Annotated in this window: 58 protein-coding genes and 1 other annotated feature (2 of these 59 cut by a window edge); of the genes, 18 read left to right on the plus strand and 40 right to left on the minus strand. The window is 26.7% G+C overall.

What is annotated here, in order from left to right; translation table 11 throughout:
- From H8923_RS07890 to H8923_RS07910, 5 genes are all read left to right on the plus strand, one after another.
- A protein-coding gene (locus H8923_RS07890; RefSeq protein ID WP_153926219.1) for a TrkH family potassium uptake protein crosses the window boundary here: on the plus strand, positions 1-802 show its 3' portion. It extends 638 nt beyond the left edge of the window; the window shows 802 of its 1,440 coding nt (coding positions 639-1,440); its start codon lies off the left edge, out of view; its stop codon occupies positions 800-802.
- A 58-nt stretch (positions 803-860) separates the two neighbouring features.
- Positions 861-1,114 (plus strand) — a binding site (T-box leader).
- A gap of 132 nt (positions 1,115-1,246) precedes the next feature.
- Complete coding sequence (locus H8923_RS07895; RefSeq protein ID WP_153926220.1) at positions 1,247-2,032, plus strand: amino acid ABC transporter substrate-binding protein; 786 nt, start codon at positions 1,247-1,249, stop codon at positions 2,030-2,032.
- A gap of 26 nt (positions 2,033-2,058) precedes the next feature.
- Positions 2,059-2,670 carry an amino acid ABC transporter permease gene (locus H8923_RS07900; protein ID WP_153926221.1) on the plus strand — a complete coding sequence of 204 codons (612 nt, stop codon included), beginning with the start codon at positions 2,059-2,061 and terminating at the stop codon, positions 2,668-2,670.
- An 18-nt stretch (positions 2,671-2,688) separates the two neighbouring features.
- Positions 2,689-3,351: an amino acid ABC transporter ATP-binding protein gene (locus H8923_RS07905; protein ID WP_153926222.1), complete on the plus strand. Its 663-nt coding sequence runs from the start codon at positions 2,689-2,691 to the stop codon at positions 3,349-3,351.
- 69 nt (positions 3,352-3,420) lie between these two features.
- A complete protein-coding gene (locus H8923_RS07910; RefSeq protein ID WP_153926223.1) occupies positions 3,421-3,951 on the plus strand; it encodes a hypothetical protein in 531 nt (176 codons plus the stop codon).
- Positions 3,952-3,981: 30 nt separating this feature from the next.
- Here the strand turns inward: H8923_RS07910 and H8923_RS17820 are convergent, their stop codons facing one another.
- A complete protein-coding gene (locus H8923_RS17820; RefSeq protein ID WP_153926224.1) occupies positions 3,982-4,656 on the minus strand; it encodes a lysoplasmalogenase family protein in 675 nt (224 codons plus the stop codon).
- A gap of 259 nt (positions 4,657-4,915) precedes the next feature.
- Entirely contained in the window at positions 4,916-5,368 is a 453-nt protein-coding gene (locus H8923_RS07920) for a DUF4829 domain-containing protein (RefSeq protein ID WP_153926225.1), read from the minus strand.
- A 166-nt stretch (positions 5,369-5,534) separates the two neighbouring features.
- On the opposite strand from H8923_RS07920, the gene deoD reads away from it, so the two are divergent.
- Positions 5,535-6,254: a purine-nucleoside phosphorylase gene (deoD, locus tag H8923_RS07925; RefSeq protein WP_153926226.1), complete on the plus strand. Its 720-nt coding sequence runs from the start codon at positions 5,535-5,537 to the stop codon at positions 6,252-6,254.
- 46 nt (positions 6,255-6,300) lie between these two features.
- Here deoD and lexA read toward each other — a convergent pair whose 3' ends face one another.
- From lexA to H8923_RS07950, 5 genes are all read right to left on the minus strand, one after another.
- Complete coding sequence (gene lexA / locus H8923_RS07930) at positions 6,301-6,936, minus strand: transcriptional repressor LexA (RefSeq protein ID WP_153926227.1); 636 nt, start codon at positions 6,934-6,936, stop codon at positions 6,301-6,303.
- Positions 6,937-7,092: 156 nt separating this feature from the next.
- Positions 7,093-8,268, minus strand: coding sequence for a tyrosine-type recombinase/integrase (locus tag H8923_RS07935; protein ID WP_153926228.1), 1,176 nt, complete (start codon positions 8,266-8,268; stop codon positions 7,093-7,095).
- Between the two features lie 1,439 nt (positions 8,269-9,707).
- Positions 9,708-9,899, minus strand: coding sequence for a small, acid-soluble spore protein, H family (locus tag H8923_RS07940; RefSeq protein ID WP_153926229.1), 192 nt, complete (start codon positions 9,897-9,899; stop codon positions 9,708-9,710).
- A gap of 160 nt (positions 9,900-10,059) precedes the next feature.
- Positions 10,060-10,320, minus strand: a complete 261-nt coding sequence (locus tag H8923_RS07945) for a stage V sporulation protein S (protein ID WP_147541042.1) — start codon at positions 10,318-10,320, stop codon at positions 10,060-10,062.
- A 96-nt stretch (positions 10,321-10,416) separates the two neighbouring features.
- Entirely contained in the window at positions 10,417-11,073 is a 657-nt protein-coding gene (locus tag H8923_RS07950; protein WP_153926230.1) for a hypothetical protein, read from the minus strand.
- Positions 11,074-11,298: 225 nt separating this feature from the next.
- Between H8923_RS07950 and H8923_RS07955 the strand changes: the two genes are divergently transcribed.
- Positions 11,299-11,574: a hypothetical protein gene (locus H8923_RS07955; protein WP_153926231.1), complete on the plus strand. Its 276-nt coding sequence runs from the start codon at positions 11,299-11,301 to the stop codon at positions 11,572-11,574.
- 129 nt (positions 11,575-11,703) lie between these two features.
- Here the strand turns inward: H8923_RS07955 and trmB are convergent, their stop codons facing one another.
- The 4 genes from trmB to H8923_RS07975 all read right to left on the minus strand — a co-directional run bounded on the left by trmB (position 11,704) and on the right by H8923_RS07975 (position 14,541).
- Complete coding sequence (trmB, locus tag H8923_RS07960) at positions 11,704-12,348, minus strand: tRNA (guanosine(46)-N7)-methyltransferase TrmB (RefSeq protein ID WP_153926232.1); 645 nt, start codon at positions 12,346-12,348, stop codon at positions 11,704-11,706.
- Positions 12,349-12,422: 74 nt separating this feature from the next.
- Positions 12,423-12,746 (minus strand): iron-sulfur cluster biosynthesis family protein, encoded by a 324-nt coding sequence (locus H8923_RS07965; protein ID WP_153926233.1) that lies wholly within the window; start codon positions 12,744-12,746, stop codon positions 12,423-12,425.
- 138 nt (positions 12,747-12,884) lie between these two features.
- Positions 12,885-13,949, minus strand: coding sequence for a leucine-rich repeat domain-containing protein (locus H8923_RS07970; protein ID WP_153926234.1), 1,065 nt, complete (start codon positions 13,947-13,949; stop codon positions 12,885-12,887).
- Positions 13,950-13,962: 13 nt separating this feature from the next.
- Complete coding sequence (locus H8923_RS07975) at positions 13,963-14,541, minus strand: GNAT family N-acetyltransferase (RefSeq protein ID WP_153926235.1); 579 nt, start codon at positions 14,539-14,541, stop codon at positions 13,963-13,965.
- Positions 14,542-14,816: 275 nt separating this feature from the next.
- On the opposite strand from H8923_RS07975, the gene H8923_RS07980 reads away from it, so the two are divergent.
- Positions 14,817-15,932 carry a tyrosine-type recombinase/integrase gene (locus tag H8923_RS07980; protein WP_153926236.1) on the plus strand — a complete coding sequence of 372 codons (1,116 nt, stop codon included), beginning with the start codon at positions 14,817-14,819 and terminating at the stop codon, positions 15,930-15,932.
- Positions 15,933-16,225: 293 nt separating this feature from the next.
- On the opposite strand, the gene H8923_RS07985 is transcribed toward H8923_RS07980, so the two are convergent.
- The 7 genes from H8923_RS07985 to H8923_RS08015 all read right to left on the minus strand — a co-directional run bounded on the left by H8923_RS07985 (position 16,226) and on the right by H8923_RS08015 (position 21,715).
- Entirely contained in the window at positions 16,226-17,182 is a 957-nt protein-coding gene (locus H8923_RS07985) for a magnesium transporter CorA family protein (protein WP_153926237.1), read from the minus strand.
- Between the two features lie 151 nt (positions 17,183-17,333).
- Positions 17,334-18,173, minus strand: a complete 840-nt coding sequence (locus tag H8923_RS07990) for a 4-hydroxy-3-methylbut-2-enyl diphosphate reductase (protein WP_153926238.1) — start codon at positions 18,171-18,173, stop codon at positions 17,334-17,336.
- An 11-nt stretch (positions 18,174-18,184) separates the two neighbouring features.
- Complete coding sequence (locus H8923_RS07995) at positions 18,185-18,781, minus strand: lysophospholipid acyltransferase family protein (protein ID WP_153926239.1); 597 nt, start codon at positions 18,779-18,781, stop codon at positions 18,185-18,187.
- A gap of 18 nt (positions 18,782-18,799) precedes the next feature.
- Positions 18,800-19,450 carry a (d)CMP kinase gene (gene cmk, locus H8923_RS08000; protein ID WP_153926240.1) on the minus strand — a complete coding sequence of 217 codons (651 nt, stop codon included), beginning with the start codon at positions 19,448-19,450 and terminating at the stop codon, positions 18,800-18,802.
- 25 nt (positions 19,451-19,475) lie between these two features.
- Positions 19,476-19,841 carry a chorismate mutase gene (gene aroH, locus H8923_RS08005; RefSeq protein ID WP_153926241.1) on the minus strand — a complete coding sequence of 122 codons (366 nt, stop codon included), beginning with the start codon at positions 19,839-19,841 and terminating at the stop codon, positions 19,476-19,478.
- Positions 19,842-19,850: 9 nt separating this feature from the next.
- Positions 19,851-21,062 carry a BaiN/RdsA family NAD(P)/FAD-dependent oxidoreductase gene (locus H8923_RS08010; protein WP_153926242.1) on the minus strand — a complete coding sequence of 404 codons (1,212 nt, stop codon included), beginning with the start codon at positions 21,060-21,062 and terminating at the stop codon, positions 19,851-19,853.
- An 11-nt stretch (positions 21,063-21,073) separates the two neighbouring features.
- Positions 21,074-21,715 (minus strand): histidine phosphatase family protein, encoded by a 642-nt coding sequence (locus tag H8923_RS08015; protein ID WP_153926243.1) that lies wholly within the window; start codon positions 21,713-21,715, stop codon positions 21,074-21,076.
- A 245-nt stretch (positions 21,716-21,960) separates the two neighbouring features.
- On the opposite strand from H8923_RS08015, the gene H8923_RS08020 reads away from it, so the two are divergent.
- Positions 21,961-22,812 carry a YitT family protein gene (locus H8923_RS08020; protein WP_153926244.1) on the plus strand — a complete coding sequence of 284 codons (852 nt, stop codon included), beginning with the start codon at positions 21,961-21,963 and terminating at the stop codon, positions 22,810-22,812.
- 152 nt (positions 22,813-22,964) lie between these two features.
- Here the strand turns inward: H8923_RS08020 and clpB are convergent, their stop codons facing one another.
- Positions 22,965-25,562: an ATP-dependent chaperone ClpB gene (clpB, locus tag H8923_RS08025; RefSeq protein WP_153926245.1), complete on the minus strand. Its 2,598-nt coding sequence runs from the start codon at positions 25,560-25,562 to the stop codon at positions 22,965-22,967.
- A 586-nt stretch (positions 25,563-26,148) separates the two neighbouring features.
- Between clpB and H8923_RS08030 the strand changes: the two genes are divergently transcribed.
- Positions 26,149-26,346 carry a hypothetical protein gene (locus tag H8923_RS08030; protein ID WP_153926246.1) on the plus strand — a complete coding sequence of 66 codons (198 nt, stop codon included), beginning with the start codon at positions 26,149-26,151 and terminating at the stop codon, positions 26,344-26,346.
- 54 nt (positions 26,347-26,400) lie between these two features.
- Here H8923_RS08030 and ymfI read toward each other — a convergent pair whose 3' ends face one another.
- Entirely contained in the window at positions 26,401-27,138 is a 738-nt protein-coding gene (gene ymfI / locus H8923_RS08035) for an elongation factor P 5-aminopentanone reductase (RefSeq protein WP_153926247.1), read from the minus strand.
- A 284-nt stretch (positions 27,139-27,422) separates the two neighbouring features.
- Between ymfI and H8923_RS08040 the strand changes: the two genes are divergently transcribed.
- Both H8923_RS08040 and H8923_RS08045 read left to right on the plus strand, forming a co-directional pair.
- Entirely contained in the window at positions 27,423-28,637 is a 1,215-nt protein-coding gene (locus H8923_RS08040) for a cation:proton antiporter (RefSeq protein WP_153926248.1), read from the plus strand.
- Between the two features lie 203 nt (positions 28,638-28,840).
- Entirely contained in the window at positions 28,841-29,251 is a 411-nt protein-coding gene (locus H8923_RS08045) for a hypothetical protein (RefSeq protein WP_153926249.1), read from the plus strand.
- A 52-nt stretch (positions 29,252-29,303) separates the two neighbouring features.
- Here the strand turns inward: H8923_RS08045 and H8923_RS08050 are convergent, their stop codons facing one another.
- The 7 genes from H8923_RS08050 to H8923_RS08080 form a co-directional block, all read right to left on the minus strand.
- Positions 29,304-33,632, minus strand: coding sequence for a 2-hydroxyacyl-CoA dehydratase (locus tag H8923_RS08050; protein ID WP_153926250.1), 4,329 nt, complete (start codon positions 33,630-33,632; stop codon positions 29,304-29,306).
- A gap of 169 nt (positions 33,633-33,801) precedes the next feature.
- The gene (locus H8923_RS08055; protein WP_153926251.1) at positions 33,802-34,158 is read right to left on the minus strand and encodes a DUF1667 domain-containing protein; all 357 of its coding nucleotides are present in this window, start codon (positions 34,156-34,158) and stop codon (positions 33,802-33,804) included.
- 1 nt (position 34,159) lies between these two features.
- The gene (locus H8923_RS08060; RefSeq protein ID WP_153926252.1) at positions 34,160-35,404 is read right to left on the minus strand and encodes an NAD(P)/FAD-dependent oxidoreductase; all 1,245 of its coding nucleotides are present in this window, start codon (positions 35,402-35,404) and stop codon (positions 34,160-34,162) included.
- The gene (locus tag H8923_RS08065) at positions 35,394-36,854 is read right to left on the minus strand and encodes an NAD(P)/FAD-dependent oxidoreductase (protein ID WP_153926253.1); all 1,461 of its coding nucleotides are present in this window, start codon (positions 36,852-36,854) and stop codon (positions 35,394-35,396) included. The genes H8923_RS08060 and H8923_RS08065 overlap by 11 nt, the downstream gene beginning before the upstream one ends.
- Positions 36,855-37,049: 195 nt before the next feature.
- Positions 37,050-38,576: a glycerol kinase GlpK gene (glpK, locus tag H8923_RS08070; protein WP_153926254.1), complete on the minus strand. Its 1,527-nt coding sequence runs from the start codon at positions 38,574-38,576 to the stop codon at positions 37,050-37,052.
- 316 nt (positions 38,577-38,892) lie between these two features.
- Positions 38,893-39,444, minus strand: coding sequence for a glycerol-3-phosphate responsive antiterminator (locus H8923_RS08075; RefSeq protein WP_153926255.1), 552 nt, complete (start codon positions 39,442-39,444; stop codon positions 38,893-38,895).
- A gap of 238 nt (positions 39,445-39,682) precedes the next feature.
- Positions 39,683-39,910, minus strand: coding sequence for a YgjV family protein (locus H8923_RS08080; RefSeq protein ID WP_153926256.1), 228 nt, complete (start codon positions 39,908-39,910; stop codon positions 39,683-39,685).
- 176 nt (positions 39,911-40,086) lie between these two features.
- On the opposite strand from H8923_RS08080, the gene H8923_RS08085 reads away from it, so the two are divergent.
- Together H8923_RS08085 and H8923_RS08090 are read left to right on the plus strand one after the other, a co-directional pair.
- Entirely contained in the window at positions 40,087-40,335 is a 249-nt protein-coding gene (locus H8923_RS08085; RefSeq protein ID WP_153971271.1) for a small, acid-soluble spore protein, alpha/beta type, read from the plus strand.
- A gap of 111 nt (positions 40,336-40,446) precedes the next feature.
- A complete protein-coding gene (locus H8923_RS08090; protein WP_153971272.1) occupies positions 40,447-40,998 on the plus strand; it encodes a hypothetical protein in 552 nt (183 codons plus the stop codon).
- A gap of 146 nt (positions 40,999-41,144) precedes the next feature.
- Here the strand turns inward: H8923_RS08090 and H8923_RS08095 are convergent, their stop codons facing one another.
- Together H8923_RS08095 and H8923_RS08100 are read right to left on the minus strand one after the other, a co-directional pair.
- Positions 41,145-41,729 carry a 3D domain-containing protein gene (locus H8923_RS08095; RefSeq protein ID WP_153971273.1) on the minus strand — a complete coding sequence of 195 codons (585 nt, stop codon included), beginning with the start codon at positions 41,727-41,729 and terminating at the stop codon, positions 41,145-41,147.
- 140 nt (positions 41,730-41,869) lie between these two features.
- Positions 41,870-42,403, minus strand: coding sequence for a hypothetical protein (locus H8923_RS08100; protein WP_153971274.1), 534 nt, complete (start codon positions 42,401-42,403; stop codon positions 41,870-41,872).
- 140 nt (positions 42,404-42,543) lie between these two features.
- Between H8923_RS08100 and H8923_RS08105 the strand changes: the two genes are divergently transcribed.
- The 3 genes from H8923_RS08105 to H8923_RS08115 all read left to right on the plus strand — a co-directional run bounded on the left by H8923_RS08105 (position 42,544) and on the right by H8923_RS08115 (position 45,086).
- Positions 42,544-43,296, plus strand: a complete 753-nt coding sequence (locus H8923_RS08105) for a DUF6873 family GME fold protein (protein ID WP_153971275.1) — start codon at positions 42,544-42,546, stop codon at positions 43,294-43,296.
- Between the two features lie 119 nt (positions 43,297-43,415).
- Positions 43,416-44,642, plus strand: coding sequence for a deoxyguanosinetriphosphate triphosphohydrolase family protein (locus tag H8923_RS08110; RefSeq protein WP_153971276.1), 1,227 nt, complete (start codon positions 43,416-43,418; stop codon positions 44,640-44,642).
- 123 nt (positions 44,643-44,765) lie between these two features.
- The gene (locus H8923_RS08115; protein ID WP_153971277.1) at positions 44,766-45,086 is read left to right on the plus strand and encodes a (2Fe-2S)-binding protein; all 321 of its coding nucleotides are present in this window, start codon (positions 44,766-44,768) and stop codon (positions 45,084-45,086) included.
- Between the two features lie 64 nt (positions 45,087-45,150).
- Here the strand turns inward: H8923_RS08115 and H8923_RS08120 are convergent, their stop codons facing one another.
- Positions 45,151-46,020 (minus strand): aldose 1-epimerase family protein, encoded by an 870-nt coding sequence (locus H8923_RS08120; RefSeq protein WP_153971278.1) that lies wholly within the window; start codon positions 46,018-46,020, stop codon positions 45,151-45,153.
- 146 nt (positions 46,021-46,166) lie between these two features.
- Here H8923_RS08120 and H8923_RS08125 point away from each other — a divergent pair, with 146 nt between their 5' ends.
- Complete coding sequence (locus H8923_RS08125; RefSeq protein ID WP_153971279.1) at positions 46,167-46,463, plus strand: DUF1540 domain-containing protein; 297 nt, start codon at positions 46,167-46,169, stop codon at positions 46,461-46,463.
- Between the two features lie 196 nt (positions 46,464-46,659).
- Here the strand turns inward: H8923_RS08125 and H8923_RS08130 are convergent, their stop codons facing one another.
- The 10 genes from H8923_RS08130 to H8923_RS08175 form a co-directional block, all read right to left on the minus strand.
- The gene (locus tag H8923_RS08130) at positions 46,660-48,420 is read right to left on the minus strand and encodes a glycoside hydrolase family 3 protein (RefSeq protein WP_153971280.1); all 1,761 of its coding nucleotides are present in this window, start codon (positions 48,418-48,420) and stop codon (positions 46,660-46,662) included.
- A 236-nt stretch (positions 48,421-48,656) separates the two neighbouring features.
- Entirely contained in the window at positions 48,657-49,772 is a 1,116-nt protein-coding gene (locus H8923_RS08135; RefSeq protein WP_243139919.1) for a sensor histidine kinase, read from the minus strand.
- Positions 49,762-50,457 (minus strand): response regulator transcription factor, encoded by a 696-nt coding sequence (locus H8923_RS08140; RefSeq protein ID WP_153971281.1) that lies wholly within the window; start codon positions 50,455-50,457, stop codon positions 49,762-49,764. The genes H8923_RS08135 and H8923_RS08140 overlap by 11 nt, the downstream gene beginning before the upstream one ends.
- A complete protein-coding gene (locus H8923_RS08145) occupies positions 50,454-51,176 on the minus strand; it encodes a M15 family metallopeptidase (protein ID WP_153971282.1) in 723 nt (240 codons plus the stop codon). The genes H8923_RS08140 and H8923_RS08145 overlap by 4 nt, the downstream gene beginning before the upstream one ends.
- A gap of 176 nt (positions 51,177-51,352) precedes the next feature.
- On the minus strand, positions 51,353-52,498 hold the full coding sequence (gene vanT / locus H8923_RS08150; protein ID WP_153971283.1) for a serine racemase VanT catalytic subunit: 1,146 nt from the start codon (positions 52,496-52,498) through the stop codon (positions 51,353-51,355).
- A 24-nt stretch (positions 52,499-52,522) separates the two neighbouring features.
- The gene (locus tag H8923_RS08155) at positions 52,523-53,560 is read right to left on the minus strand and encodes an acyltransferase family protein (RefSeq protein ID WP_153971284.1); all 1,038 of its coding nucleotides are present in this window, start codon (positions 53,558-53,560) and stop codon (positions 52,523-52,525) included.
- Entirely contained in the window at positions 53,550-54,362 is an 813-nt protein-coding gene (locus H8923_RS08160; RefSeq protein ID WP_153971285.1) for a D-alanyl-D-alanine carboxypeptidase family protein, read from the minus strand. The genes H8923_RS08155 and H8923_RS08160 overlap by 11 nt, the downstream gene beginning before the upstream one ends.
- 11 nt (positions 54,363-54,373) lie before the next feature.
- Positions 54,374-55,447 (minus strand): D-alanine--D-serine ligase VanG, encoded by a 1,074-nt coding sequence (vanG, locus tag H8923_RS08165; protein ID WP_187127900.1) that lies wholly within the window; start codon positions 55,445-55,447, stop codon positions 54,374-54,376.
- Positions 55,448-55,623: 176 nt separating this feature from the next.
- Entirely contained in the window at positions 55,624-56,988 is a 1,365-nt protein-coding gene (locus tag H8923_RS08170) for an MATE family efflux transporter (RefSeq protein ID WP_153971287.1), read from the minus strand.
- A 216-nt stretch (positions 56,989-57,204) separates the two neighbouring features.
- On the minus strand, positions 57,205-57,671 hold the final stretch of the coding sequence (locus tag H8923_RS08175) for a vWA domain-containing protein (RefSeq protein WP_153971288.1). 943 nt of this gene lie beyond the right edge of the window; only the last 467 of its 1,410 coding nucleotides appear in the window; the start codon falls outside the window, past its right edge — the gene reads right to left on this strand; it ends in the stop codon at positions 57,205-57,207.

Below are 57,671 nucleotides of genomic sequence, written 5' to 3' on the forward strand. Positions count from 1 at the left end.
CACAGCCGGAACAGGTGGATTTTCTATAACTAATGCTAGTATAGCAGCTTATAATAATAAGTATTTTGAGTATGTTATAGGATTTTTTATGATTATATTTGGTATAAACTTTAATTTGTTTTATCTGATTTATTTAGGAAGTATAAAAGAAGCTTTAAAAAGCGAAGAACTCAAATGTTACTTGGGTATAATAACTTTTTTTGTAATTATAATAACACTAAATATACTTCCTTCATACATGGATATAGGCCGAGCATTTAGAGATGCATTTTTCCAAGTAAGTTCAATAATAACTACGACTGGATTTATAAGTTCTGATTATTCTTTATGGCCTAATTTATCTAAAATCCTTCTTGTGATATTGATGCTAATTGGAGCTTGTGCAGGCTCTACAGGAGGAGGAATTAAGGTTTATAGGATATTAGTATTATTTAAAGCCGCCTTAAAAAATACTAAGCAAATCTTCTCACCAAGATCTGTTTATTCTATAAAGGTAGATAATGAGTATATTGATAGAAAAATTGTTGATTCAATACAAGCATACTTCTTTATTTATTTAATGATTTTAATTTTTTCAGTTATTATTTTATCTTTTGATTCATTAAATTTAATCAGTATATTTACATCAGTAGTAACTTGTTTGAGTAATGTAGGACCAGGATTAGGAGTAGTAGGACCCGTTGGTAATTTTTCCTCCTTATCAGACCTCTCCAAGTTAACCTTAATTTTTGATATGCTTGCTGGTAGATTAGAATTATTCCCTATAATATTTCTTTTAGGTTTCTTTAGATTAAAAAAGTAACAAAAAGTTGTTGACATCATAAGAATAATAATATAACATTTAATCATAATAAATTAAAAATAATGCGATGATAAGAAATAGTAGATTTAAATATCTATTGCAGAGAGTTTCCGGTTGGTGAGAGGAAATATAGAGTTTATATTGAACACATCTTTGAGCAGTGCACCGAAACTATAGTAGGCTGTACCGGATTCCTTGCACCCGTTATCGTGCTAGAGTATTAGTAATAAGTTTACAGTACTTGATAAGGTTAATGTTGTGAGACATTAATAAAAATAGGTGGAACCACGTGAGTTAACTCCCGTCCTATAGCTATAGCTATAGACGGGAGTTTTTTAATTTTAATATAAATTTAGGGCCCAAGTTTATATTTTAAGTTAAATTATGGAACTTATGCAAATTAAAAATTCGAAATATTCTAAAAAATAAAAAGGAGATAAAAATATGAAAATAAATAAATTAAAAAAATTAACTATAATAGCAATATCTTTATTAACTGTTGTTGGATTATTAGGATGTTCTAATATAAACAATGATACTAGTAATAAAAACGAATTAATTATAGGATACGATAACACCTTTGTACCTATGGGATACTTAGATGAAAAAGGTAATACAGTAGGATTTGATGTGGACTTAGCTACAGAAGCATCTAAAAGAATGAATATGAATATAAAATTTCAATCTATTGACTGGTCAATGAAAGAAGCAGAGCTGAACTCAGGTAATATTGATGTTATATGGAATGGATATACATTAACTGAAGAAAGAAAAGAAAAGGTTGCTTATACTGATTCTTATTTAGATAATAAACAAATAATAGTTACTCTTAAAAAATCAAATATAAAATATAAATCAGATTTGCTAGGAAAATCAATAGGTACACAGACAGATTCTTCTGGTATGGAAGCTGTATTAAAAGATACTGAATTTGTAGAGGACTTAAAAAATAAAGAACCAGTTTTATATGATACATTTGATAAGGCTTTTAGAGATTTAGAAATAGGAAGAATAGACGCTTTAGTTGCAGATGAAGTATTAGCTAGATATTATATAGCTCAAAAGAAAGATGATATATACAAGATATTAGATGAAGATTTTGGTAAAGAAGTATTTATAGTTGCAACAAAAAAAGAAAATACAGAACTTAAAGATAAAATCAATAGTACTTTAAATGAAATGAAAAATGATGGTACTTTTGATGAGATATATAGCAAATGGTTTAAATAATAATAAATACTATAAGGGAGAAAAAAATGATTAAAGGACTAGGAATTGTTATATCAATATTCATAATAACTTTGTTAGTGTCACTGCCACTAGGGCTAATAGTAGCCATTTTAAGGAAATCTAAATATAAATTAATAAAACTTATAGCACAACTATATATTTTAGTTATGAGGGGTACTCCGTTACTTTTACAACTTATTGTGATATTTTATGGATTACCATTATTAGGAATAGTATTTGACAGATTTACATCATGCATAATTGCATTTTTACTTAATTATGCAGCATACTTTGCAGAAATTTTTAGAGGTGGTATAGAATCAATAGATAAAGGTCAACGAGAAGCTGCAGTTGTATTAGGTTTTGATAAAGTTACTATGTATAAAAGAATTATACTGCCTCAAGTTACTAAAATAATATTAGCACCTATGTCAAATGAAGTAATAACCTTGATTAAGGATACTTCATTAGTTTATATTCTTGGGCTTAATGATATTTTAAGATTAGCTCAAATTCAATCTATAAGAGAAGTGAGCTTATTACCATTATTAGAGGTCGGTTTTATATATTTAGCTTTAGTGATTTTTATAACGCAAGGGTTTAAATTATTAGAGAAAAAATACTCATATTATAGATAAGAAAGAGAGGAGATAATAATGTTAGAAATAAAAAACTTAAATAAATCATTTAAACAAAATCATGTCTTAAAAGATATTTCTTTTAAGATAGAAAAAGGAGAAATTGGAGTATTACTTGGAAAATCAGGAGCAGGTAAAACAACGTTACTCAGATGTATTAATGGATTAGAGGAGTTTGATAATGGAAAGATAATAATTGATGATAAAATAAATAACAATAGTAAAGATATACTAACTCTTAAAGGTAAGATTGGAATGGTGTTTCAAAATTTTAATTTGTTTCCACATTTATCAGTTATAGAAAATATTATAGAAGCTCCAGTTAATGTATTTAAAGAAACTAAAAAAGAGGCTTTAGAAAGATCTCGAGAGCTACTCGATATTGTTGATCTAAAAGATAAAGAAGATTTCTATCCATATGAACTATCTGGAGGGCAACAACAAAGAGTTGCAATAGCTAGAGCATGTGCTTTAATGCCTAAAGTACTATGTTTTGATGAGCCTACTTCGGCCTTAGATAAAGATACTATAAAAAGCATAGTTAATGTAATGAAGAAACTAAAATCACAAGGAATAACTATTTTAATTATAACTCATGATATAGGGTTTGCTAATGAAGTTGCGGATAAGTTAATAACTATTAGTAAAGGAGTGGTAGAATGTGTAGAAGAGGTATCTTAACTCTATTTTAATTATTCATATATTATGTTAAAATAGATTATATATTTTATATGAATAAGCGAGGTAGTTATGCAAGATAAATTAATTACAAAAGATAAAATCTTTATTCAAGATACTAATTTTTCAAATGTACTTTATAAATCAAGTGGATATGAAGATTTTCATACAAATGCAGCAAACAATAATATAGAAATTGATGAAAATAGGACATATGACTTATTACCAAGTGGATTTATAGATTTTAATCAGCATTTATATGAAGATATCAATCATATGAATTCAATAAGCTCAGGTTTATTTTTAGAAAAAACATTAATTACATTTAGGATATTTATATGGACATCTAGAGGAGAAGGTTTTGAAATATTTAAGCATGTATTGAGAGGTTCTGAAATAAATGAATTAAAAAGCAAAGATGATGTAATTGAATATATATACAATCATTTAAGTGAATTAGAAGATGGAATAATAAATACTTATGGCAATGGTGTAATAAAAAGCTTTGAAGAGTTTGGAAAAGGAATTGAAAGTAAAAAGCTTCCTTTACCTAGCTTACTTAAGAATTTAACAATAGATAATAATTTGCATGATTTTAGATAAAAAAGAATGGGTAAAATGCCCATTCTTTTTTTATAAAAACATAACGGTAGAAGCAATTAAGAACTGTCCTATATAGTAAGTTATTAGATTTATAGCTGGTAAAACTTTATTATGATTATTATCAAAAATAATAAATGATAATACAAAGTCAGAAAATATAAATAGAGTAGTACCGATTACTAGGAATACTATACCTTTATTGTTTTTGTAATCAATCAATAGAGCTAATGATTTACAGTACATTATACTTATTAAAGTACAATATATAAAAGAAGGTATGAATAATTTATTAAATTCTAACCTTTTATATGCTTTAAGATATAGCATTATAATAAGAGAAAATAACAGTGCTAAGACTAATTCTTTTAATTGTATTGGATTTAAATATGAAAAAGCACTTGTATAGAATATATGAGTAATAGAGAAGCTAATTAAACCCAATAAAAATATTATAGATGATTTCTTATGTGATTTTGATTTAATAGATAAAAATATATCACCAAATACAGCGAAAATAATCCCTATTAATATTAAAATAAAATAACTAAAGTCCCCCTTAGTATGTAAACGTGAATATAGACAAAAACATAAGAATAACAAACTTGTAATTGTCTTTGAATATACCCTATAGTTTTTTATTGGATTATATGTAAAATATAATAAAGAAAATAGGGAAAATACTGATAAAATCAATATTAATATCATTTTGCAAAATACTCCTTTTTATAATAAAGTGACAAAAATATCAAAAGAACGTATGTTCTTTATAAAAAAATGTAACTTTTCATTATAATTTTCATAGTATTTATTAAGATAATAAAAAACTTGAAATACTTCCCTATAATAATTTATAGATATAGTTATCTTAGTTGTATTTACACAGATAAAAGCACATATATGTAAATATAGGTAGAGTATTATATTATCTTAATTAACAAAGTAGCCTAATATGGCTACTTTGTTTTTAATTATTATCATAAGGGTCTAAAAGCCATTCTGGACTATTTTTATCTTTCACTAAGAAAATAAGTGACTCATGCTCACCATCTTTATGTTCTTCAGAATTATAAATAGCGCTATATCTAACTTTATAAGCCATAACTTCTGATTTATCTTCAATATAAGTATTTAGGTTTAAATATAGATTGATAATATCTGGGTCCTTTTCTTCTTTAACACTTAGAATATTAATTTCATCAAGTGAATATAGATAATTCTCAATCTTAGTTATTCCTTGTTTATTATAAAGAAGCTTTGATATAGAGCATATATCTTTATCATTTTTATATTTATAGTATTCATATATAATTTCTTCTGGATTATTTGTATAAGAATTTGATTTTACGGTGACTATAAATGTGAAGATTAACATAGGGATAAGTATCATAATAGAAATTCGTTGACAATTCTTAGGCAATTTTTCACCTCCGTACAAGGCTTATAATTGATATTATCCTTTTTTAATATATACTAATTTAAAATCTTATAGTATACTATATCAAGCAATATAAAATAATATTCCAAAAGTGGTATTATTTGTATTTAATAATTTTATTAGTTACATAATCAAGGAGGCATAAATAATGAGTAAATCACCAGTACCAACTCCGCATAATAATGCAAAAGTTGGAGATATAGCAGAAACAGTTTTATTACCAGGAGATCCTCTAAGAGCTAAATTTATAGCAGAGACTTTTTTAGAAGATGTTATCCAATATAACACAGTAAGAGGGATGTTTGGTTATACAGGAACTTATAAAGGAAAAAGAATATCAGTTCAAGGAAGTGGTATGGGTATACCATCAATAGGAATATATTCTTATGAATTAATACATTTTTATGGAGTTAAAAACTTAATAAGGGTAGGTTCAGCAGGTGCAATTAATGAAAATTTAAAAATACATGATGTGGTTATAGGTATGGGAGCTTGTACAAACTCAAACTATGCTGATCAATATAATTTACCTGGGACATTTGCTCCAGTAGCAAGTTATGAATTATTACAAAAAGCTGTAAACGTAGCAAATGAACAAGGAACTAAAGTTACAGTAGGTAATATATTATCTTCTGATGTATTCTACAATGATCAAGGATTAGAGCCTTTACGTCAATGGCAAAAGATGGGTGTACTTTGTGTAGAAATGGAAGCAGCCGCTTTATACATGAATGCTTCAAGAGCAGGTGTAAATGCATTAACTATACTTACTATATCTGATTGCCCATTAACAGGGGAAGAGACTACTTCACATGAAAGACAAGTTGCTTTTACTAAAATGATGGAAATAGCTTTAGAATTAGCTTAATTTGATACAAATAAAAAAAGATATGAATATGCTCATATCTTTTTTATTAGCTTATAGTTCTAAATACACCTGTAACAACTCCAATTATCTCAACAGAATTAGCTTCTAAAACTATTGGTTCCATAAAATCATTTTCAGGTTGAAGTCTTACAAAATTACTTTCTTTATAAAATCTTTTTACAGTAGAAGTCTCACCATTAATTAAAGCTATTACAATTTGAGAGTTAGAAGCTGTGTTCTTTTTATCTACTATTATGTAGTCGTTATTTAGTATCCCAGCGTTAACCATACTATCACCTTTAACCTTTAATACGAAATTATCAGAACCTTTTATTAGGTTAGAAGGTAGTGGTATGTACTCTTCAATGTTTTCTTGAGCTAGTATAGGTTCACCAGCTGTAATTTGGCCAACTAAAGGTAAGTTGATAATTTCTTGGTTTAATCCAGATACATTTGAATTACTATTCCCATCTAGTACTTCTATAGCTCTTGGCTTAGTAGGATCTCTTCTTATATATCCTAATTTTTCTAATTTATTTAAATACCCATGAACAGTAGATGTAGATTTTATATTTACAGCAGTACATATTTCTCTAACAGAAGGTGGATAACCTTTTGCCATTAGTTGCTCTTTTATAAACTCTAGAACTAATACTTGTTTATCACTTAAATCCAAATACATAAAATCAACTCATTTCTAATTTAAATTTATTTATATTGCAGTTTAATAACATAAGATAGTCTATTTAATTAATTATACTTATATTTTAACATAATAAGCTTTATTTCACAAACATTTGTTCTAGGTTTATAAAATATGTTGTAAATAGGACTTTATCTAGATATTATTATTAATTTCTTTATCAATTTCTTTTATTTCTTCGAGATTATCGTCATTATCAACCCACTCAAAGTTATTTACAATATCACGTTTAACATTTTTCTTATGTGCAGCATATAGTTGTGTAGTTGTTACATTATCATGATCTAATAAGTTTTGTACATCATAAATAGAAAAACCAGTTTGAATTAAAGATGTAGCAGCAGTGGCTCTTAATTTATGAGGGCTATACCCATTATTTCGTGTAGTTTCCATTGAAATAGAAGTGTATTTTTTTACAAGTTCTCTAATTGCTTTAGAAGTAAGTCTTTTTCTTTGAAGAGATAAGAAAAGAGCATCTTTGACTTCATCTGGTAGAACTTCACTTTCAGGTCTTTCATTAAAGATATAATCTTTTACAACAATTTCACAAGTATGGTTTATAGGCATAAGAACTTCTTTACCACGTTTTCTAAAGATCTTAAATTCACCTCTAGAGAAATTAAAAGAAGATATGTTAAGTTCCCTTAGTTCATTAAGTCTTAGACCATATGTAACAAACAAAGCTAAAATAGCTTTATCACGAAGCTTAGTTTTTTTCCAATAGACTTTTTCTTTTTCAGTAAGACCTTCACCACTTTCTACAGCATCTAACATTTTAGCAACCTCATCAATATCAAGCCTTTTTATAGCGTCTGGTTGAGGCTTAGGAAGCTTAATAGGGTTAAAACCATCAGTAATGTTATTATCAAGTTGCTCATTTCTATATAGAAATTTAAATAGAGTAGACAGAGATGATTTTTTTCTAGCTAAAGCCCTATTGTTATTTTCAAAGATTAACGTATTCTTTTCTGTGTGCTTATAATATCTACTACAGTAATCACCAAGGAATAAATTAACATCTCTTGCCTTAATGTTGTTAAATTCATTCAACGTAATATCTTTACTAATTTCAGCTTTTGTAAGCTCTTGTGATTCTACTAAATAATTACAAAAGAAGTTTATATCTTCAAGGTAAGCATAACGCGTAGAAACGGCTACAGAGCCTTTTAGATAAATAAAGTAGTCTTTCATAAATTTAGGTAGCTTATTTTCTATTTTAATACATCTTTCCATAATATCATTATCTCTTAGTACGATATTATCGGGTTTATTTGATTTATTGTTAATTTTTAATACCTTATCATTATTCAAAGTAAATCCTCCTAGTTAATTTAAAGTAATTTTATATTATTACTTATATAATAATATAAAATATCACATTATTTTTTTTCTTTCAATGTAGAAAGTTAATGATGGTAATTAAAATAAAACTAGATTTTATACAGATTTTTTAGCTTAATTAAACCTTTTATTTTGATAAATATTCGAAAAGTGATCATTTTCACATATAAGAACATTTGTTCTTGTTTAGAATAAAGATCATAAATCTAGCATTTTATTTGTGTTAAAAAAATCTGAATCATTTCATATAGATTTAGCTAAATTGAATTCAAGCATTATTTAATGAAAAGAAAAACCTAATACTTGAAGATCTATAAAGTAAATTTATGAATATTTCATTGTGAATTGGTTAAAGAAGTTAAATGAAGCTAAATGAGTATTTATATGGTCAATGGTATTAAGTAAATAATAACAGGGGTTAGGAGTAATGAAAGAAATAAATTAATAATTAGTAAAAATTAGTTAACCAAATTAAATTAAATATAGAAAGTGCATGAAATGCTTAATAAGTTTATTAAACTGATGATATGTTTAAATCATTGCAAAAAAAATGTAGAAAAATATAAATATATTGTATACATAATTAGATACAAAATTAGATACAAAAACTAAACTGGTATAAAAAATAAATGTTTTATTTTATAGGAACAAAAAGAGTAAAGTTAATAATTTTTTTATTTAACGAATCAGTGTGTAAATGATCAGAATATAAGCAAAAAGTGTAGTTAGAATTCATTATCATACTAACTATTCCCTAAATATACATTTAGAGATTAGTTATATATTACAAATTTAGCTCTTCTCCTTAAACCTATATATTGTCTAGCAATCTCCATATAATAATTGATATAAAGCATAAATATTTTTATTCTGTATGAATCCATATAATATATATTATATGGATTCATACAGAATAATATATAATAATTATACAAATATATAATATTTTATACATTTAATCATTTTAATGTATTTCTAATATTTATAATCCAATTATGATAATATAATGAATTTATTGTATATTTAATCTTTAAATTGAAACTTAAATAACTATACATACTAGGATTACAATTATACGTAATTTCTTTAGTTAACATAGACTAAAATATAATATTGATAATTAACGACCTATTAGAATATAAATTACTTAAAATGTTACTCCTACTCCTTCACTTCAAAAAGTTATAAATGATAGAGGTCCCTTGCTAAATATTCACCTAAAAAGCTTCAAATAAGCTTCTCCTAGCAAAATTACCATCTACAAATTAATGACTTTTAAGGTTTAAAAGAAAAAAAGCCCTTAAATCATTTTATTGTAAATAATGATACAAAACTATTGAAAAGTTAATAAAATGGTTTATAAGGCTAATTACAGGCTTATTTTAAGCTTCTTTAATAGAGTATCTTTATTAATATGTAATTTCATTTAGTTGTTCTAAGTCTACTTCATATTTATAATTACCATCAAGAGATTCAACATAAGCTGTTCCGATATTATTGTCTACACTTATAAGACTTACTTGATTTTCTTTATAAAAAATTTTGCTATTTATGTTATTGTTTTCTCCGTTAACTATTTCCATTGCACGTCTTAATTGCATATAATCCTCCTAAATGCTTTAATTGTTAATTTTAATTCTTATTTATATTATCCAGAAACTTATTTTATATACATGATTATTTAGTTATAATGTTATAATGCATAAAAAATAAGAGGGATCTTTAATCCCTCTTTTATATAAAATATCAAACTTGTAAAAGTTATCTAGGTTCAATTATTAATTTTATAGCAGTTTTTTGTTCTCCGTCTATTTCGATGTCTGTAAAAGCTGGTATGCAAACTAAGTCCATACCGCTTGGAGCTACAAAACCACGTGCAATGGCTACTGATTTAATAGCTTGATTCAATGCACCTGCTCCGATAGCTTGAATCTCTGCACTTCCCTTCTCTCTTAGTACCCCTGCTAAAGCTCCTGCTACAGAATTAGGATTAGATTTTGATGAAACTTTTAACACTTCCATTTCAATATCCCCCTCTTTGATTGGTTAATTATATAAAGTACTAAACCATTCTTATTTAACATATTACTTCAATATTGAACTGAAAAACCCTTTATTTTATTTTTGTATAGAGTTCTTTAATTCTTGTATTTCCTTATCTGTAAAGCCTGTAAGTTCTTTTATAAATTGTAAATCTGATTTCTTCTCAAGAAGTTCTATTGCCATTAACTTTTTAGTTTCTAATGTTTTAATTTCTTTTTCTAATTCATAATCTCCCTCTAGGTCAATAAAGTTTATAGAGTCTGTACATTCTATAAGAGAATCTACTGGAAATTCCTTAGTAGAATATGTATATTCTGTCTCTTCATTTTCATTATCCAGATTTAATTTTTGAGTATTCCTTCTTTCTTTTATGAAATCTCTATAGATATCAAATAATATTAGCAATGCTGGTATTATAAAATAAACCCCAATCCCTATTATACCTATGATTGATGTAGCTAATAAAATAATTTTATTTAAATTATCTATAGCTAAATTATTTATATGCTTTTCTAATATAAATGATTTTGCAATGCTAAAAAATAAAGTAATTAAACATAAAGGAAACAGTAGATAACTAGAAATAACTCCACCTATACTTAATGCATCAAAATTATTACCTATATTTCCAAATACAAACATATAACCATTTACGTATGCAAATAAACAAGCTAAAACACCTAAAACAGACCCGAGTGCTTGGCTATACCAGTCTAAAAAACGCGATTCCATCTTATTCTCCCCCTTCTTGTAAGTAATATATATAAAATAATATGATTTATAATTGATAAATATATCATATTATAAGATTAGATTATTTACATTTTCCTATTTCTATTTTTTGTAAAAAGTATTATAATTTAAATACTTTAAATATATTCTTATTTTATTACATTTTTTATGGACATAATATTAGAATATAGTGAAGTGAAACATCTTGCAAAAGGGAGTTTATATATGTTAGATACAATAGAGTTTATATTAAAAGTTAGTTTTTTTATTTTGACAATTATTTGGATAGGAAAAATAATGATTTTAAGAACAGATAAGCAAATCGTTATAAATCCTCTACTTATTGGAATATCTGCTATTTTAGTAGTACTGCCTGAAAGTAATGAATTGGACAATACTTCAATAACAATGCAAGAAATTAAAATAATATTATATATATTATATTGTTTGGTAGTGTTATTTGGAGTATATAGTACGAGAAGGAAAAGTAATATTTTTTAAATAAAGAAAGAGAAATAAGGTTATTTTGTTTAATTTCCTCATCTCTCTTTTTTTATAGATATAAAATACATCTTATAATATATTTAATTCGTTTTTTTAAGGTATTATAATTAATAAATTAACTTATGCTTATTTACGTTTTTTAGCTTCACATCTATATATTTGTAAACCTTGTGACATGAATTTATCTTCGTATTCTGTAGTAATATTTTCTATTTCTGTATTTTTAGCTAAATCTAAAGAGATATTTTTTAATAACCAGTCACTAGCTGCTATTTCATTTAAACTAAATTCAAATAAATCTTTATTATCTGTCTTAAAATGTAACTCTCCATCATCCTTTAGTATAGTATTGTATTTTCCTAAGAAACTACTATGAGTTAATCTTCTTTTAGCCCACCTTTTTTTAGGCCATGGATCACAGAAGTTAACATATACCCTACTTATTTCCTTTTCTTCAAAGTAATCTAATATATTATTTACATTACCCCATACAAAAAGAATGTTATTTAAATTAGCTTCATGTGCTTTTTCTACAGCTTTTAGTAATACTTCTTCTTTTATTTCCATAGCGATATAGTTTATATCTGGATTATTTTTAGCATGAGTTGTTATAAATTTACCTCTACCTGTACCAAATTCTACATGTATAGGGTTGTTGTTTTCGAATTTTGTATTCCATTTTCCTTTTAAGCTATCTACATCATCTTTTATTACATAATCTGTGAAACTTAGTAATTTTTCATCAGATCCTTTTTTTCTTCTTCTTCTCATAATTGATCTCCTTAGTTGTTTATTTAAGAATAAAAAATATAGAGTACTAGCTAAGCTAATACTCTATATTAGAATTAACAATCGCAGCCAGAGCATCCTCCGCCACAACCGCCTCCACCTTCAGGCATGTTTTCGACAATGATTCTGAATCCATATCCAGTATCTTCTATTGTAACATCTCCGTATTGAGCGAATTCAGCTTGATCCATTATAAAGTGTAGCCCATCAGTATCGAATGTTACGTCAGATGAATTTTGCTCATCTAAAGCAAGACCGAAAGAAGGTCCGCTACAACCAAATCCTGCAAAGTATATTCTTATGCTTGATGGTTTATCATTATTTTCGCTTATTATCTTGTTTAAAGTATCAATTGCTGTTTGTGGTAAAGTTACTTTCATTTAATCAGATCCTTTCTTTTTTCTTTAGAATATATATATTATATACCCAATATGAGTATATAATCAAACATTTTAGTAAAATTTTTTAATTGTGTTAATTATTACAATTCAATATAATTCACTTTATTTACAAATACATTATTTTGAAGATACAAAAGCGTCTATATTAATTTTCTTTTTATCTTTTAAATTTATAACATATAGACTTGGTGTTATATAATCGTATTCACTTAAAAAAGGGAAAAGAAGTGTATATCTATCCTCTTTTAAAGAATGAAATTTATAAGTGCCATCTTTATCTGTAACACTATGATATTTATTACCATTTGAATCTATTAATGTAATTATCTTATCACTTAATATATCAGTATTATTAAGCACAACTTTCCCACAGATTGAGTATAAGTTAGAACTATCTTTATCAAAATTAAAAGAAGAGTTACTAATCTTTACTATTAATGGCTGTATAAGTACTCCGCTTAATAGTCCAGACTTAAAAAAAGGGACCTCATGGTAGAAATCTGCTTTTATTATGCAATTAGAACGTATGTTCCTAAGTATAATTTTCGAAATAGAATATAATATTGATGGTCTTTCGTCTGTCTGTAATTCCTCGTAATCACCTGTGACTTGTATATTATAATAATGAATCAAATTATCTTCATCCCATAACATAACAGGTTCTAATACATGATCTTCTCCATAATTAACAAATACAGGTTTTTGCAATACAATTTGGTCACATGCGATGATTTTAACATCGTTATTAGTTAATGTACTAACAAAGGAAAAATCATTAATACTATTATTAGAAATGTTTATTACTGCTAATTCTTTTAAGTCAGATAAATTAGGGATAGTATATAAATTATTAAAATCTAAATTTATACTTTTTAATTGGGTTAATTTAGTTAAGAAAGATAAATCTTCTATTCTATTATTACTTAATTCTAAGTTGGTTAATCTTCTTAAGTAAGATAGCTTGCTTGTATCTTTTATTTTATTATTGTTAAGTAATAAGTTAGTTAAATTCTTTGCAAATTCCAAGCCATCTAAATGTTTAATATTTTTATCTGATAAATTTAATTCTTTTAATGAGCCTAAGAATTGTTTGGTTATTTCTTCTTCTGATTTGTTACATGACATGGCTATTGATAACCTTAAGTGTTTATTTATCCAATTATCGTCTTTACCTTTTGCCAAATTAATCATTCCTTTATATTTTTTTATTTTTAAAGTAATTTTTACTTAATATTTCATATTTATAACATGTTATTGGTTTTGACCCAGTTGAATGGAATTTTCTCTTAAATTTACCTAGGCAGTTAAAACCTAAAGAGTCTAGATAACTTCTTGAGTGCTCGTTATCTTCGTAGGTTTCAAGAAATATTCTTTTTAAATGTAAATCTTCAAATCCGAATTTAAGTATTTCTGTTGTTAGCTCTGGTATTAACTTAGTTCCCCAGTATTTTGGGTTTATACAAACTCCGATCTCACCCTCAATGGAATTGATAGGTATATTATTGAATCCTATGTTACCTATTGTTTTATTATTTTCTTTATATACAATTGCGAATTGACCAATATAGCCTTTTCTATAATTGACTAAAAAAAATGATTTAATAAATCTTTTTGTATCTGATATTGATGTGTGTTTGTTCATAGGAAGATATTTTACAACTATCTCTTGTCTATAATACTCATACATATCATTTGCATCTTCTATAGTAACTGGTCTTAATATACACCTTTTTGTTTCTATAATTTTCATTTGAGGAAAAGTCAAATTAGACATACTTAACCTCCTTTATTATATATTAATTATATATATAGACTATGATTTTAGTTATATAACTGTTCATAAAACATAAAATATATACTTTTATGCCATTTTTTAAAAAATGACTATTTTCAATAACTTTAAGAATCAAAAACAACTCTATGTCAGTTTTATGTCAGAATTTTTATCTGTTTTTTGTTTTATATTTGTGGTAAAATTAAGTTATAAAATTAGATAATTTATTTTATATTTATACATTTATATACATATTAATTAGAAGGAGAATCAACATGAGTTTTGTTTTTATAAGAAAAAGAAGCAAGAATTATATAGTTTATTTAGAATATAAAGATCCGGAAACTGGCAAGAAAAAACAGAAAAATATGGGTTCTTTTGAAAAGAAAAGAGATGCAAATAAAAAGTTAACAGAGTTAAAGGATACAATATATAAGGATGATTTACTAACACCAAGCGCTATCACTTTAAAGAAACACCTTTTAGATTTCTTAGAAAAATACAAAGAAAACTTATCTATAACTACATATAATAGTTATATCAGGATATGCAATAAATATATTATACCTATCTTAGGAGACATAAAATTAGAAGATTTAAGGCCTATACATATACAAAACTATGTAGATGATTTAGTTGGAATATTAACTCCACAGACAATTAAAATACATATAAACATTTTAAATTTAGCGTTAAAAAGAGCTTATAGATTAAGGTTAATAAGAGAAAATGTTATAGAATATATTGAAATTCCTAAGTCTAGAAAGTTCAAAAATAAGATATACAACCAAGAAAATATGGTTAAACTTCTAAATATTAGCAAGGATACATCGCTAGAACTTCCTATTACACTAGCAAGTGGTTTAGGGTTAAGAATATCCGAGATACTAGGTCTTACTTGGGATAATATAGATTTTAATGAGAATCTTATAACAATAGATAAAATAACAGTACGTTCTAATGGTAAAGTAATACTTAAAAGTCCTAAGACAGATACCTCTATTCGAACTATCTCTGCTCCAACTGAAATTATAAACATGTTAAAGGATCACAAGCGCAAATGTTTAGAATCAAAACTAAAAGGCATTATAAGAAAAGATAACAACTTTATATTTTTCGATAAAAATGGAAATCCAATTGCACAAGATGTATTAAGTAGAAAGTTTTCCCGATTTTTAGAAAAGCACAATTTAGAGCATATAAGATTTCATGACCTAAGACATTCACATGTAACATTACTTATAAATTCAAAAGTTCCTATAAAGGTAATTTCTGAAAGAGTTGGTCATTCGAATATTAATACAACATTAAATATTTACTCTCATGTTCTTAAAGAAATGGATAAAGAAGCTTCAAATAAGATTTCGGAAAGTTTATTCAAGTTAGGTTAACATAATATTAATAATGTAAACAAATTTAAATGAGTGCGAAAAACGACCTTTTAAAATCGATTTTAAGGCATTTGTATTAACATCAGTAAGTGATTAATCATTTACAGATATTAATTTACTTAGAATGTAAATAAATAGATATTTAAGCAATTTTGCTTATTTTGATAAAAATTCTAACTATTTTTTATAATAAACTCAATTAATATTAATAAAAATAAATTACATATGATATTTATTAATATTAGTAATTAATTATCAATACTATAAGTTTACATATATAATATTATGTAAACTTATAGTATTTTCTTAATTTTAAAAATCAGTAAACTTATAACTATAATCAAAATCATAAAAAAAATTGTAATTGGATATGCATAGTGATAATTAAGTTCAGGCATGTACTTAAAGTTCATGCCATAAATACCTGTTATAATTGTTAATGGAGACGCAATACCAGTTAATATAGTAAGCTTTGTTATTAAAGAGTTTGTTTCTTCTGTTACTTGGGAAGAATATATATCTAAAAGTTTATCTGCCAGTTCTCTCGTAGATATAGCAAAGCTATATAATTTATCTATTCCAAAATCTATCCCTTGTAGATTTTCAATATTATGTTTTTTTATATCTGAAGCTTTCATATATCTTATATTTTCCTTTAAGATTCTATCACCTATATATAATAAAGGTCGAGTATTTTTTACTATAGTCCTAGTTAAACTTCTTACATGATTAATATCTGATATATTATTATCGTATACTCCATTCATAATATTATCTTCCATCTCTAATATAATATCTTCTACAAGCTCTAAATTTTCAAATCCATTCAACATTATCTTTTTAAAGATAAGGTAATTAATTTTATACAATGATACTATAGGAGTTTTGCTTAATGTATGCTTATTTTCAATTACATCATTTATATACTTATATAAAAAATTATCGTTATTTACAACTACAAGAATAAAACGATCTGCAAGATACATATTAATTTCTTCTAGATAAAGATTTTTATTTTCTAGCTTGTATGTATTTAAACTTATAAAGTCATATTTATCAAATACATCTAATTTCATACTATCATCGAATTCTAAACACTCTCCAAAAGTAGTTTCATCAATTTCTAAAGGATCTTTAAGTTCTTTTAACTCTTCTGGTGTACATAATATAAGATAGTAATTACTTTTATGAAAAAAATCACTCTTTGTATTATTATATAGCTTATCTATAGTTAAATCTAATATGTTCATTTTATCACCTTTTTAAAATTATCCTCTATTAATTTAATATATGACTTTTCTATATTTTTATACTTTTAGATTAAAATATTGCACTATACATTGCTTATCTTATTATAATTTATCAAGGGTACAAAAAAGAGAAGTGTTAGCTTCTCTTTTTCTATATAGATTCTATAAAGTTTATAACTTCGGTAATTATCCAATCTGGAGTAGATGCACCTGCTGTTACTCCTATTATATTAAACTTCTTTAATTCATTAATATCTAACTCATCTTTTGTTTCTACTGCAAATGTAGGAACTATGCCTCTACATATATTTACTAGCTTTTGTGTATTTGAACTGTGTTTACCGCCTATTACTATCATACAATCCACTTCTTTTGATAGCTCTTTAGCAGAAAATTGTCTTTCTTTTGTAGCTGAACAGATTGTATTTTTAAAAACAATATCATTTAGTCTTTCAGATAGTTTTTCTACTATAGAATTGTATAAATCTAAATTAATAGTAGTTTGTGATACTAAACAATATTTTTCATTAGCATCTAAATTTAATTGATCAATTTCATCAAGAGTTTTAATTATAATTGCATCTTCATTACACCATCCATTTATACCTATAACTTCAGGATGATCTTTATCACCTATTACTATAATTTTATAGCCCTTTGCACTATATTCTTTAGCAATGCTATGAATCTTTTTAACAAATGGACAAGTTGTATCTATAACATTTATACCTTTATTTTTTGATTGAATATAGATGTCTTCACCTACTCCATGAGATCTTATTATTACACTTTCATTTGATGGAATATCATTTAACTCATTAACAGTTTTAAGCCCTCTATCTTCATATTTTGAAACAGCTTGTTTATTATGAATTAGTGGTCCTAAAGCATATATTCCATTCTCTCTTTCTTCAAGTTCATGCCAAGCCATATTCATAGCTCTTTTTACACCAAAGCAAAAACCAGCATTATTAGCTATTTTAACTTTCATATGATATCTCCCTATTTTGAATTTATATAATAGTTCTCTTTTATTACCTCTAGAACATTTTGAGATAATCTTTCGTAATCTTTTGTATTAAGTCTTTCTCTATAATACTCTTCAAATGATATAGGTTTATCTATATATATAGTAACCCTATTAAATAATTTGTAATTAGATATTATAGATATAGGAACTACCATTGCTTTCCCTTTTATCGCGAACATTGATAAACCAGCCTTAGCTTCACCAAATCCTGGTTCTTTAATTCTTGTTCCTTCAGGAAAGATACCTAATACATACCCATTTTTTATACTCTTTAAAATATTTTTTATAGTAGATATATCTGGATTTTCTCTGTTTATAGGTATAACATTTAATTTCTCTAATATATATGCTAATGGTTTAATTTTAAATAACTCTTTTTTAGCAACAGCGGCAACTTCTCTATTTTCAATTGCTGCTGCAATGAATATAGGGTCTAAGTTTGATTTATGATTAGCTGCTATTACAAGATTTCCTTCATCTGGTATATTTTCAGATCCAATAACCCTGTATTTAAAGAATATCTTAGAAAATACTTTAAATACTTTTATTACAAATTTATAAAAATTCATTCTATATCCCCTTTAATATTACAGATTTATTTTAGATAATACGTAATCAACAACTTCATCTATTGATTTTCCAGTAGTATCTATTTCTATAGCATCTTCTGCTTTTACTAATGGAGCAAACTCTCTGTTTGAATCTATTTCATCTCTTTTTATTATGTCTTTTATTATTTCTTCTAAAGATGTATCATATCCTTTTTCTGTAAGTTCTTTGAAACGTCTTATTCCTCTTTCTTCAGGTGTAGCTATAAGATAGAATTTGTAATCTGCATTAGGGAATACATATGAACCTATATCTCTACCATCTAATATAACAGAGTTTCTTTCTCCTATTTCCCTTTGAACATCTACCATTAAGTATCTAACGTCCTTTATCTTAGCAACGTTAGATACATTGTTACTGACTTCTATTGTTCTTATTTCTTCATTTACGATTTCTTTATCTAAGTAAAGATTATTATCTCTAAAATCAATATCAGTATTTTGAGCAATCCTTACTACTTCTTCTTCATTATTTATATCTATATTGTTCTTTAAGCATTTATAAGTTATAGCTCTATACATTGCTCCTGTATCTATATAATTTATATTCAATCTTTTAGCTATTATTTTAGCTATTGTACTTTTACCAGCTCCTGCTGGTCCATCTACTGCTATTACTAAGTTATTCATTTTGTTTCTCCTATTCTGACAATTATTATTTTGATAAATCTGGTCTGAGTATTTCAGCCTTATTTAAATAAACATGCTTTATATCACTTTTATTCTTGTCGCTATTTATGTACATCATTACTCTTATACACTTTTCTAAACTTCCAACTATATACTTTTCCTCAAAGTTTAATAAAGGTATATCAACAAGTCCTAAATTTTCTCTTACAGCAACCGCTGGGTACACTGCATCTAAATCCTTTGTCATAGTAAAGCACATACTTATTATATCATCTGATTCCAAATTATTATTAATAATTATTTTATTTATAAGTGTAGTTGTCTCATTTAATATATCTTCTTTTTTATTATAAGATACTGTTGTCGCACCTCTAATTGCTAAAACTCTCATATTTACCACCTATACACTTAATCCTGCAAGATAACCTGTTGAAAATGCTATTTGAAGATTATATCCTCCTGTTTCAGCATCTATATCAATCACTTCTCCTGTAAGATATAAATTTTTTATTATTTTAGATTCCATAGTTGAAGAATTAATTTCTTTAACAGATATTCCTCCACTAGTTACCATTGAAGCTTTAATACCTAAACTACCATTACATGTAAGCTGCATATTTTTTAGATATTCAATTATTCTATTTTCATCTTTTTTAGATAATTCATTTGTTTTTTTATCACTTAAATCTAAAACATCAAATATACCTTTTAAAAAGTTTTGAGGTAATAGGCCTTTTAAGTTATTTAAGACATTTTTATTTGGATTTTCTCTTAGTGCCTTAGATAAATCATCTATACTAACATTTGGTAAACAATCTATTGTTAAAGTCACTTTATCGTTTTCTAGTAGTTTATTTATATATGATGACATTATTAAGACAACTGGTCCTGTTATTCCAAAGTGAGCAAATAACATATCTCCTATTTTAGAGATTTTTTTCTTTTTGATTTTGCAAGATATCTCTACTTTTTGAAGAGCAATACCTTGTAATTTTTTTATCCAGCTTTCTTCTATAGTTAGTGGGCTAAGAGCAGGATATAATTTATTTAGCGTATGATTATGCTTTTGAAGTATATCATACATTAATCCATCAGAACCCGTACTTTCGTAACTTTTACCACCAGTAGATATTATTACTTTATCTGCATATATATTTTTATTATTTTCAGTAATAACACCTGATACGGTATCATTGTTGACTATGAGATCGATTACTTTTGTATTATACATTATCTTTACATTATTTTGAATCAAATCACCTTTTAGTATATCTATTACTTCAGTTGCCTTATCACTTTTCGTATAAACCTTATGGTCATTAGACTCCTCAACTTTGTATTCTAAGTTTTTACTGCTAAAATAATTTAATAAGTCTGAATTTGTAAATGTATAAAAGCTACTGTATAAAAATTTCTTATTATTAACTACTTTATCAAAGAATTCATCTATATCTCTATTATTAGTGATATTACATCTTCCACCACCAGTTAACTTAAGTTTTTTACCTAACTCATTGTTTCTTTCTATTAATATTACTTCATGATTTTTTGAGGCTGTTAAAGCAGCCATCATACCAGATGGGCCACCACCAATCACTATAACCTTTGACATAAATACTCTCCTTATTCTAATGCTGATTTATTTACAGTATAGTTAGTTTTAAAATGGCTAGTATCATTCATTTTTATTACCACTGGTCCATAATCTTTAAACTCAACAATATTAAGTGCTGTATTATCTTGTTTTATTCTGTATATATTCTCAAGTCCAGAACCTAAACATGATAAAAGTATAACTCTTACTGTTACTGAGTGACTAACTAGTAATATATGTTTGTTATCATATTTTTCATTTATTTCTTTTATAAATTCATCAACTCTATCTTGTATTATAGAAAGAGTTTCTCCACCAGGAACACTAAATAAATGAGGTGTATTTCTCCAAGTACTATACATATCACTATAGTTCTCTTTAATTTCATCCATTAATAAGCCTTCCCAAACACCAAATCCCATTTCTCTTAAAGCATTAGTCTTATTAACATCTAAGTTTAATTTATCTGCTAGTATATTTGCAGTTTCAATCGCTCTTCCTAAATCACTAGAATATATATAATCTATTGGATATTTACTCATACTATTAGCCAATGTTGTAGCTTGCTCTATTCCTTTTTCTGTAAGGTTAGAGTTACCATGTCCTTGAGTCTTTCCAAGAATATTCCAATCAGTTTCACCATGTCTTACTATGTAAAATGTATTTGCCATAATATCCTCCTAAATTATTCTCTTTTTATTTTTAGCTATTACCAAATTTTTATTATATCATATATTGTTTAATAATGATATTTTTTAAGCAATATATGGTGTATATGAGTTTATATATTGGTTAAGTTAATGTTATATAATTTTATTATTTACTTATATATACATATTAAAGGAGATTAGGTCAATATAATAGAAGTGTATAAATTGTTAATATATTTAAAAATCTATATAGGAGGTGCAATAACATGAAGAATTCAAAACTTAAATTTACAGATATATTTGTACTTTTAATAGGTTGTTTCCTAATGTCAATATCAATAAATATGTTTTTCGACCCTCATGATATAGCACCAGGTGGATTAACTGGTGTATCTATATTAGTAAGTACTTTAACAGGCATACCAATTTGGTTAATAAATATAAGTGTAGATATTCCACTATTTTTATTCGCATATAGGATATTAAGTAAGAAGGACTCCTTAAAAACAGTCCTAGGTATAATATTCCTTACAACATCATTAAAAATTACAGAAAACTTTTCTAATATTCATATAACAGATGACGTTTTATTATCTGCTATTTCAGGTGCAATAATAATGGGGATTTCTCTTGGTTTAATATTTAGAATAAATGGTAGTACAGGAGGCACTGATCTAATAGGACTATTAGCTAATAAATTTATGCCTAATCTCAGTGTTCCAATGTTAATGGGATGTGCTGATGCAGTTGTTGTTATATTTTCAGGTATAGTAAGTAGAAATATTGAAATAGCACTTTATTCTGCAATATCATTATATATAATTGTAAAGGTTAGTGATATTATGGTTGAAGGTATAAATACATCTAGTTCCTTTACAATAATTTCTGATAAGTATGAAGAGATAGGTCAATCGATTACTGATGAACTAGAAAGAGGTGCTACGATATTAAAAGGTGAAGGTTTTTATACTAATAAAGAAAAGAATGTTTTATTAGTTGTAGTATCTAAAAAGGAAGTTGTTACTTTAAAGAAATTAGTTAAGAGTATAGATGAAAATGCATTTATTATAATAACTGATATATTTGAAGCTTTAGGAGAAGGATTCAAACCTATTTAATCATAATAAAAGAGCAATACTTAATTTAAAATATAAGTATTGCTCTTTTTAGTATGATTTATATTTTTAAAAGATTAGTTAGAAATTTCATTTTTAAATATGAAGTTATGAAAACTATGAGTCTTAAGATATTTTTAATATAAATGAATATTCTATTTTACTTTAATATCTATGTTGTCTTCTTTACCATCTACTACTATAGTGCACCCATTGTATATAGTGCCAGCTATTATCATTCTTGCAATCATAGTCTCTAAAGTATTTCCTATATATCTCTTTAGAGGTCTTGCTCCATAAACTGGATCGTATCCTTCTTTTGCCATGATATCTTTTGCTGCATCAGTAACTTCAACAGATATATTCTTTTCGTGTAATCTTCTTTTTAAATCACTCATAAATATATCAATTATTCTCTTGATTTCATTTTGAGCAAGAGGTTTAAACATTATAATATCATCAACCCTGTTTAAAAATTCCGGCTTAAATCTACGCTTCATTTCATTCATTACAAGGTCCTTTGTTTGTTCGCTTATATGACCATTCTTAGCTTCTAGAAGATACTTACTACCTATATTTGATGTCATTATTATTAGAGTGTTCTTAAAGTCTACAGTTTTACCTTTATTATCTGTAAGTCTACCATCATCTAATATTTGTAAAAATAAGTTAAATACATCTTCATGAGCTTTTTCAATCTCATCAAATAAAATTACTGAATATGGAGCTCTTCTTACTGCTTCTGTTAATTGCCCACCTTCTTCATAGCCTACATAACCCGGAGGAGGTCCGATAAGTCTAGATACAGCATGTTTTTCCATATATTCAGACATATCAATTCTAATAATATTATCTTCACTATCGAATAAATTGTTAGCAAGAGTTTTAGCAAGTTCAGTCTTACCTACACCTGTAGGTCCAAGGAATATAAATGAACCTATAGGCTTTTTCTCATCTTTTAATCCTGCTCTTGCGCGTATAACAGCATTAGCTACAGCAATTACTGCTTCATCTTGACCTATTACTCTATTATGAAGGTCATCTTCAAGTTTAAGAAGCTTTTCTCTTTCACCTTCCATAAGCTTAGTTACTGGTATTCCTGTCCATTTAGCCACAATTTCAGAAATTTCATTTTCTGTTACTTCTTCTTTTAATAAAGCATTTTCATAGCTTTTTTGCATATTTTCTTCTCGCTCTTTGATTTGTTCTTCTAATTTTGGTATTACACCATATTTAACTTCAGCTGCTTTGTTAAAATCATATTCTCTTTCGTATTTTTCAACATTACCCTTAGCTTCATCTAATTGAGTCTTTAAGTTTCTTATTTCAAGGATTTGACCTTTTTCCTTTTCATATTTAGCTGTCATTTCATCATTTTTTGATTTTAACTCTGCTATTTCCTTAGTTATTTTTTCAAGCCTTTGCTTACTCTTATCATCATTTTCTTTTAATAAAGCTTCTCTTTCTGTTTCTAAAGTAAATAGTTTTCTTCTTACTATATCTAAATCAGTTGGAACAGAATCTATTTCACTACGTATCATAGCTCCTGCTTCATCTATTAAGTCGATTGCTTTATCTGGTAGGTATCTATCTTGAATATATCTATCAGATAGTTTAGCAGCAGCAACTATAGCACTATCATGAATTCTTACTCCATGATGTATTTCAAATCTTTCTTTTAATCCTCTTAAGATGGATACTGTATCAGAAACAGTTGGCTCATCAGCAATTACTGGTTGGAAACGTCTTTCTAAAGCTTTATCTTTTTCTATATACTGTCTATATTCATCAAATGTAGTTGCTCCTATACAATTTAACTCACCACGAGCAAGCATTGGTTTTATTAAGTTACCTGCATCCATAGAACCTTCAGTTTTACCCGCACCTACAATAGTGTGTATTTCATCTATAAACAATATAATTTTCCCATCAGAACCTTGAACTTCTTTTAATACAGCCTTTAGCCTTTCTTCAAATTCTCCCCTGTATTTAGCTCCTGCTATTAATGCACCCATATCTAAAGATATTATAACTTTATCTTTTAATCCTTCTGGGACATCTCCTCTAACTATTCTTTCTGCTAAACCTTCTACTATAGCAGTTTTACCAACACCTGGTTCTCCTATTAAAACAGGATTATTTTTTGTTCTTCTAGATAATATTCTTATAACTCTTCTTATTTCTTCATCTCTACCTATTACTGGATCTAACTTATGTTTTTTAGCCAAATCAACTAAATTTGTTCCGTATCTAGATAAAGCTTCATATGTTCCTTCTGGGTCTTGAGTTTCAACTCTTTGATTTCCTCTTACTTGTGATAATACATTAAGGAAGTCATTTTTATTTATATTATATTGTTTTAATATTCTTCCAACAACAGAATTAGTTTCCATATCCAAAATAGCAAGCATAACATGCTCTACACTTATATAAGAATCATTAAATTCTTTAGATATACTTTCAGCTTTAAGTAATACCTCATTAATACGTCTAGAAGCTGTTACTCCTTGAGAGCTTACACCTTCTCCATATATTTGTGGTAGTTTATTTAATTCAGCATCTATAGTATGTTTTAGTGATTCAACTGATATACTTAATTTTTCTAATATATTTGGTATAAGCCCATCCTCTTGGTTAACTAAAGCAGAAAATAAATGTATTGTGTCAACCTGTTGATTATGATGTTTTACTGCTTCATTAAAAGCTTCATTTAAACTTTTTTGAACTCTAACCGTCATTTTTTCTACATCCATTTAAAATCCCTCCAAATTCAATTATGTACAAAAGGTAATAGATACTTTATTATAGTATTTACCAAAATAAATTAAAATAACTTAATAAGTATTTATTATATATTAAATTTAACTTACATAATTTATTATAATACACTTACATAAAATAAAAAGCATTAGATTGAATTAACTTTCAAATCTAATGCTTTTTACAAAAGAATAACTTATAGGCTACTCTTTTTCCCTATGCTTTATTAACTATAATTTGTGTATTTAGCATTTATCTTTTCTTTGGTATAAGATAACAAAGCTAAGCACAAGTATTAAGTTAGGTAAATCAAAATACTTTTTATTATAGCTAATAGTATATTTTTTCATATATACAGTTACCTAAGCATAAACTCTATACCTCCAAAGAATGCTATTAAAAGGATAGATAAATCTAGCTTTTATATAGTAAGTATAGAAAGTAGTTATCAACTACTAGTAATATATTAACCAGAGTATAATAAATTATACCAAACAAAGTTTTATTTTTTTGAATATATATTTCATTAAAGTATAAACCTAATTTATATATTATTTTTATATAGTTAAGGAGGTAAAAATGAAAAATAAAAATATAAATACAAAAACTGAAGAGCTTATCTTAGATAAATACGATGACCAATTTCACCAAATTAAAGATGCATTAGATATAGAAGAAAGTACAGATAGTGAGACTACAAATATTGTAGGTTTTAGAGTTGTAAATAGTAATAATCCATATCCTGAAGGTAGGAGAATTGAAGATAGAAATGATTAATAAAAAGCTAGATGGAATATTTAATATCTCATCTAGCTTTTTAAATACAAATATTTATATTACAAAACCACCATTTGGACTTATTACTTGTCCCGTTAAGAAGTCTCCTCCCTCACTAGCTAAAAATAACGCACATTTAGCTATATCTTCTGGTGAGCCTAGCTTCATAAGTGGAGTTTCTTCTTTTAGTATATCTAATGTATCATCACTTACATTATTTAACATATCAGTTTTTATTACTCCAGGAGCTATACAATTAACATTTATATTAGATGGACCTAATTCTTTCGCTAAAGCTTTTGTCATGCCGATTATAGCTGCTTTAGAAGCTGAATAGTGAACTTCAAAAGAACCTCCTACCATTCCCCATATGGATGATATGTTTATAATTTTTCCGCTCATTTCAGGAAGCATATATTGCAGTGCTTTTTTTGTTGTATAAAAAACTCCATTTAAATTTACATTCATTATTTCGTTCCATTCATCATAACTTATATCTGTAAATAAATTTGTTTTACTAATTCCTGCATTATTTATTAATACATCAATTTTTTCAAATTGTCCTATAGTATAGTTAACTAAAGAATTAACTTCATTTACATTAGACACATCAGCTTTAAAAATTCTTGCAGAGTATCCTTTATTAGTTAAATAATTTTGTAATTCTTTTGCTTCATTTTCTGATTTATTATAATTGATTACAACATTATAGTTATTTTCAGCAAATAATTTAGCAATTGCTCTACCAATACCTCTAGAGGCTCCTGTTATCAATACTGTTTTTTTATTCATATATACTCCTTATTAGTTTTATCATTTTAAATTATATATGTTATTATAACAAAACTATAAGACTTTTAACATTTTATTATTAAAATAATATATTGAAGTAGATAGGATTTTTATTATTAAATATTATACAAATCTAAATAAATTTTATGCTTCTAGAATGGTTTAATTAATATATATAAAAAACAAGTTGACAAAGTCAACATATGAGACTAGACTAACTATTAAAGTACATATTTGTATCCTATATCATATATATCTGTTGGGGAAAAAGGGGATGAGTTAAAATGTTATCTTATAAGTTTTTATTAGACTTAGCATTAATACTACTAAGTACAAAGGTTTTAGGTCTAATAACAAGAAAATTTCAAATGCCACAAGTTGTAGGTGCATTATTAGCTGGATTAATTCTAGGTCCAGCAATGCTTAATATTTTAAGCGAAACTGATTTTATTATTCAGTTATCAGAACTTGGTGTAATTGTATTGATGTTCAATGCAGGTTTGGAGTCTGATTTAGAAGAACTTAAAAAAACTGGTAAAGCATCTTTTATAATTGCTTTATTAGGAGTAATTATTCCTTTAATAGGAGGGTTCGCAATAGCTCACTTTTATGCTATACCAGAGTTATCAGAAGGTACAAGTGGGACTGTATTTTTACAAAACATATTTATAGGTATTATATTAACTGCTACATCTGTCAGTATAACAGTAGAAACATTAAAAGAAATGGGAAAACTTAATACTTCTGCTGGTACAGCAATATTAGGAGCAGCTATAATAGATGATATATTAGGTATTATAGCATTAACTGTTATATCTAGCCTTACAGACACTTCAGTTAAGGTTGGATTTGTATTAATGAAGATAGCAGGATTCTTTATATTTGCTATAATCGTAGGAGTTTTATCTTATAAAATATTTAATGCATGGTCAAATTATGAAAATCGAGACAGAAGAAGATTTATAATCGCTTCATTTGTATTCTGTCTATTATTATCATATATATCTGAAGAGGTATTCAATGTAGCTGATATAACAGGTGCATTTATAGCAGGTTTAGTCTTATCTAATATAGATAGAAAAGAATTTATTTCTAATAGATTAAATATTGTATCTTATGCATTATTATCACCTGTATTCTTTGCTAGTATAGGACTTAAAATAGTTTTGCCAGTAATGGATTTTAATATTGTTATTTTTGCAGCATTACTTACAGTAATAGCTGTTTTAACAAAGATAATAGGTGCAGGTATAGGTGCAAGATTATGTAAATTTTCAGCTAGAGAATCATATCAAATAGGAGTAGGCATGGTATCAAGAGGTGAAGTTGCTCTAATAGTTGCTAGTAAAGGTGCGGCATTAGGGTTAATTTCTACAGCGATGCTTGGACCTGTAGTAATTGTCGTTGTTGTAACTACTATAATTGCTCCTATTTTACTAAAACTTGCTTTTAGAAAAAAGAAAGAAAAAGTTATTATTGAAACAAATGCTAGTAGATAATCTACTAGCTTTTATTATTAAAATGGCACTTCTTATCACAAAGAACATTTGTTCTATGTAGTAAGAAGTGCCATTTCCTATTTAAAATATATTATTTTATTCCTATATTTATGTTAATTTTATTTTAAATCATTAGATGAAATTAATCTTATGCAGTGCTACAATTATATTAATAATATGAATTATTTAAAGGAGGTAAAATTATGATATATACTCCAAGATATATATTTAACTCTGAATTAGAAGAGTTAATATGTACATGTGATAATTCTAAAAAATATAGGGTTTTGTATTCTCATTCTAGTTCAATTGAAAATGCTGAAAATGGTAAACTTATAGGTTTATCCTCTCAAGTAATTGCTATATGTTCTAAATGCAGATCAATTTACAAATTCGAATTGAAATATAATCCAATCTTTAATGAAAAAGTCGAAATTAAAAATGTAACTAAAGTAACTAATGATATTTCTGAAGTAAAAGAGGATATTATATCTGAATTTAAGTCTTTCGAAGAAACATTCTCTTTTAAATCTGATGAATTTTTAATTAAAATACTTAATGAGAGATACGATAATGATAAAAAAATTACTGAATTTATTTATATGGAAAAATAGTAATTAAAAAGCAGTGTTCATATATATTGAATACTGCTTTTTAATTACTATTTTAGTTTTTTACTTTTAAATTTTCTAAATCAATAGTGTATTTTCTAGGTTTATTAATAGGCATATTAATGTCATCATCAGAATTCTTATTAGAATTTTCCATTGTTTTAAAAGCCTTTGATAACATTAGCTTAATACGATTAAGTTGATTAACTTCACTTGCTGATGGATCATAATCTATAGGTATTATATTTACATTGCTATGAATTCTTTTTAACTCCTTGATACTTCCTTTACCAATAATATGATTTGGTAAGCATCCAAATGGTTGCATACATATTATATTATTTATTCCTTCATGTATTAATTCAATCATTTCACCTGTGAGCAACCAGCCTTCTCCAGTTTGGTTTCCTAATGATACTACTGATGAAGTGTTTTCTGCCATAACTTTAATATGTTTTGGAGATGTAAATCTATTACTATTATCAAGTTCTTTTTTATATACGCTTTGATACATATCTATTATTTTTATAAAAAACATACCAGTAAATTTATTTCTAAAAGATCCTTCAAGATATTTATTTTTAAAAATTGTATTATATGCACATGTAAGAAAGAAGTTCGTTAAATCTGGAACTACTGCTTCTGCACCTTCATTTTCTATAATATCAACTAAATTATTATTTGCTATAGGATGAAACTTAACTAATATTTCTCCAACTAAACCTACTTTTGGCTTTGATACATCTAAGATTTCTAAATTATCAAAATCATATATTATTTTTTTTACATTATATTTAAATTTAGATACGTTGCATTCTTTTAAAGAATCTTTGCAATTATCCATCCATTTTCTATATAATTCATTTGCACTCCCCTTAGTCTTTTCATAAGGCCTTACTTTATAAAGAACTCTCATTAATAAGTCACCATAGATACATGACATAAAAAGTCTATTAATAAGCTTAAGCGATATCTTTTTAGTAATGTTAAGTCCATCAAGTCCATTTACATTTAGAGAAATCACAGGCACATTTTCAAAACCTGCATCTTTTATTGCTTTTCTCAAAAATCCTATATAATTAGTAGCTCTACATCCTCCACCAGTTTGAGTTATAGCAACAGAGGTTGTATTTAAATCATATTCTCCTGATTTTAAAGCTTTTATTAATTGACCTATTGTTATAATAGCTGGAAAACAAGCATCATTATTTACATATTTTAATCCTTCATCTATAACATCTTTACTTAAGTCTTTTATTACTTTTAGGTTTATATCACTTAAATTAATAGCTTCTTCAAATAATTCAAAATGAATAGGGGACATTTGTGGTACTAAAATAGTATTTTTTAATGGGTCTTTTGGACTTCTTTTATATTCAATTCTCTTTTCTTCTATATCTTCCACTCTAATATTATTTAATTCTCTTTCTTTTATAGCCGCTTTTAAGGAACGTAGTCTTATTTTAACAGCACCTAAATTATTTCCTTCATCTATTTTCACTACTGTATAAATCTTTCCTTTTTCCTGTAATATTTCTTGTACTTGATCAACTGTTACAGCATCTAATCCACAGCCAAAGGAATTTAATTGAACTAATTCTAAATAATTTGTATTTTTTACTACATCTGCGGCTTTGTATAGTCTAGAGTGATATACCCATTGGTCAACAACTCTTAGAGGTCTTTTTAGATTTGATAAATGACATATAGAATCTTCTGTCAAAACTGCCATATCTAAAGAATTTATCAACTCTGGTATTCCATGATTTATTTCTGGATCTAAATGATATGGTCTTCCACATAAAACAATTCCTTTTAAGTTATTTTCTTTAATATGCTTTAATGCTCTTTCTCCTTCATTTCTAATATCTAGCTTAAAGCTTTCTTGTTCTTTTGTTGCAATATCTACAGCTTTATCTATTTCATCTTTTTTTATATTAAAATATTTTTGAAATTCTTTATATAAAACCTTTTTTAACTTTGATTTATTGTTAATGGTAATAAATGGATTTATAAAATTTATATTTTTACGTTTTAAATTCTCCATATTATTTTTTATGACTTCAGAGTATGAAATCACGACGGGGCAATTAAAATGATTATCACTGTTTTTATCTTCTTCTACCTCGTAAACTACTGATGGATAAAAAATATTTTTAATATTCTTTTCTATTAAATTTTCTATATGACCATGAACAAGTTTAGCTGGGTAGCAAACAGTATCAGAAGCTATAGAACTAATACCTTTTTCATATATTTTCTTTGATGATCTATTTGAAATACTAACTTTGAAACCAAGTTCTGTAAAAAATGTGAACCAAAACGGATAATCTTCATACATATTTAATACTCTTGGTATTCCTATTTCACCCCTAGGTGCATTTTCTATATTTAAAGGTTTATATTTGAATAATTTATTATATTTATATTTAAATATATTTAATTCTTCTTTACTTTTACTTTTTTTATTATTATAAAGTAGCTCTCCAGTTTCACATCTATTTCCAGAAATATATTTTTCATTATTATTAAATTCATTAATTGTTAATAAACACTTATTAGAGCAACCTTTACATCTATGTACACTTGAAGTATAGTTAATATTTTTAATTTCATTTTCGTTTACTAAAGTACTTTTATACCCTTCTCTGTATTCTTCTTTTGAGATTAAAGCAGCTCCATAAGCGCCCATAATCCCACAAATACTTGGTCTAGTAACCTTATGGTTAATAAGTTTCTCAAATGCCCTAAGAACTAAATTATTATAAAAAGTCCCTCCTTGAACCACTATGTTTTCTCCTATATCAGAAATGTTATGTAATTTTATAACCTTAAAAAGAGCATTCTTTATTACCGAATAAGATAGACCTGCAGATATATCTGATATATTTGCACCTTCTTTTTGTGCTTGCTTAACTTTGGAGTTCATAAAAACTGTGCATTTAGAGCCTAAATCAATTGGAGCTTTAGAATATATACCTTTTTGTGAGAATTCTTCTATAGTCATCGAAAGTGAATGTGCAAATGTTTCTAAAAAAGAACCACATCCAGCAGAACAAGCTTCATTTAAAATAATGCTATCAATTACACCATTTTTAATTTTTAAGCATTTCATATCTTGTCCTCCAATGTCTAATATAAAGTCAACATTAGGATCGAAATACTTTGCTGCTTTATAATGTGCAATTGTTTCTATCTCTCCTTTATCAATACTTAAAGCTTTTTGAATTAGCCCTTCTCCATATCCAGTAACAGTTGAGTAGACTATTTTACTTTCCTTAGGTAGTTTTGAGTATATATCTTTTAAAATATAAATAGCAGCTTCTAAAGGCTTACCTTCATTACTACCATAATATGAATAAAGTATATTAGACCCTTCATCAATTAAAGTTGCCTTAGTAGTTGTTGAACCAGCATCTATACCTAAAAAGCATCTTCCCTTATGTGTTGTAATATCTTTATAACTAACTTTATTATCATGACTATATATAAAATCTTTGTAATCTTGTTCATTATTAAATAAGGGCTCTAACTCTTTTTGATTAGTATTGAAATTGCTATTATTTTTTTCTAATTTATTTATTAGATTACTTAAGTCTATTGTATTTTCTTCTTGGGATAGTATTGCTGCTCCTATTGCAACATACAACTGAGCATCTTGAGGAAAGATAATATCATCTTCTTTTAATTTTAAATTCATTATAAATGCTTTTCTTAGTTCTGATAAAAAATACAAAGGCCCTCCCAAGAAAGCAACTTTTCCTTTAATTTCTCTTCCACAAGATAAAACACTAACAGTTTGAACCACTACTGCATTGAAAATACTCATTGCTACATCACACTTACTAGCACCATCATTTATAAGTGGCTGAATATCTGTTTTTGCAAAAACACCACATCTTGATGCTATTGGGTATATAACATTATAATTTTTAGCTAGTTCATTTAATCCATTAGCATTTGTTTTCAGTAAAGATGCCATTTGATCTATAAATGCTCCTGTACCCCCTGCACAGATACCATTCATCCTTTGATCTATTCCTCCAGTTAAGTAAGTAATCTTAGCATCTTCTCCTCCTAATTCTATTACAACATCTACATTAGGATTATAAGTTTCAATAGCTTTAGTACTAGCTATTACTTCTTGAACAAATTTTACATTTATATCATTTGAAATATCAATTCCTCCAGAACCTGTCATTAATATGCTAGTTTTAATATTACCTAAATTCTTATAGATATTTCTTAGTACATTTCCTACTGATTTTTTCACATCCGAATAATGTCTTGTATATTCTTTATATATAACTTCATCATTTTTTAAGACAACTACTTTTACTGTAGTTGAGCCTACATCTACACCAATATTGTAAACTTCGTTCATAATCCTCCCCCCAATATTAAATGAATAGCAATCTATATAATTATTATACTCATTGGAAATTAAATAAATGAAAGTTATTTAATTAAATGTTTGTAAATAATATTAGTAATTATAATTAATAAAAAGGAAGTAGCTATCTAAATAATTAGATAGCTACTTCCTTTTTATTTTAACAAGCTTCTATATTTTTTGTACTTATTACATTTACACCAGTATCTAGTATATTCTCTACTATAATATCACCTACGTTTATTGGTGCACTTACTTCAATCTTATCTAACTCCTCCATTATTTCAAAAATCATATCTTTTGGTATTGTATCTTCGGTTTTAACTGGTAGAAGATGTAAATATGAATTTTGAAGCTTAACTGTTGATGTAATTACTCTTTTTGGATTCGTCATTTCTTCTATAGCATATTTTTCTCCTCTTTTACAAGTATTACCCTCAACTTTAAAACCTTCTTCATTCTCGTTTATTGTTAAGTGACATCCTACAGGACAAACTATACATATTAATTCAGTCATATTAAGCCTCCTCAACACTAACAGAAATATTTCCTGTAATTTGTTTTAATAATTCTTTATTTATATTGATACTTTCCATTTCTGAAGGAATCATATGCTTTCTTTTCTTTTCAAGTATGATCTTATCGCCATCTCTTATAACTATCTTTTTATCTTTACATACACTTTTTACTCTCATAAATAAATTAATATCATCATTATATTCTGTATCTATATTTTGCGGCACAATATATCCAATACCTTCACCAGGTGTAGTTTTAACAGTTTCATTAGTATTTAAGTTGTTTAAAGAATATAAAGCAGCATTTTTTCCAGCAATCTTACTTTCTTTAGTTACAAAATCTACTAAATCATGAACATGAACAACATTACCACAAGCAAAGATTCCATCTATATTTGTTTCCATAGTATTATTTACTATAGGTCCACTAGTTTTTCTATCTAACTTTACTCCAGCATCTACACTAAGTTCATTTTCAGGTATAAGACCTACTGATAGTAGTACTGTATCACATTTTATAAATTCTTCAGTTCCTTTTATAGGATTTTTATTTTTATCTACTTGGTTAATTGTAACTCCGCTAACTCTTTCTTTCCCATGTATATAAGATATCGTTGTTGTAAGTTTTAAAGGAATATTATAATCATTTAAGCATTGGACTATATTTCTATTAAGTCCACTTGAATGAGGTTTACGTTCTATAACTGCTTTTACTTTAGCACCTTCTAAAGTCATACGTCGTGCCATAATAAGACCAATATCACCCGAACCAAATATTACAACTTCCTTACCTACCATATATCCTTCCATATTACAAAGTCTTTGTGCTGCTCCTGCTGTATATACTCCAGCAGGTCTATAACCAGCGATATCTATAGCACCCCTTGTTCTTTCTCTACAACCCATAGCTAAAACTATAGAGTCAGCTTCTATATCTAAAAGACCTTCTTCACCTAAAGCTTCAATAGTTTTATTTTCAGTTATATTAAGAACCATAGTATTTAACAGATAGTCTATGTTTTCTTCCTTCGCCATTTTTATAAATCTTCCAGCATACTCTGGACCTGTTAATTCTTCTTTAAATTCATGTAGACCAAAACCATTGTGAATACATTGATTAAGTATTCCACCAAGTTCTCTATCTCTTTCAATTATAAGAACAGATTTTGCTCCATTTCTCTTTGCTTCTACTGCAGCTCCTAAACCAGCAGGACCACCACCTATAACCACAACATTATATTTCAACTGTGTCACCCCTCATCTCTTTTACTTTACCAACAACTACCTTAGAATTTTCATAATCTTTTAATATATCCTCTATTGGTATATTTAATTCTCTTGATAAAATTTCTATTACTCTAGGTCCACAAAACCCTCCCTGACATCTTCCCATACCAGGTCTGACTCTTCTTTTTACACCATCAACAGTCCTTGCACCACAAGGTCTATTGATTGCATCTATAATTTCTCCTTCTGTTACATTTTCGCATCTACATATTATTTTTTTATATCTATCATCTTTTTTTATTAATTCTGATTTTTCTTCTTTAGTCATATGTGAGAAAGGTTTTTCCTTTTTTCTTATAGGGTTGAAATATTTATTGGCAATTAAATCTAATCCTTCTTCTTTTAATATTTGGACTACATATTCTGCTATAGCTGGAGATGAAACAAGACCAGGTGATTCAATACCACCTACATTTATAAAGTTTTTAGCTATTTTTGAAGCAAATATACAAAAATCTCCTGTATTTGGAGTTGCTCTTAGACCTGCAAATGATGTTATTGTTTTTCTAAAGTTTATATCTTTTATACTTCTCTTTGATTTCTCAACTATTTCGTTTATACCTTCTTTAGTGGTTGACTTATCTTCCCTATCTTCTACTTCATTAGCGTTAGGACCAATTATTAAATTACCATGAACTGTTTTAGATACAAGGACACCTTTTCCTTTTTCTGTTGGGCATTGAAATATTACGTGATTTGCTATTTTACCTTCTGATTTATCAAGAATCTTATATTCACCTTTTCTAGTTATAATATGATACTCATCTCCACCGACCATATTATTTATTTTATCTGAATAAACACCTGCTGCATTTATTACATATTTTGCTTTTATATTATCTTTATTTAATATTTTTATATTAAAGTAGTCATCTTCTTTTTCTATATCTATAACTTCTGATTGTAAACTTAGATTTACTCCATTTGTAATAGCATTTTCCATAAGAGCAACATTTAGATTAAATGGACAAACTATTCCTGCACTTTCACAAAGAAGTGAGCTTACTACATTATCATTTACATTTGGCTCCAAAGCTATAGTTTCTTCCTTACTTAAAATCTTTAATCCTTTACAATTATTGTTTATCCCTCTTTTATATAGGGATTCAATATGTTGATGTTCTTTTTCACTAAATGCTAATACTAATGAACCAATCTGTTTAAAATCAACACTTAATTCTTCACATAACTTTGGATATAACTCATTACCTCTAACATTCAGTTTTGCTTTTAGGCTACCTTCTTTTGCATCATATCCACCATGAACTATAGCGCTGTTTGATTTTGTTGTACCTTGACAAACCTCTACTCCTTTTTCAAGTACAACTATATTTAATTTATATTTAGATAGCTCTCTTGCTATAGCACTTCCAACAATACCTGCACCTATAATAGCTATATCATACATATACTTCACTCCTTATATTGGCCAAGCTACAAAACAAAAAGCCTCCTATACAATGTATAGAAGGCTCTCTTTTCTCTAGCCAAGTATTTAACGTTTATACATTGAAATAAATCAAGTGACTTAAACGTTTTCTTTTATATTTTAATTATACACAATTATATTTACATTATCACTAATATTTACTAAGTTTAAATATTAACACTCTGCTGTTTCTAATTCTTCATCTTCTTTTGCCCAGTCAAGAGATCTTTGAACTGCTTTTTTCCATCCTTTATATAATTTAGATCTTTTAGATTCTTCCATATATGGTGTAAATTCCTTATCTATTATCCAAGAATTCTTAATATCATCTTTACTACTATAGAATCCAACAGCTAAACCTGCTAGGTATGCAGCACCTAGAGCTGTAGTTTCAACAACCTTAGGTCTATTTATATTAGTATCTAATATATCAGATTGGAACTGCATTAAGAAGTTATTTGCACTAGCTCCACCATCAACTTTTAGGCCTGCAAGTTTTAATCCAGAATCTTCTTCCATAGCATGAAGGACATCTTTAACTTGATATGCTATAGATTCAAGTGAAGCACGAACTAAATGTTCTCTATTAGCTCCACGAGTAAGTCCCATTACGCATCCTCTTGCATACATATTCCAATGAGGTGCTCCAAGCCCTGTAAATGCAGGAACAACATAAACACCATTTGTATCTTCAACACTTGTTGCATAGAACTCACTTTGCTTAGCATTATATAATATTTTTAATTCATCTCTTAACCATTGTATTACAGCTCCACCTACGAATATACTTCCTTCTAAAGCGTATTCTACTTTTCCATCAACTCCCCAAGCTATTGTAGTTAATAGTCCATTTTTAGACTCAACTGGTTTTTCTCCAGTATTCATTAACATGAAACATCCTGTTCCATAAGTATTCTTTGCACTACCTTCTTCAAAGCATGTTTGCCCGAATAATGCAGATTGTTGATCTCCTGCACAACCAGCTATTGGTATTTGTGCACCTGCAAGCATTTGTTCATCTGTATTACCATAAATACAACTTGAAGGTTTTACTTCTGGTAACATAGATTTAGGTATATTTAATAATTCTAATATCTCATCATCCCATTTTAATTCTTTTATATTATAAAGCATTGTTCTAGAAGCATTAGAGTAATCAGTTACATGTACTTTACCACGAGTTAAGTTCCATATTAACCAAGTATCAACTGTTCCAAATAATAATTCACCATTTTCAGCTTTTTCCCTTGCTCCTTCAACATTATCTAATATCCATTTTATTTTAGTTCCTGAGAAATAAGCATCTAAGATAAGACCTGTTTTGTCTTTTATCATATCTTTATATCCATTTGCTTCTATTTCATCACATATCTCTGAAGTTCTCCTGCATTGCCATACTATTGCGTTATATATTGGTTTTCCAGTATTTTTATCCCATACTATAGTTGTTTCTCTTTGATTAGTTATACCTATAGCTGCTATTTCATTTGGAGATATAGAATTAGTTTCTAGTACTTCTCTCATTACTCCACTTTGACTTCCCCATATTTCCATAGCGTTGTGTTCTACCCAACCTGGCTTAGGATATATTTGCGTGAACTCTTTTTGTGAAGTAGCAATTATATTACCTTCTTTGTCAAATAATATTGCTCTTGAACTTGTAGTACCTTGGTCTAACGCCATTATGTATTTTTTACTCATACCATATTCCTCCATTTTATTAAAAATTTTAATTTACACATTAAATTACTTATATATTTAAATATATAGGTCTAACTTAATAATATGAAAACATTTGATGGCATTAAATATACTTTGGATTAAATAAACTACAATGTAATAATATTATTAATAACTACAGCTTTCAAAAAATAAAAGCTCATAGTATATAAACTATGGCTCTCTCTTCTCACGCCTTAATATTAACTTATCTAAATCGTATCAGAAAACATTTTCCTAGTCAACAAGAAAGCTCGTTATATATATAACAAGCTTTCTTGTTTATCAAAATATGATTTTACCAAATTTCGAACTTACTAGTGGATACTGCCATAGCTCCTGAAGATAAAACTTTTATTATTTCGTCTTTTTCATCTATAAGTCCACCACATATTATTGGCAAATTGCTAAATTCCTTATTTATTCTTTTTATTACCTTAGGTAGTACACCTGGCATAATCTCTATGGCTTGAGGTTTTACTTTTCTTAAACTATCTATAGCATTTTCTAATGACATAGAATCAATAAAGAAAAATCTTTGTATAACATTCAATTTAAGTTCTACTGCTCTTTTTACAATATTAGTTTTAGTAGTAATAATACCATCAATATTTGATTCCTTTTTTAGATAATCTATAATAATAGGATTAGATGAGATTCCGGTTATCATATCTATATGAACAAATACTTTTTTATCGTATTTATGTAATAAGTCTACTTTTTCTTTAAGAGTCATAATATCCCCATTCAATAAAAATACTACCTCACAGTCAGAATCTATTACTTTTTGAATACATTTATCATTTTTTATTGCCCCAATTATAGGGTTAACTTCTAGCAATTCTTTCATGTGTTTTTCCCCCAAATATTTCAAATATATATAATTATAACATTAGAGTTAGCTTTATTATACATAAAATAAAAAGAAAAATGATTAATTATATATTTAAACATCTCATATATTCCCGTACTACTTAAATCACTAAATAAGACTCCTAAAACTATTTTATCAGACACAGTATTATTTATTACTATATTAACTATAATACCAACTATTAGCGGTATGTATTTATTAGGTATAATTAATATTAACCTTGGTTTTTAAGTTTATATAAGTTATACATATTAATTAGTATAATTGCAAAATTTGATAATGCTACAGGATAAGCTCCTACTAAAAGTCCATATACTACAAATGTTACACATCCTATTGTGTTAATTATTCTTAATCTTAATATATTTGTCATCATTAATGATATGACTATTAATATGGATGCTAAATATCCGATCCATTCTACTAATTGTGTACTAAACATAATAATTTCTCCTTTTTACAAATTAATTATTTAGAGCACAAGGCTAGGTATTTTACTATAAAAGTACTTTTCCATCCTATTACTCAAAGGAAACTAATTTTTTACTTATTATGCTTAATATTTTTTAGTAATATGTATAAGCTATAAGTAAATTAATTTGATGAAGGAGAATTACTATGGAAAATAAGAATGTAAATTCTAATGCTAAGCTAGCTCTTAATATGATGAAAATGGAAATAGCTAATGAACTTGGATATGATTATAATCAAGTTACTGATAAAATAGAAAGTAAAGCGCCTCAAAATACTTTAGAAGGTGTAGCAAAAAATGTACTTGCTGGTGAGCAAGTTGGAGGTAATATGACTAAAAGTTTAGTTGAAATGGCCGAAAAAGCCTTATTAAACAACTATAATTCTAAGAATTAATTTTAACATGCAATGCCTAAAAATATATTAAGGTATTGCATGTTAAAATCCTTGAGAAAGTTAATAAAACTCCCTATAATCTATATATAAAATAAAATAGGAGATAAATATATGAATAATAAGAGATTACAATTTATATATTCACCTAGGTTTAACGAAAAAGGGATTATTATAAGAAGTTTATTTTTTTTAATTTTCGATGTAATGATTATTAAATTATTGTTTACATATTCTAGTTTAAAATATGTTGCTTTTTACATAAATCTAAGACTAACCTTAACGACAATATTTTATTTAATACGGATGACAAAATATTCATTCGTTTTCATAAAGCACAGATTAGATGTATTTATAATCAAAAATAATACAGAACTTCAAGATGAACTATATAAAGATTATAATTTAATAAAAGATTTAATTAATAATAGCATAAAAGATGTTATTTTAGCTGTAGAGTTTTTACTATTAAGTTATCTATTTTCATATGTATGTAGAATATATAAGAGTATGTTATTAGGTTTTGATTTTTCTTCTATTCTAATAACTAATACTTTGTATATTTTATTTGTAGGATTAATTTCATATAGATTAGAGATTAAATATAAAAATAGTGATGATAAACATAACGTATTAATGTTTTTATCTTCTAGTGATAAGTTGTAAAAAATGTGATAAAGATGTAATATTATATTAAATTTAATAATTTTTCCAAATGAGTATTTATAATATATAAAAATATGTATAAAAAACGGTGAAACCTATTAGATTTCACCATTTTTTATACATATTTTTATATATTATATTAAGTTCTACGATAAAACATATATGTCTATTTTCTTAACACCCCATGTGTTACAGTGTTCTTCTGTATCCATGAATATATCTATTTTATTTCCTTTTATAGCACTTCCTGTATCTTCCGCTATAAATATCTTATCAAATTCGGGTATATATACTTTTGTTCCATACGGTATAACACTTGGGTCTACTGCTATAGTTCCCCATTTTGGTGTAGTTCCAGTTGATGTTATTGTATCACCTGCATAAGCGGTGGCAGTTACATTCATAGTTTTATAATCAATATTAGACACTTGGTTACTCTTTTCGCTTATATATTTAGAATATACATATCCTGTCTTATTATTGTGAATTACTTTAGTCCAGTCAGACTCTTTTGATACAATTTGTATGTCTTCATTTTTATCTAAAGTATAGTAAACTTTAGCATCTAAACTTCCTTCTGACCTAAAGTTTACAGTATTTGCGTTTACATATCCTTGTGCTGTTTTTTCTATATTAATTGATGTATTTTCTGCTGCGTATGATTTTGTATTTAAACAAGGCATAAGCATTAAAGTTAATGTTGCTGCTGTCATTAATAACTTTCTATTCATAATGTCCCTCCTATGCTAACAAAACTTATTTTGTCAAATTACAATTTTGTTACCTTTTGATAGTATTATACACTATACCCCTAGGGTTTTAACATAGGATTTAAGGATTTACATATATTTGCATAGTTTGTTAAAATTTATTATTCCATAAATCTTGATATAAATTTACTTATACTTTCTTCTAAATCACCACAATCGTCAACTTCGACTATTCTTGGTGTAGACATTTCTCCACCATGTTCAAAGTTTACAACTGATATAACTATATCTTCTTCTTCAAAATTAAATAAAAGACCTATTAAGTGATCTAAATCTAAATTAAGATCACCTATATCTTTAACAGATGACTCTTCATATGCATCATCTATATAATTTCTTAAGCTTTGTGTTTTTCCATTTATAAATTCAACTGTTTCTTGATTTTCAGTTGTTTTACCAATAACAAAATGTAGGGCATATTCTTCATTTAGAAGTAAATCTATATAACCTTGAGCATCTTCTATATCTTCGTAGTCTTCATCAAATGTTACCACATCCATATAATCTTTATCTACTAAGCAAACTCTACTTATATTATTAGGATACTCTTCAAGTAACTCTTCATAGTTATCATTATAGTAATTTATAAAATTGTTTAATTTAAATTCATCTGGTTTAACCCTTATTGGATCCATTTCAAATTCCTCCCTTTATGTAATACTTATTAATGTCTGTAGGAAATTATAATATAACATAAATTTTTAACAATTAGTAGTTTTACTTTTATAGATTTATTATAATACTATATATCAAAATATACTTAAGGAGAGAAAATATGAAATATGTGAAAGAATCTTTTATAACAAAAGAAAAGCTATCTTTAGCTATTGTTGATAAAAGAATTACTATAGATATGGAAAATAAATTAAGGAACTATAATATTAATATAATAAAAACTCCTTATTGTGATGGAACTTATAACGCTATTAAATATCATCCTGACATTAGCGTTTGTAAGCTAAATGATAATAACATAGTGGTAGCGCCTAATGTATACAGTTATTATAATGACATATTGAGTAATTATAATTTTAATGTTATCAAAGGTAATTCAACTATATCTAACAAATACCCTAATAATATTCAATATAATGTTGCTATATTAGGAAATTATGCTATACATAATTTTAAATATACTGATAATATAATCCTAGAATATTTAGATAGGTTTAATATAAAGAAAATAAATGTAAAACAAGGATACAGTAAATGTTCTATATGTATTGTAGATGAAAATTCACTTATAACTTCTGATGAAGGAATACATAAAGAAGTAATTAAATATGGTATTGATAGTTTATTAATAGAAAAAGGATATATAGATCTATTTGATTTAGATTATGGATTTATAGGTGGATGTAGTGGATTAATATCTAAAGATACATTATCATTCTTTGGTGATATAAAAAAACATCCTGACTATAATAAAATACTAGAATTTGTAAATAAGAAAAACAAGAAAATCGTATCACTTAGTAATGAAAATTTGCTAGATTTAGGCTCATTAATTCCACTATGTACTATATAATAATGATTCAATATAAAATATAAATTTTAATATATTATTTGCTTAAATTTTAAACTACTACTATATCAATACTGCTATAATTTTATTAATACTTTATTATTTTTTATAGGGGAGTTTATATGGATAGTAGAAAATTTGAAGATGTATCAATATGTGAAGATAATGATAAATATAAAAGGTGTATTATTAGAAACGGTGATATATATAAGCGTTCTAATGATATAAGAAGTGAGTTTAATAGAGATTATAATAGGATACTTCACTCTAATGCTTATAGAAGATTAAAACATAAAACTCAAGTATTCTTTGCTACTAAAAATGATCATATATGTACTAGGATTGAACACGTAAATCATGTTTCTTCTGTTAGTTATTCTATTGCAAAGTATCTTGGCTTAAATACAGAACTTACTATGGCAATATCTATAGGTCATGATATAGGACATCCTCCTTTTGGGCATGATGGTGAAAGGGTTTTAAGTAATTTTACTAAAAATAAATTAGGGTATAAATTTTGGCATGAAAAAAATAGTCTAAGGTTTGCAGATTATATTGAAACCCTTCCAACGCAAACAGACAAAGAAGTTAATTTAAATTTAACTTATGCTGTAAGAGACGGTATTATTTGTCACTGTGGGGAGGTAAAATCTAAACCATTATTTCCAAGAAAAGAAAATATTGATTTAAATTTAATTTTAAAGCCAGGTGAGGTTTCTCCATATACTTGGGAAGGTTGCGTTGTTAAGATTTCTGATAAAATATCATATTTAGGTAGAGATATAGAAGATGCACTTGCATTGAAAATTTTAAATAAAACCCAAATTATCGAACTAAACAATATAACAAAAAAGTTCAATATTCCCGATTTTGATAAAATAAATAATACAGTTATAGTTCATAATCTTGTTACTAATTTATGTGAAAATAGTAGTGTTGAAAATGGAATTATGTTATCTCCCGATTATTCTGAGTTTATGGATAATATAAAAGCTTTTTGCTATAAAAATATATATTTTCATAGTCGACTAAATAATTTTCAAAAATATGTAGAACTCGTTTTAAATACAATATTAAATACATTAGAATCAATTTATGAAGGCGAAAATACCTTAAATAAATTAAATGAATGGTTGGATATTTACCCTACTCTTTGTGATAGTTTTTCAAAATGGCTTATTAAGTATAGTATAAATTATAAAGAAAATATTAGAGGTTCTAAATATGATAATATTAAGATATATCAACTAAATAATATAGATAATTACTATCAGCTAATAATTGATTATGTATCATCTATGACAGATGCATATGCTATTAAAATCTTTAATGAAATATTAAGTTTTTGATATAAATAATACTAGCTATAATTTATTATTTCCAAATTTTGTTTCAATCCTTATTGATTGGGTATACATATTAAGGTAAAATATTATTTACATAAAAATATTTAAACATAAGGAGAATTAGAAATGGCTGGAGATAGAATAATATGTCATTGTAAAAATGTTTCTTATATTGATATAAGAAAAGCTATGATACAAGGAGCTCGTACTTTAGATGAGATAAAGGATATGACTGGTGCTGCTACTGGTTGTGGTAGATGTGCTGGTGAAATAGAAAAGATATTAGCATCTGTCTGTGGATGCTTCAATGTTTCCCTTGAATCTGTAGTTAATGCTGTAAACAACGGTGCTGATACTGTAGAAAAGGTTACTGAAGAAACTAAAGCAGGTGGTGCTTGCGGAAGATGTAAGGCTCTTATCCAAAATGTAATTGATATAAAGAGATAATAAAAAACTACTGGATATGATGTCCAGTAGTTTTTTACATATGCATATTTTATAAATTAATAACTTATAATACTGATATTTTATATGATGTTTTAAATTTTTCATTTATTTTTAATTTATTAATATATGCTTTATTTGAATATTGATAGTCAGAGTTTATATTGTCTGCTAATCCATACCAAGGTTCAATACATATAAATGGTGCTATACTATCATCTTCGTAATATGGACTCCATATACCCACTAATGGGAAGTCCTTAAGTTCAACTTTTAAAATTTCATTTTCTTTATTTTCTAATATAGTAATCTCATCTATATTTGTATAAATTAATGCGTCATTACTGAATAAACTAGGTTTTAAATCAATAATATCAAGACTATCGACATTTTTAGTTTGATCATGATAAGGACCATTAAGGCTTATATTACCTACCTTATCTCTGTATTTAAATTTAAGGCTATAATTATGTATAGACTTATTATCATTCATAGGAATATTAAACGCAGGATGTGCTCCTATTGAAAAATATATATCTTTATTATCTATATTTTCTACTTCCCATTCTATAACTACACTAGACTTTGTTAATATATATCTAACAATCAAATTAAATGAATATGGGTAATAAGCTTTTGTTTTACCATTTGAAATAAGTATATAAGATACTGAATTATCAGTAATTTCTAATACTTCAAAATCCATATCCCTAGCAAATCCATGCTGATTCATTATATATGTATTACCTTCAATAATAGTTTTATTATCTTTTAGCTTTCCAACTATAGGAAATAGTATAGGAGAACGTCTACCCCAATATTTATCATCTCCACACCATAATATATCTTTTTTATTTTTTTTTGAATATATTCTAGTAAGCTCTGCCCCAGAATTCATAGATTCAATTATCAAATTTTCATTTTGTAATATATTCATAACACCCTCCTAATAAATTTATATACATATATATTAATCTATATATAGTATTTTATAGTAAAAATATTAAAAACGAAATAAATTGTAATAAATTTAGTTTTTTTTACCAATAATAAATGTAGATTAATTAATGGAGGTAATTACATATGACTTTAAATTGCAATGCACATAATTGTGCTTATAATAACTCAGGTACATGTTATGCAGGTAGTATAAAAGTAATAGGATCTGAAGCAAACAGTACATCAGATACTAAATGCTCTACCTTCACACCTGAAGATAATAGTAATCTTACAAATATTAATAGTAATTATTTTACTACTTCTAGTGACATCAACTGTAAAGCTAAAAAATGTAATTATAATATTAACTCTACTTGTACTGCTCCTAGCGTGCTAATAAACATGAACAACGCTACTTGTGAGACTTTTATTTCTGAATAATATAAACAATAATAAACCTCTATCATATTACATATGTATAGAGGTTTATTATTTGTATCTGATAATATAGTTTGTAATAATTTAATATATAAATATATTTTGATAAAATAAATTCAATAAAAAATAGAATCTATAGAGATATACTATAATAAGTATACTCAATATAGATTCTATTTTAATATTAAATAACTAGCTATTAATATCTTGTATCTAGTAGTCCACAATAAGCATCAACTGGACTTACACCTTTGAATTCAGAACGTCCTAACATCTTTTCAACTAATGCTTTTAAAGTTATGTCTTTATTGTCATAAGTATTGATGTAAGTTTTAACTTGAGGTACATCAGCTAAGTGGAATGGACACTGCACTGATATAAATATAGTTGGTACTTCATTTACATAGAATGGTATATCTGGAGTACCTTTACTTGCTGGCCATTGTATACGTTGATCTGTATTTGGATTAACAACAGCAACATTTATTATTAAGTCATAGTTATCAGTTAAATCAGATATAGGTCTCTTAGCAGCATATATACTTCCTATAGCTTTTCTTCTTTCTTCAGCTGGAAGACTCATTATTTTTTCAATTGGTGATTCCCATATGCTAACTTCGAATCCTCCTTCTTCTAATTGAGCTTTTAATATTTCAGTTGGCTTAGGTCCTTGAGCACCTATTAATGCACCAAATCCACCTTCAGTTCCTTTTACATCAACAAGTAAAACTCTTTTATGCTTTTCAACAGATATTGGGAATATATCTTCATTGTTTTTAACTAGAGTTATAGCTTTATCAGCAACTTCAGCAGCTATTGCTACGTTTTCTGGTAAACCTATTTTGGCCATAGCTTCTTCTTTTGGTTGTAATATTTCTGTTTTAGCTTTTTTGTGAAGACCTAAAGCAGCCTTTGTTCCTAATATTCTAGTTAAAGCCTCTTCTAATCTTTCATCAGTTATTATTCCATTCTTGTATCCTTCTAACATCCAAGCGAAATCTTCATCTGGATCATTGAAGAATAAGAATAAATCACTACCTGCAGCTATTGCAGTTGGTAACATTTCACTACGCTTCATAGCAGAAGTCATTGCAACCATGTGAGAAGCATCAGTTACAACTAAACCATTGAAATTCATTTTTCCACGTAATAAATCTGTTAGTATATATTTATTTAAAGTGGCAGGTAATATTTGCTCTTGTACTGTTGCATCTGGATTAAAGTGACGAACATAACTTGGTAAAGATATATGTCCTGCCATTATTGATGGAAGACCAGCTTCAAATAATCCACCGTAAACCTTACCAAATGTTTCATCCCACTCTTCTACTGATAAGTGGTTTGGAGCAAATGATAAATGTTGGTCCCTTTCATCTATTCCATCCCCTGGGAAATGCTTTGCCGCAGGAGCAATACCGCTTTCCATTATTCCTCTCATGTACTCTAATGATAATTCTAAAGTTTGATCTACATCTTCAGACCAAGTACGAGTTGATATTATTGGATTTCTCCAGTTTCTGTTTATATCAACTATTGGAGCAAAACTCCAGTTACATCCTATAGCAGATGCTTCTACACCAGATACTCTCCCCATTTCATAAGCATATCTCTTATCATTTGTAGCTGCTATTTTAACTTCATTTCCTATATATGTACCATCTACACAAGCACCATTACCACCTGATTCAGTATTAGCTGCTATTAATAAAGGTATTTTACTGTTTTCTTGTAATATTCTATTTTGTTCATATACTTCTTCTGCTGTACCAGGATTGTAACGAACACCAGCTATGTGATAGTTATCTAACACACCTTTTAAGTATTCTTCATCACGGCTAGCACCCATGTTTATAAATAATTGTCCTATTTTTTCTTCTATTGTCATATTTGCAATAGTATCTTGTACCCATTTTACGCCTTCATCATCAAGATTATAAGGCTGTATTCTTAAATTTACCATATATATCACCCCTATATTTAGTGTCATTTAGTATCTATAATAAATTTATCATACTTTATTTAATTATACAAGTATACAAGTATTATTTATTTTTCAAATTTATTATTTTTACATTCTTTATCTTAATTATTTATCATACACAAACCATATAGATAGTAATCTATTTGCAATAAAAAAGTCTTAGGCTTGTTAACCTAAGGCTTTTTTATAATTATTCAACAAATTTTTATAATGGTTTAATCCACTGGTAAAATAACTTTAAACAAAGTTCTATTGTTATCACTTTTGACTATAATTCGTCCTCTATGAGCTTCTATTAAATTTTTTGTAATAGCAAGTCCTAAACCAGAACCACCATCATTTCTATTTCTTGATTTTTCAACCCTATAGAATCGATCAAATATAAAGGGGATATCTGATTGTGGTATTGGATCTCCATAGTTGATTACTTCCACTACTGCTCTATTATCTTCTTTTCTAGTAACAATATCAATGTATTTTCCATCATTACCATATTTCATTGCATTGTTAATTAAGTTTTCTAATACTCTTACAAGTTTATCTGGATCTGCATTTACTATTAGTTTATCTTCAGAAAAATTAGCTCTTATTTCCATATTTGATTCATTTAACTGATAATCTAAATATGATATTACTTGAGATACTAATTCTACTAAGTTGATATTAATTTTATTGAGTGGTAATGAATTATTTTGAAGTTTAGTTAGTTCAAATAGATCATTTATAAGTATATTTAAATCCTTAGATTTCTCATAAGCTATATTTGTATAATATCTAAGTTGTACTTCATCTTTATATTTATCTTCTTCTATTAAATTAAGATATCCTATTATAGATGTTAATGGAGTTCTTAAATCATGAGATACATTAGTTATTAAATCTGTTTTTGTTTGTTGAGCTTTTCTTTCTTCTATTGTTTTATTTTCTAATTGTTCAATTATGTGGTTTATATTTCTTGCCATATTTCCTACATCATCATTTGAATCTACATCAATCCTTTGGTCTAAATCTCCACTTGCCATTATTTCTACACTTTGCATTAATGATGCTATATTTTTTGAAGTTTTTAAGGTAATCATAAGATATATAGCTAATGTTAATAAGAATCCCATAATTATATATAGTAAATCACCAAAATAGTTATTTTTTATAAATAAAAATAAGTGTATTGCCTCTCTAAGAATTGGTGTATATTGAAAATCTCTTGCGATAGTGTATAACATAAGCAAAATAAATAATGCAATTAATGCACTCAATCCCATATATATAATTTGTGAAAATATATACTTATACACTTTAAGTACATATTTATTTTTTTCCTTATTTTTCAATTTTATATCCTACCCCCCATACTGTATGAATTACCTTACTACCTTTCATATGTTTTTCTATTTTATCTCTTATTCTACTCATATGAACCATAACAGTATTATTAGATTGATAGTATTGTTCTTTCCATACTTTTGAGAATATTTCCTCTGTGCTAAATACTCTTCCTCTATTGCTAGCTAATAAGTATAGAATATCAAATTCTCTTGATGTTAATTGTATTTCACCATCATCAACAGTTACTATATGTTTACTTTTATCTATTTTTAATGATTCTATTGTTATTATATTATCTCTACTATTCTCTTCTCTATGATTGAAGTAATATGCTCTTCTTAAAAGTGCTTTTACTCTAACTGTAAGTTCTAATGGATTAAATGGCTTTGTTATATAGTCATCTGCACCAGTCATAATACCTTGTATTTTATCCATATCTTCTGATTTTGCACTAAGCATTAGTATAGGTATATTCATTTTTTCTCTTATTCTCTTGCAAGTTTCTATACCATCCATCTTAGGCATCATCACGTCTAGCACAATTAATTTAATATCTTTGCTGTTAACAATTTCAATAGCCTCTTCACCATTACTTGCTTTTATTACTTCATAACCTTCATTTGATAAATATATTCCTAATAAGTTCCTTATTTCAGCTTCGTCATCTACTACAAGTATTGTATTTTTCAATTTATCTCTCTCCTTACTAAGTCATATTGTTTATTCTTTAAATATTCTTCTAAAGTTATTCTATTTTGAAAAATTTCTTTAGCTGCTTTTTTTCCAACATATCTTATATGCCATGGTTCATAGGATATACCTGTAATATTTTCTTTTCCTTTAGGGTATCTTAATATGAATCCAAATTTATATGAATTACTTGCTAGCCATTTAGCTTCTTTACACTTTTTAGTGAAATTTCTTCTTTCATTTGTTACATCTATTGATAAACCAGTTTGATGTTCACTTTTACCTGGTAAAGCAACATATTTATCTGCATACTCTTTTCCTTTTGCTTCTAATCTACTTAAGTAGATATCATTTTGTGTATTATAAGATCTATAGGCAGAAGTAGCTAAGAAATTTATACCATCATCTTTTGCTTTTCTAAATAATTCCTCTATTGCATTTGATGCAACTTCTCTCATTTGCTTTTCTTCTTCTATTGAATTATTAATAAAAGGAATATTGGGCTTTTTTAAATCTAATGGTTCATAACTATCATTTAAAGGATTATATTTATTTACTAGTAATAATGCTCCTTCGCATTCTTCTAAATCATTATTAGTAATATCTTCGTCCTCTAATATATAACTGTAATTATCTATGTCTAATTTACTTAATCTACCAATTGGTAAAGTTATTCCTAATGACAATGTTGTTGATATTAATATATTTTTAAGTTTCATGTCTATCGTCTCCTTATTAAGTTCTTGACTTAATTTTAAGAAATAGACCTTAAGTAATTTATAAATAAATGTTAAGTTTTCTTAAGTTTATATATATTTTTATTAAATATCATAATATTAAGAAAGGTGTATACTTAGATAAGCCTAAGTATACACCTTATAATATACATTATTTTCTACTTAATGTATATCTTTGAAACTCTTTTTCCAATTGCTGTTAACGTTTCATTGTTGATAGTATTAGTTACTTCACTTATTGCATCTATTGAAATATATCCCCCTTTATCTTCTCCTATTAAAGTAACAGTATCACCAATTTTTAAATTTTCTATATTACTAACATCTAATATCATTTGATCCATACATATATTCCCTATAATTTTGGCAACATGTCCATTAATCAATACTTTAAAATCATATCTTGATAGTCCTCTTGGATACCCATCTGCATAACCAATAGTAGCTACTGCAATTTTCATATCTCTATTTGATGTAAAGTTATTACCATATCCTACAGTTTCAGATTCATGTATAACTTTTACTGATGCAATTTTTGTTTTTAAAGAAAGTACTGGCTTAAGAGATAATTCATCAAGTGTTTTATCATAAGGAATACTTGAAACACCATATAGTATTATTCCTGGTCTAACTAAATCACATTTTAAGTTCTTGTAATTTGTAATACCATAACTACTTTGAAGATGTATCTTACCTACATCTATATTACTTTTTTCTAATATATCTATTATCTTATAAAACTTGTCAATTTGACTATTTGTAAAGTTTACATCTTCTTCTAATAGACTATCTGCTCTAGATAAATGACTAAATGTACCTTTTATATTAAGCTTTTCATTTTTATAAATTTCAATAAGTTCTTCTATGTCTTCAATTTTTGTACCTAATCTATTCATTCCAGTATCTAATTTAATATGAACATCTAATATACCTTCATTTTCACATAGTTCTTTTGCATAGTTTATATCAACTATAGTTTGAGAAATATTATAGTAGATTAAGTCTTTTTTACGTGAAGTAGGAGTGTATCCAAGAACCAAAATTTCACCTACTATACCGGCTTTTCTAAGTTCAATAGCTTCATCTATACAAGCTACCGCAAAATGCATTATTCCTAAACTTTGAAGGTATTTTGATACTTCTACTGCACCATGACCATATGCATCGGCTTTTACTACAGCCATTACCTTACAGTTATTATTTAGTAATGATTCTATTTGAAGTAAGTTATGTTTTAAATTTGAAAGATTGATTTCTCTATATGCTCTTAAATCTTCGTAGTTTATATTTTCTGTACTATTCATTTCAATCTCCTTGTATAATTTCTTTTATATTTTTCTTGGTTTGATATTAATCAATAATGTCGATATGATAATCGATAGTAAGGTAACAATAAGGTAATTAATTAAACTATTATCTATTATAAAATTACTAGTTTTGGTAATTTTCCCAATTACTCTTGCTACTACTATCATCATAGGATGTAGTATATAAACATATAAGCTTAGTTGTCTTAAGCTTTTAATTTGTATATTTTTCAATTGTAAGCATATTCTAAATAAGAAATATACAGATGGAACTAGAAACAACGTCATACTGTCATGTTTAGGTAAGTTACATATTTTTAATACTGTTGATTCTATAGCAAATAGTAAAAAGAAAATTATAAATATCTCTAAATCTCTTTTTAATAATTGATCTACTTTATCTTTGTTATATAAACATAATAATTGATAACCTAAAGTAATATATATTGGAGCAAAGAATAACCCATTTCTAGTATACTTAAATATCAAAAATAATTTATCGTATATATATTTTAAGAAATCTATATCATTAGATATTCCATAATAACTGTCTCCAAATAAACCTATAATATATAAAGCTATAGAAATAATTAACGTCTTATTTAATCCTAAATTACTTATTAGTAAATAAACTATAATCATACCTAATATTAATGCAGGAAGATACCAAAGATGATACATAGTTCCATTAAATATGAAGTCTTTTAAGAAGCTTATTATACTGTTATTATCCTTGAAGTACCCATTATATAAATTAATAGGAATATAAATAACTATTGAAAACAGATATAATTTGAAAATTTTTTTTATATAATTAAGTAAAAGTTTGTTATTTTTTACTTTATCATCACTTAGTTTTATTGAAAATAAGTATCCAGATGATATAAAAAAGAATGGCACTGCTAACCTTGAAATTATTCTAGTTAATATAAAGTTTGCAAAATCACTATAAGTAATTAATGGATCTGTATGAATTGTAATTACAAGTAATGCTGCTATAAACTTAAATAAGTCTATTTGACCAAATCTTACTTTCTCATTCACTTTTTCATAATGCATAGCTATTCATCCCCATATCTTCAAATAAAGTGATTATAAAACCATCAATATTATTACCAGATACATGATATTTTTTATTCTTAGATAAGTTTATTTCTATTATCTTATCTTTCATTTCAATATAAAATATCTCTATTCTTAAGTTATCTTCTTCTATTTTTAAATGATTAGTATTGTATTCAAATTTTCTTAAAAAATCTATATATTCTTCTAAACAATAATTATATTTATTAATCAACTTTGCATGAGGTATACCCACATACCTAAAATGCCATTTTTCTTCTGATATTTTTGTTATACTTTCTTTATCTTTTTTGTATCTCATTATGAAGCCATATTCTTCGGCTAAATCTTTAAAATTCTTACATATCCCATCGTGAGGAAAAGATGGACAGATAAAATCCACATTTTCTACTACTTCACCAAGATCAATTGCTAATCCAGTTTGATGTTCACTTTCTCTTGGCCTTGCAATATATTTTTGTGTGAACTCTATTCCATTTTCTAATATTGAATTATTATATATTTCTTTTTGTTCTTCTTCACTTCTATAACCACTAACTGCTACAAACTTCTTTTTTGCATTTATCGCATCAATTAATTTTAATAACGGCTTATTAATTTCTTGACTAATATATATTGGTTGTCCACCGTAAATTTCAAAATATAAGCTATCAACAGGGAGTAAATTTACTCCCATTTGTTTAAATTCATTATCCTGATTAACTAATATTAAGTCACCCGAATGTAAATCTTCTTCTGTCAATTTTAATGTGATATATTCTTCTATTAACATACTCATAATCAGACTTCCTATATTGATGGAGTTTCGACTAATTCATTTATTAAAGTAACTTCAATTAATTTATCTATTAGTTTCGTATAGCTAAGTCCTATTAAGTCCATCATTTTAGGATACCTACTACTTCCAGTAAATCCTGGTATTGTATTTACTTCATTAAAGAATATATCTCCGTTTACATCAATAAACATATCTACTCTTGCCATTCCTTCACAAGATAGTAATTTATATATTTTAATAGCGGTTTTCCTTACTTCTTCAGCTTTAATATCACTAATTCTCGCCGGTGCATGGATTTGTGATGTTTCTAAAGTATACTTTTCATTAAAATCAAAGAATCCTCTTGATAATTCAATTTCGTCAACTCCACCAACTATAAGATTATTTTGACCTAAAACTGCACATCCAACTTCAAAACCATTTACCGCTTCTTCTATTACAACCTTATTGTCATGTATAAATGCCTTTTTTATAGCTTCATTTAATTCACATAAATTTGATATTCTTGTTATACCTATTGAAGAACCTGATTTTGCAGGTTTAATATATAATGGAGTATTCATGTTTTTTTCTTTTATTTTTTCTATTACACTATCATCTTCTTCAAATATCGTTAATGATTTTGCTACCCTTATTCCAGCTTCTCTTACTATGTTATGAGCTATTGCCTTGTCCATACAAATTGCTGATGATAAAGTCTTACATCCTATAAATGGTATTCCTGATAATTCTAGTAACCCTTGAAGTGTTCCATCTTCTCCAAACTTACCGTGTAATATAGGGAATACTACATCTACTTTTACTATTTTTGTTTCATAATTATTTATTTCTATAAATCCTTTATGGCTTCTGCATGGTGATATAAATGCTTCTTTACAGTCTTTATGATTAAACCATGTATTGTTTCTTATTTCATCTGTTGTTCCATTGAATCTTAACCATTTTCCTTCTTCAGTTATCCCTATCATCATAAGGTTGTATTTTTCTTTATCTATATTATCTATAACTGCAGATGCAGATTTTAAAGATACTCCATATTCATTTGATTTTCCGCCAAATATTATTAATACATTTTTCATTTTTATTCTCCTTGGTTTTTAATTATTTAAGTTTTTTGTTATGAGTTTATTCTATTTGATAAATCTTAAATAATTTATAAGTAAATCTTAAGTTTTCTTAAGTTACATTAAATAACAAAAAGGTAGATATTCAAAGCTTTATAATTTCTTTGAATATCTACCTTTTACAATTTTAATATTATTTATACTGCTATTTCTATTGATTTTTCTCTATGAGACTTAATTTCTTTACTAATTAAAATGAATGTAACTATGAAAGAAATAGTATCTGCTATTGGTTGAGCAAACCATACACCATTTAAACCAAAGAATCTTGGTAAAACAAGCATCATTGGTACTAATAAAATTACTTGTCTTAGCAAACCTAAAAACATTGCTTGCTTTGCATTACCAATAGACTGAATGTAATTAGAACCTATCATTGATAATCCTATTAATGGCATCATAAATAAGTATTTTCTAATTCCATCTACTGAAATACTCACTAACTGAGCGTCGCTATTAAACATTTTTACTATTGGCTCTGGTGTAAATTGAACAACTAGCCATCCTAGAGTTAAACCTAAAGTAGCTGCTGTTGCTGCTAGTTTTAAAGTTTTCTCAACTCTATCATATTTCTTGCATCCATAATTAAATCCGATTATAGGCTGTGCACCTTGACTTATACCTATTATTGGCATACCTACTATTGTTATTATTGAGTTTATAGTGGCCATAGCTCCTATTGCTAAATCTCCACCATAAGTTTTAAGTGCATTATTACATATTATCTGAACACAGCTTGCTGCTAATTGCATAGCAAAAGGTGCTGCACCTATTGAAAATATAGTAATAACTAAAGATTTGTCTAACTTTAAGCTATCTTTTCTAAACTTTAAATTTGCCTTTCCTTTTAAGAAATACGATAATCCCCACATAGCTGTTATAAATTGAGATGTTATAGTGGCGATTGCTGCACCTTGTATTCCCATATTAAATCCAAATATAAATACTGCATCTAATATTATATTTGTAACACATCCAACAACCATGATTGTTGCTGAAAGCTTTGGATTTCCATCTCCTCTTATAATATGGTTGAAAGCAAATGCTATTAAGTTAAATACACTTCCTAATAATATTATATTTATATATGATTTTGCATAATATAAACTATCTACACTTGCGCCAAATAGTTGTAATATTTGATCAGCAAATATTAATCCTACCATTGTTATTAATAATCCTACTATGATTGCTAAAACAATAGCATTTCCGACAAGCTTTTCAGCTTCATCTTTTTTACCTTGACCAAGTTTTATAGATATATTTGTAGTAGTACCTATACCTATAAGCATACCAAATGCTAATATTATAGTCATTATGGGTAATGTAACACCTAATCCTGTAATTGCTAGTGGACCAACTCCTGGTATATTTCCAATAAAGATTCTATCTACTACATTATATAATCCATTTACAACCATTCCTATAATTGCTGGAAACGAGTATTTAAGTAGAAGTTTGCCTACAGGCTCTGTTCCTAATATTTCTTGATTCTTATTCATAAATTCCCCCTATTTAGTTTTTATATATACAATTTTAAAATACTAACTAGCTGATATACAACCATACTAATATCATTTTACTTTTGCACACAATGTATTATATAGCTTTTTAGTTGCCTTTGCAACTATTATTTTAAACTTCATATAAAAGTTGATTAATAAAAAATAGAATTTCTAAAAGTATTTCTAGAAATTCTATTTTTTATATAAATTATTTTATATCATTGGTGCTTGGTTATTCATTGAATATCCATCGGTTCTAACATCACTCATATCAAATCTATCTTCTTTTATTTTAACCTTGCTTAGTTTTCTAATTGACCCATAAGATTCTTTTACTGATAGTTTATCTCCTCTTCCTGAAATAACCCATAAAACCTTATATCCTCTAGGGATTACGCTTAATCTACTTTCCCCTTCTCCGTCTGTAAAGTATACTAATAAGTTAATATTTTTATTATTAGCATACTCAAATACTGGACTAAACTTAGTTCCTCCACGTATATTAATTCTATCTTTAACATCTTTTATAGATTTAACTTTATATGCTCGCCTTATTTCATTATCACATTCTACAATAGTAATTTCATGATTATAATTTTTTACAATGCTTAATACTTCTTTAATAGCTTGCTTAAATTCCTCATCACTAATGCTTCCACTTATATCGATTGCAACAACAA

Origin of the sequence: Romboutsia faecis (assembly GCF_014323405.1) — a bacterium.
Classification (GTDB): Bacteria; Bacillota; Clostridia; order Peptostreptococcales; family Peptostreptococcaceae; genus Romboutsia_E; species Romboutsia_E faecis.

Coding starts and splice junctions, on each gene's coding strand:
- H8923_RS07975 (WP_153926235.1), bottom strand. CDS start 14,541: ATGTCTAATTTGACTTTTCCTCAAATGAAAATTATAGAAACAAAAAGG.
- H8923_RS17820 (WP_153926224.1), bottom strand. CDS start 4,656: ATGATATTAATATTGATTTTATCAGTATTTTCCCTATTTTCTTTATTA.
- H8923_RS08015 (WP_153926243.1), bottom strand. CDS start 21,715: ATGGCAAATACATTTTACATAGTAAGACATGGTGAAACTGATTGGAAT.
- H8923_RS07905 (WP_153926222.1), top strand. CDS start 2,689: ATGTTAGAAATAAAAAACTTAAATAAATCATTTAAACAAAATCATGTC.
- H8923_RS08090 (WP_153971272.1), top strand. CDS start 40,447: ATGAATAATAAGAGATTACAATTTATATATTCACCTAGGTTTAACGAA.
- H8923_RS08055 (WP_153926251.1), bottom strand. CDS start 34,158: ATGACTGAATTAATATGTATAGTTTGTCCTGTAGGATGTCACTTAACA.
- H8923_RS08030 (WP_153926246.1), top strand. CDS start 26,149: ATGAAAAATAAAAATATAAATACAAAAACTGAAGAGCTTATCTTAGAT.
- H8923_RS08110 (WP_153971276.1), top strand. CDS start 43,416: ATGGATAGTAGAAAATTTGAAGATGTATCAATATGTGAAGATAATGAT.
- H8923_RS07980 (WP_153926236.1), top strand. CDS start 14,817: ATGAGTTTTGTTTTTATAAGAAAAAGAAGCAAGAATTATATAGTTTAT.
- H8923_RS08075 (WP_153926255.1), bottom strand. CDS start 39,444: ATGAAAGAATTGCTAGAAGTTAACCCTATAATTGGGGCAATAAAAAAT.
- trmB (WP_153926232.1), bottom strand. CDS start 12,348: ATGAGAAGAAGAAGAAAAAAAGGATCTGATGAAAAATTACTAAGTTTC.
- clpB (WP_153926245.1), bottom strand. CDS start 25,562: ATGGATGTAGAAAAAATGACGGTTAGAGTTCAAAAAAGTTTAAATGAA.
- H8923_RS08095 (WP_153971273.1), bottom strand. CDS start 41,729: ATGAATAGAAAGTTATTAATGACAGCAGCAACATTAACTTTAATGCTT.
- H8923_RS08145 (WP_153971282.1), bottom strand. CDS start 51,176: ATGAAACTTAAAAATATATTAATATCAACAACATTGTCATTAGGAATA.
- H8923_RS08020 (WP_153926244.1), top strand. CDS start 21,961: ATGAAGAATTCAAAACTTAAATTTACAGATATATTTGTACTTTTAATA.
- H8923_RS07990 (WP_153926238.1), bottom strand. CDS start 18,173: ATGAAAGTTAAAATAGCTAATAATGCTGGTTTTTGCTTTGGTGTAAAA.
- H8923_RS08045 (WP_153926249.1), top strand. CDS start 28,841: ATGATATATACTCCAAGATATATATTTAACTCTGAATTAGAAGAGTTA.
- H8923_RS08080 (WP_153926256.1), bottom strand. CDS start 39,910: ATGTTTAGTACACAATTAGTAGAATGGATCGGATATTTAGCATCCATA.
- deoD (WP_153926226.1), top strand. CDS start 5,535: ATGAGTAAATCACCAGTACCAACTCCGCATAATAATGCAAAAGTTGGA.
- H8923_RS07895 (WP_153926220.1), top strand. CDS start 1,247: ATGAAAATAAATAAATTAAAAAAATTAACTATAATAGCAATATCTTTA.
- H8923_RS07985 (WP_153926237.1), bottom strand. CDS start 17,182: ATGAACATATTAGATTTAACTATAGATAAGCTATATAATAATACAAAG.
- H8923_RS07950 (WP_153926230.1), bottom strand. CDS start 11,073: ATGGAATCGCGTTTTTTAGACTGGTATAGCCAAGCACTCGGGTCTGTT.
- H8923_RS08115 (WP_153971277.1), top strand. CDS start 44,766: ATGGCTGGAGATAGAATAATATGTCATTGTAAAAATGTTTCTTATATT.
- H8923_RS08155 (WP_153971284.1), bottom strand. CDS start 53,560: ATGCATTATGAAAAAGTGAATGAGAAAGTAAGATTTGGTCAAATAGAC.
- lexA (WP_153926227.1), bottom strand. CDS start 6,936: ATGTATTTGGATTTAAGTGATAAACAAGTATTAGTTCTAGAGTTTATA.
- vanT (WP_153971283.1), bottom strand. CDS start 52,498: ATGAATAGTACAGAAAATATAAACTACGAAGATTTAAGAGCATATAGA.
- H8923_RS07965 (WP_153926233.1), bottom strand. CDS start 12,746: ATGAAAGTAACTTTACCACAAACAGCAATTGATACTTTAAACAAGATA.
- cmk (WP_153926240.1), bottom strand. CDS start 19,450: ATGAATAACTTAGTAATAGCAGTAGATGGACCAGCAGGAGCTGGTAAA.
- H8923_RS07995 (WP_153926239.1), bottom strand. CDS start 18,781: ATGAATTTTTATAAATTTGTAATAAAAGTATTTAAAGTATTTTCTAAG.
- H8923_RS08065 (WP_153926253.1), bottom strand. CDS start 36,854: ATGTATGATATAGCTATTATAGGTGCAGGTATTGTTGGAAGTGCTATA.
- H8923_RS08100 (WP_153971274.1), bottom strand. CDS start 42,403: ATGGATCCAATAAGGGTTAAACCAGATGAATTTAAATTAAACAATTTT.
- H8923_RS08050 (WP_153926250.1), bottom strand. CDS start 33,632: ATGAACGAAGTTTACAATATTGGTGTAGATGTAGGCTCAACTACAGTA.
- ymfI (WP_153926247.1), bottom strand. CDS start 27,138: ATGAATAAAAAAACAGTATTGATAACAGGAGCCTCTAGAGGTATTGGT.
- H8923_RS08130 (WP_153971280.1), bottom strand. CDS start 48,420: ATGGTAAATTTAAGAATACAGCCTTATAATCTTGATGATGAAGGCGTA.
- H8923_RS08170 (WP_153971287.1), bottom strand. CDS start 56,988: ATGAATAAGAATCAAGAAATATTAGGAACAGAGCCTGTAGGCAAACTT.
- H8923_RS08040 (WP_153926248.1), top strand. CDS start 27,423: ATGTTATCTTATAAGTTTTTATTAGACTTAGCATTAATACTACTAAGT.
- H8923_RS08160 (WP_153971285.1), bottom strand. CDS start 54,362: ATGAGTATGTTAATAGAAGAATATATCACATTAAAATTGACAGAAGAA.
- glpK (WP_153926254.1), bottom strand. CDS start 38,576: ATGAGTAAAAAATACATAATGGCGTTAGACCAAGGTACTACAAGTTCA.
- H8923_RS08105 (WP_153971275.1), top strand. CDS start 42,544: ATGAAATATGTGAAAGAATCTTTTATAACAAAAGAAAAGCTATCTTTA.
- H8923_RS08125 (WP_153971279.1), top strand. CDS start 46,167: ATGACTTTAAATTGCAATGCACATAATTGTGCTTATAATAACTCAGGT.
- H8923_RS07945 (WP_147541042.1), bottom strand. CDS start 10,320: ATGGAAGTGTTAAAAGTTTCATCAAAATCTAATCCTAATTCTGTAGCA.
- H8923_RS07940 (WP_153926229.1), bottom strand. CDS start 9,899: ATGCAATTAAGACGTGCAATGGAAATAGTTAACGGAGAAAACAATAAC.
- H8923_RS08010 (WP_153926242.1), bottom strand. CDS start 21,062: ATGTCAAAGGTTATAGTGATTGGTGGTGGCCCATCTGGTATGATGGCT.
- H8923_RS08120 (WP_153971278.1), bottom strand. CDS start 46,020: ATGAATATATTACAAAATGAAAATTTGATAATTGAATCTATGAATTCT.
- H8923_RS07955 (WP_153926231.1), top strand. CDS start 11,299: ATGTTAGATACAATAGAGTTTATATTAAAAGTTAGTTTTTTTATTTTG.
- H8923_RS07910 (WP_153926223.1), top strand. CDS start 3,421: ATGCAAGATAAATTAATTACAAAAGATAAAATCTTTATTCAAGATACT.
- H8923_RS07900 (WP_153926221.1), top strand. CDS start 2,059: ATGATTAAAGGACTAGGAATTGTTATATCAATATTCATAATAACTTTG.
- H8923_RS08085 (WP_153971271.1), top strand. CDS start 40,087: ATGGAAAATAAGAATGTAAATTCTAATGCTAAGCTAGCTCTTAATATG.
- aroH (WP_153926241.1), bottom strand. CDS start 19,841: ATGAGAGTTTTAGCAATTAGAGGTGCGACAACAGTATCTTATAATAAA.